This is a genomic window from Variovorax sp. LjRoot175, from assembly GCF_964253805.1.
Taxonomy (GTDB): domain Bacteria; phylum Pseudomonadota; class Gammaproteobacteria; order Burkholderiales; family Burkholderiaceae_C; genus Variovorax.
This window is the reverse complement of sequence record NZ_CAXURY020000001.1, coordinates 1092850-1147300: the sequence shown is the minus strand read 5'-3', so window position 1 is coordinate 1147300 and position 54451 is coordinate 1092850. Positions and strand designations below refer to the sequence as shown.

58 protein-coding genes and 3 pseudogenes (2 of these 61 running past the window's edge) are annotated in these 54451 nt (G+C 67.7%); 29 read left to right on the top strand and 32 right to left on the bottom strand.

Features of this window, described 5'->3' with window-relative positions; translation table 11 throughout:
* Nucleotides 1–423: the 3' end of an acyl-CoA dehydrogenase family protein gene (locus ACSQ89_RS05770; protein WP_436295701.1), read on the top strand. The gene continues 1299 nt to the left of window position 1, outside the view; 423 of the gene's 1722 nt are visible here — the last part of the coding sequence; the start codon falls outside the window, past its left edge; the stop codon is at nt 421–423.
* A 49-nt stretch (nt 424–472) separates the two neighbouring features.
* Entirely contained in the window at nt 473–955 is a 483-nt protein-coding gene (locus tag ACSQ89_RS05765; protein ID WP_093111524.1) for a MarR family winged helix-turn-helix transcriptional regulator, read from the top strand.
* On the opposite strand, the gene ACSQ89_RS05760 is transcribed toward ACSQ89_RS05765, so the two are convergent.
* The 3 genes from ACSQ89_RS05760 to ACSQ89_RS05750 form a co-directional block, all read right to left on the bottom strand.
* Nucleotides 952–1320, bottom strand: coding sequence for a hypothetical protein (locus ACSQ89_RS05760; protein WP_436295683.1), 369 nt, complete (start codon nt 1318–1320; stop codon nt 952–954). The genes ACSQ89_RS05765 and ACSQ89_RS05760 overlap by 4 nt on opposite strands.
* Nucleotides 1321–1347: 27 nt before the next feature.
* Entirely contained in the window at nt 1348–1554 is a 207-nt protein-coding gene (locus ACSQ89_RS05755; RefSeq protein WP_436295684.1) for a hypothetical protein, read from the bottom strand.
* A 96-nt stretch (nt 1555–1650) separates the two neighbouring features.
* The gene (locus ACSQ89_RS05750) at nt 1651–2409 is read right to left on the bottom strand and encodes a sulfite exporter TauE/SafE family protein (protein WP_093111528.1); all 759 of its coding nucleotides are present in this window, start codon (nt 2407–2409) and stop codon (nt 1651–1653) included.
* Nucleotides 2410–2573: 164 nt separating this feature from the next.
* Between ACSQ89_RS05750 and ACSQ89_RS05745 the strand changes: the two genes are divergently transcribed.
* Nucleotides 2574–3020 (top strand): DoxX family protein, encoded by a 447-nt coding sequence (locus ACSQ89_RS05745; RefSeq protein WP_093111530.1) that lies wholly within the window; start codon nt 2574–2576, stop codon nt 3018–3020.
* A gap of 9 nt (nt 3021–3029) precedes the next feature.
* Here the strand turns inward: ACSQ89_RS05745 and ACSQ89_RS05740 are convergent, their stop codons facing one another.
* Nucleotides 3030–3743: a Crp/Fnr family transcriptional regulator gene (locus ACSQ89_RS05740; protein WP_436295685.1), complete on the bottom strand. Its 714-nt coding sequence runs from the start codon at nt 3741–3743 to the stop codon at nt 3030–3032.
* Nucleotides 3744–3795: 52 nt separating this feature from the next.
* Between ACSQ89_RS05740 and ACSQ89_RS05735 the strand changes: the two are divergent.
* Together ACSQ89_RS05735 and ACSQ89_RS05730 are read left to right on the top strand one after the other, a co-directional pair.
* Nucleotides 3796–5437, top strand: a pseudogene (locus ACSQ89_RS05735) (adenylate/guanylate cyclase domain-containing protein).
* A 109-nt stretch (nt 5438–5546) separates the two neighbouring features.
* Nucleotides 5547–6008 carry a hypothetical protein gene (locus ACSQ89_RS05730; RefSeq protein WP_093111536.1) on the top strand — a complete coding sequence of 154 codons (462 nt, stop codon included), beginning with the start codon at nt 5547–5549 and terminating at the stop codon, nt 6006–6008.
* A gap of 7 nt (nt 6009–6015) precedes the next feature.
* On the opposite strand, the gene ACSQ89_RS05725 is transcribed toward ACSQ89_RS05730, so the two are convergent.
* The 6 genes and pseudogenes from ACSQ89_RS05725 to ACSQ89_RS05700 form a co-directional block, all read right to left on the bottom strand.
* Nucleotides 6016–6288 carry a hypothetical protein gene (locus tag ACSQ89_RS05725; protein WP_436295687.1) on the bottom strand — a complete coding sequence of 91 codons (273 nt, stop codon included), beginning with the start codon at nt 6286–6288 and terminating at the stop codon, nt 6016–6018.
* Between the two features lie 92 nt (nt 6289–6380).
* Nucleotides 6381–7034 (bottom strand): annotated as a pseudogene (locus ACSQ89_RS05720) (hypothetical protein); the annotation flags it as partial.
* Nucleotides 6985–7134: a hypothetical protein gene (locus ACSQ89_RS05715; protein WP_436295688.1), complete on the bottom strand. Its 150-nt coding sequence runs from the start codon at nt 7132–7134 to the stop codon at nt 6985–6987. The pseudogene ACSQ89_RS05720 and the gene ACSQ89_RS05715, both read right to left, overlap by 50 nt.
* A gap of 63 nt (nt 7135–7197) precedes the next feature.
* Nucleotides 7198–7407, bottom strand: a complete 210-nt coding sequence (locus ACSQ89_RS05710; RefSeq protein WP_436295689.1) for an amidohydrolase family protein — start codon at nt 7405–7407, stop codon at nt 7198–7200.
* 154 nt (nt 7408–7561) lie between these two features.
* Nucleotides 7562–7921, bottom strand: a pseudogene (locus ACSQ89_RS05705) (amidohydrolase family protein); the annotation flags it as partial.
* 254 nt (nt 7922–8175) lie between these two features.
* On the bottom strand, nt 8176–9165 hold the full coding sequence (locus ACSQ89_RS05700; RefSeq protein ID WP_436295690.1) for a Bug family tripartite tricarboxylate transporter substrate binding protein: 990 nt from the start codon (nt 9163–9165) through the stop codon (nt 8176–8178).
* A 73-nt stretch (nt 9166–9238) separates the two neighbouring features.
* Here ACSQ89_RS05700 and ACSQ89_RS05695 point away from each other — a divergent pair, with 73 nt between their 5' ends.
* On the top strand, nt 9239–9688 hold the full coding sequence (locus tag ACSQ89_RS05695; protein WP_436295691.1) for a MarR family winged helix-turn-helix transcriptional regulator: 450 nt from the start codon (nt 9239–9241) through the stop codon (nt 9686–9688).
* A gap of 10 nt (nt 9689–9698) precedes the next feature.
* On the opposite strand, the gene rtcA is transcribed toward ACSQ89_RS05695, so the two are convergent.
* From rtcA to ACSQ89_RS05680, 3 genes are read right to left on the bottom strand one after another with little or no spacing between them, the layout of a single operon-like run.
* Entirely contained in the window at nt 9699–10736 is a 1038-nt protein-coding gene (gene rtcA, locus ACSQ89_RS05690; RefSeq protein WP_436295692.1) for an RNA 3'-terminal phosphate cyclase, read from the bottom strand.
* Nucleotides 10737–10776: 40 nt separating this feature from the next.
* Nucleotides 10777–11424 (bottom strand): zinc-ribbon domain-containing protein, encoded by a 648-nt coding sequence (locus ACSQ89_RS05685; RefSeq protein WP_436295693.1) that lies wholly within the window; start codon nt 11422–11424, stop codon nt 10777–10779.
* Between the two features lie 18 nt (nt 11425–11442).
* Nucleotides 11443–12666, bottom strand: coding sequence for an RtcB family protein (locus tag ACSQ89_RS05680; protein WP_093111545.1), 1224 nt, complete (start codon nt 12664–12666; stop codon nt 11443–11445).
* Between the two features lie 216 nt (nt 12667–12882).
* Here ACSQ89_RS05680 and rtcR point away from each other — a divergent pair, with 216 nt between their 5' ends.
* The gene (gene rtcR, locus ACSQ89_RS05675) at nt 12883–14484 is read left to right on the top strand and encodes an RNA repair transcriptional activator RtcR (protein ID WP_436295694.1); all 1602 of its coding nucleotides are present in this window, start codon (nt 12883–12885) and stop codon (nt 14482–14484) included.
* 13 nt (nt 14485–14497) lie between these two features.
* On the top strand, nt 14498–15439 hold the full coding sequence (locus ACSQ89_RS05670) for an ornithine cyclodeaminase family protein (RefSeq protein WP_093111549.1): 942 nt from the start codon (nt 14498–14500) through the stop codon (nt 15437–15439).
* Here ACSQ89_RS05670 and ACSQ89_RS05665 read toward each other — a convergent pair.
* The 4 genes from ACSQ89_RS05665 to ACSQ89_RS05650 all read right to left on the bottom strand — a co-directional run bounded on the left by ACSQ89_RS05665 (nt 15436) and on the right by ACSQ89_RS05650 (nt 19114).
* Complete coding sequence (locus tag ACSQ89_RS05665) at nt 15436–16413, bottom strand: Bug family tripartite tricarboxylate transporter substrate binding protein (protein WP_436295695.1); 978 nt, start codon at nt 16411–16413, stop codon at nt 15436–15438. The two genes, ACSQ89_RS05670 and ACSQ89_RS05665, sit on opposite strands and share 4 nt — an antisense overlap.
* A 121-nt stretch (nt 16414–16534) precedes the next feature.
* Nucleotides 16535–17740, bottom strand: coding sequence for a 3-oxoadipyl-CoA thiolase (gene pcaF, locus ACSQ89_RS05660; RefSeq protein ID WP_093111551.1), 1206 nt, complete (start codon nt 17738–17740; stop codon nt 16535–16537).
* 25 nt (nt 17741–17765) lie between these two features.
* Nucleotides 17766–18410, bottom strand: a complete 645-nt coding sequence (locus ACSQ89_RS05655; protein ID WP_093111553.1) for a 3-oxoacid CoA-transferase subunit B — start codon at nt 18408–18410, stop codon at nt 17766–17768.
* 2 nt (nt 18411–18412) lie between these two features.
* Entirely contained in the window at nt 18413–19114 is a 702-nt protein-coding gene (locus ACSQ89_RS05650) for a 3-oxoacid CoA-transferase subunit A (RefSeq protein WP_093111555.1), read from the bottom strand.
* A 104-nt stretch (nt 19115–19218) separates the two neighbouring features.
* Between ACSQ89_RS05650 and ACSQ89_RS05645 the strand changes: the two genes are divergently transcribed.
* Entirely contained in the window at nt 19219–20004 is a 786-nt protein-coding gene (locus ACSQ89_RS05645) for an IclR family transcriptional regulator domain-containing protein (RefSeq protein ID WP_093111557.1), read from the top strand.
* A gap of 176 nt (nt 20005–20180) precedes the next feature.
* On the top strand, nt 20181–21230 hold the full coding sequence (locus ACSQ89_RS05640; RefSeq protein ID WP_436295696.1) for a glycosyltransferase family 2 protein: 1050 nt from the start codon (nt 20181–20183) through the stop codon (nt 21228–21230).
* Between the two features lie 20 nt (nt 21231–21250).
* Here the strand turns inward: ACSQ89_RS05640 and ACSQ89_RS05635 are convergent, their stop codons facing one another.
* Complete coding sequence (locus ACSQ89_RS05635) at nt 21251–22048, bottom strand: class I SAM-dependent methyltransferase (protein ID WP_436295697.1); 798 nt, start codon at nt 22046–22048, stop codon at nt 21251–21253.
* A 125-nt stretch (nt 22049–22173) separates the two neighbouring features.
* Between ACSQ89_RS05635 and ACSQ89_RS05630 the strand changes: the two genes are divergently transcribed.
* Nucleotides 22174–22878, top strand: coding sequence for an RNA polymerase sigma factor (locus tag ACSQ89_RS05630; protein ID WP_436295698.1), 705 nt, complete (start codon nt 22174–22176; stop codon nt 22876–22878).
* Nucleotides 22808–24196, top strand: a complete 1389-nt coding sequence (locus tag ACSQ89_RS05625; protein WP_436296138.1) for a c-type cytochrome — start codon at nt 22808–22810, stop codon at nt 24194–24196. Before ACSQ89_RS05630 ends, ACSQ89_RS05625 begins: the two co-directional genes overlap by 71 nt.
* A gap of 22 nt (nt 24197–24218) precedes the next feature.
* Here the strand turns inward: ACSQ89_RS05625 and ACSQ89_RS05620 are convergent, their stop codons facing one another.
* Nucleotides 24219–25235, bottom strand: coding sequence for a LacI family DNA-binding transcriptional regulator (locus tag ACSQ89_RS05620; protein WP_093111565.1), 1017 nt, complete (start codon nt 25233–25235; stop codon nt 24219–24221).
* A gap of 298 nt (nt 25236–25533) precedes the next feature.
* Here ACSQ89_RS05620 and ACSQ89_RS05615 point away from each other — a divergent pair, with 298 nt between their 5' ends.
* The 14 genes from ACSQ89_RS05615 (at nt 25534) to ACSQ89_RS05550 (ending at nt 41454) form a co-directional block, all read left to right on the top strand.
* The gene (locus ACSQ89_RS05615) at nt 25534–26844 is read left to right on the top strand and encodes an MFS transporter (protein WP_436293719.1); all 1311 of its coding nucleotides are present in this window, start codon (nt 25534–25536) and stop codon (nt 26842–26844) included.
* Between the two features lie 10 nt (nt 26845–26854).
* Nucleotides 26855–27745, top strand: a complete 891-nt coding sequence (gene ltnD, locus ACSQ89_RS05610) for an L-threonate dehydrogenase (RefSeq protein WP_093111567.1) — start codon at nt 26855–26857, stop codon at nt 27743–27745.
* A complete protein-coding gene (gene otnK, locus ACSQ89_RS05605) occupies nt 27742–29055 on the top strand; it encodes a 3-oxo-tetronate kinase (RefSeq protein WP_436296137.1) in 1314 nt (437 codons plus the stop codon). The genes ltnD and otnK overlap by 4 nt, the downstream gene beginning before the upstream one ends.
* Nucleotides 29052–29699 (top strand): class II aldolase/adducin family protein, encoded by a 648-nt coding sequence (locus ACSQ89_RS05600; protein WP_093111569.1) that lies wholly within the window; start codon nt 29052–29054, stop codon nt 29697–29699. Before otnK ends, ACSQ89_RS05600 begins: the two co-directional genes overlap by 4 nt.
* A gap of 20 nt (nt 29700–29719) precedes the next feature.
* Nucleotides 29720–30502: a 2-oxo-tetronate isomerase gene (otnI, locus tag ACSQ89_RS05595; RefSeq protein WP_436293721.1), complete on the top strand. Its 783-nt coding sequence runs from the start codon at nt 29720–29722 to the stop codon at nt 30500–30502.
* Between the two features lie 47 nt (nt 30503–30549).
* A complete protein-coding gene (pyk, locus tag ACSQ89_RS05590) occupies nt 30550–31965 on the top strand; it encodes a pyruvate kinase (RefSeq protein ID WP_436293722.1) in 1416 nt (471 codons plus the stop codon).
* A gap of 414 nt (nt 31966–32379) precedes the next feature.
* Nucleotides 32380–33336: a MurR/RpiR family transcriptional regulator gene (locus ACSQ89_RS05585; protein ID WP_436293723.1), complete on the top strand. Its 957-nt coding sequence runs from the start codon at nt 32380–32382 to the stop codon at nt 33334–33336.
* Nucleotides 33333–34301, top strand: coding sequence for an isoaspartyl peptidase/L-asparaginase family protein (locus ACSQ89_RS05580; protein ID WP_436293724.1), 969 nt, complete (start codon nt 33333–33335; stop codon nt 34299–34301). The genes ACSQ89_RS05585 and ACSQ89_RS05580 overlap by 4 nt, the downstream gene beginning before the upstream one ends.
* A gap of 11 nt (nt 34302–34312) precedes the next feature.
* The gene (locus ACSQ89_RS05575) at nt 34313–36208 is read left to right on the top strand and encodes a dipeptide ABC transporter ATP-binding protein (protein WP_436293725.1); all 1896 of its coding nucleotides are present in this window, start codon (nt 34313–34315) and stop codon (nt 36206–36208) included.
* Nucleotides 36209–36245: 37 nt separating this feature from the next.
* On the top strand, nt 36246–37793 hold the full coding sequence (gene gsiB / locus ACSQ89_RS05570; protein WP_093111584.1) for a glutathione ABC transporter substrate-binding protein GsiB: 1548 nt from the start codon (nt 36246–36248) through the stop codon (nt 37791–37793).
* A gap of 19 nt (nt 37794–37812) precedes the next feature.
* Entirely contained in the window at nt 37813–38733 is a 921-nt protein-coding gene (gene gsiC / locus ACSQ89_RS05565; protein ID WP_093111586.1) for a glutathione ABC transporter permease GsiC, read from the top strand.
* A gap of 13 nt (nt 38734–38746) precedes the next feature.
* The gene (gene gsiD / locus ACSQ89_RS05560) at nt 38747–39616 is read left to right on the top strand and encodes a glutathione ABC transporter permease GsiD (RefSeq protein ID WP_244504109.1); all 870 of its coding nucleotides are present in this window, start codon (nt 38747–38749) and stop codon (nt 39614–39616) included.
* Nucleotides 39617–39619: 3 nt separating this feature from the next.
* Nucleotides 39620–40639 (top strand): P1 family peptidase, encoded by a 1020-nt coding sequence (locus ACSQ89_RS05555; protein WP_436293726.1) that lies wholly within the window; start codon nt 39620–39622, stop codon nt 40637–40639.
* On the top strand, nt 40636–41454 hold the full coding sequence (locus tag ACSQ89_RS05550) for a M55 family metallopeptidase (RefSeq protein ID WP_436293727.1): 819 nt from the start codon (nt 40636–40638) through the stop codon (nt 41452–41454). Before ACSQ89_RS05555 ends, ACSQ89_RS05550 begins: the two co-directional genes overlap by 4 nt.
* On the opposite strand, the gene ACSQ89_RS05545 is transcribed toward ACSQ89_RS05550, so the two are convergent.
* From ACSQ89_RS05545 to ACSQ89_RS05535, 3 genes are all read right to left on the bottom strand, one after another.
* Nucleotides 41417–41689 carry a hypothetical protein gene (locus ACSQ89_RS05545; RefSeq protein WP_436293728.1) on the bottom strand — a complete coding sequence of 91 codons (273 nt, stop codon included), beginning with the start codon at nt 41687–41689 and terminating at the stop codon, nt 41417–41419. The genes ACSQ89_RS05550 and ACSQ89_RS05545 overlap by 38 nt on opposite strands.
* A gap of 12 nt (nt 41690–41701) precedes the next feature.
* Complete coding sequence (locus tag ACSQ89_RS05540; RefSeq protein WP_436293729.1) at nt 41702–41920, bottom strand: hypothetical protein; 219 nt, start codon at nt 41918–41920, stop codon at nt 41702–41704.
* A 124-nt stretch (nt 41921–42044) separates the two neighbouring features.
* Nucleotides 42045–42269 (bottom strand): hypothetical protein, encoded by a 225-nt coding sequence (locus tag ACSQ89_RS05535; protein ID WP_139191795.1) that lies wholly within the window; start codon nt 42267–42269, stop codon nt 42045–42047.
* A gap of 14 nt (nt 42270–42283) precedes the next feature.
* Here ACSQ89_RS05535 and ACSQ89_RS05530 point away from each other — a divergent pair, with 14 nt between their 5' ends.
* From ACSQ89_RS05530 to ACSQ89_RS05520, 3 genes are all read left to right on the top strand, one after another.
* Nucleotides 42284–42721 carry a nuclear transport factor 2 family protein gene (locus tag ACSQ89_RS05530; protein ID WP_436296136.1) on the top strand — a complete coding sequence of 146 codons (438 nt, stop codon included), beginning with the start codon at nt 42284–42286 and terminating at the stop codon, nt 42719–42721.
* Nucleotides 42722–42929: 208 nt separating this feature from the next.
* Nucleotides 42930–43154, top strand: a complete 225-nt coding sequence (locus tag ACSQ89_RS05525) for an alpha/beta fold hydrolase (protein ID WP_436293824.1) — start codon at nt 42930–42932, stop codon at nt 43152–43154.
* 101 nt (nt 43155–43255) lie between these two features.
* Nucleotides 43256–44443, top strand: a complete 1188-nt coding sequence (locus tag ACSQ89_RS05520; RefSeq protein WP_436293730.1) for a YncE family protein — start codon at nt 43256–43258, stop codon at nt 44441–44443.
* Between the two features lie 7 nt (nt 44444–44450).
* Here the strand turns inward: ACSQ89_RS05520 and ACSQ89_RS05515 are convergent, their stop codons facing one another.
* From ACSQ89_RS05515 to ACSQ89_RS05470, 10 genes are all read right to left on the bottom strand, one after another.
* On the bottom strand, nt 44451–45365 hold the full coding sequence (locus ACSQ89_RS05515) for a LysR family transcriptional regulator (protein ID WP_093111602.1): 915 nt from the start codon (nt 45363–45365) through the stop codon (nt 44451–44453).
* 27 nt (nt 45366–45392) lie between these two features.
* Nucleotides 45393–45719, bottom strand: a complete 327-nt coding sequence (fdxA, locus tag ACSQ89_RS05510) for a ferredoxin (RefSeq protein ID WP_436293731.1) — start codon at nt 45717–45719, stop codon at nt 45393–45395.
* Nucleotides 45720–45731: 12 nt separating this feature from the next.
* Nucleotides 45732–46508: an enoyl-CoA hydratase-related protein gene (locus ACSQ89_RS05505; RefSeq protein ID WP_093111606.1), complete on the bottom strand. Its 777-nt coding sequence runs from the start codon at nt 46506–46508 to the stop codon at nt 45732–45734.
* Nucleotides 46505–47668 (bottom strand): CaiB/BaiF CoA transferase family protein, encoded by a 1164-nt coding sequence (locus ACSQ89_RS05500; protein ID WP_093111608.1) that lies wholly within the window; start codon nt 47666–47668, stop codon nt 46505–46507. Before ACSQ89_RS05500 ends, ACSQ89_RS05505 begins: the two co-directional genes overlap by 4 nt.
* The gene (locus ACSQ89_RS05495; RefSeq protein ID WP_093111610.1) at nt 47668–49047 is read right to left on the bottom strand and encodes an FAD-dependent oxidoreductase; all 1380 of its coding nucleotides are present in this window, start codon (nt 49045–49047) and stop codon (nt 47668–47670) included. Before ACSQ89_RS05495 ends, ACSQ89_RS05500 begins: the two co-directional genes overlap by 1 nt.
* Before the next feature lie 213 nt (nt 49048–49260).
* The gene (locus tag ACSQ89_RS05490) at nt 49261–50109 is read right to left on the bottom strand and encodes an ABC transporter permease (protein WP_436293732.1); all 849 of its coding nucleotides are present in this window, start codon (nt 50107–50109) and stop codon (nt 49261–49263) included.
* Between the two features lie 12 nt (nt 50110–50121).
* Nucleotides 50122–50907 (bottom strand): ABC transporter ATP-binding protein, encoded by a 786-nt coding sequence (locus ACSQ89_RS05485; protein ID WP_093111614.1) that lies wholly within the window; start codon nt 50905–50907, stop codon nt 50122–50124.
* A 4-nt stretch (nt 50908–50911) separates the two neighbouring features.
* Nucleotides 50912–51940, bottom strand: a complete 1029-nt coding sequence (locus ACSQ89_RS05480; protein WP_436293733.1) for an ABC transporter substrate-binding protein — start codon at nt 51938–51940, stop codon at nt 50912–50914.
* 179 nt (nt 51941–52119) lie between these two features.
* The gene (gene yjjJ / locus ACSQ89_RS05475) at nt 52120–53493 is read right to left on the bottom strand and encodes a type II toxin-antitoxin system HipA family toxin YjjJ (protein ID WP_436293734.1); all 1374 of its coding nucleotides are present in this window, start codon (nt 53491–53493) and stop codon (nt 52120–52122) included.
* A 65-nt stretch (nt 53494–53558) separates the two neighbouring features.
* On the bottom strand, nt 53559–54451 hold the 3' portion of the coding sequence (locus ACSQ89_RS05470; RefSeq protein ID WP_436293735.1) for a branched-chain amino acid ABC transporter permease. The gene runs 139 nt beyond the window's last position; 893 of the gene's 1032 nt are visible here — the last part of the coding sequence; its start codon lies off the right edge, out of view; it ends in the stop codon at nt 53559–53561.

The following is a 54451-nucleotide window of genomic DNA, read 5'->3' as shown; positions in this document are numbered from 1 at the left end:
ATGATCTACGAGGGCACCAACGAGATCCAGGCCATCGACCTGCTGGTGCGCAAAGTGCTGCCCGACGGCGGCGCCGGCATGTCGGCGCTCCTGATCGAACTGCGCGACGAGCTCGATGCCTCGCGCGAGATCGAGGCCGAGGTGCAGCGCCGGCTCGCGCAGCTGCGCTACCTCGGCACCACGGTCGTCATGGCAGCCGGCACCGATGCCGCGCTGCCCTATGAAGTGGCCGACGACTACCTGCGGGTCGTGATGCTGGCCATGCTGGCGTGGGCCTGGGCGCGCGTCGAGCGGGCAGCGCCAGGCGAGCTACGCTGGTCGAAGCCCGCCGCGGCGTTCCGCCGCTGGGTGCTGCCCGAATTCGAGATGCGCCTGGGCATTGTCAAGCGCGCCTGCGAGGCCGTCACGCAAGCTGGCACCTGAGCGACGCTCGCCAGATGCGCGACCCGCCTAAGCCAGTTACCCTCCGACCATGGCAGTCTCCCGCAAGAAATCCGCTTCCGCCGTCGCCGTTGCGCCACCGCGCGCCGACCAACTCGATACCCGCGTGCTCGAAGCCCTGGTCGGCTACAACGCGCGGCGCGCCTGGCTGGCCGTGAGCACCGTGTTCGCGGAGCGCATGGCGGCCTACGGTCTCAAGCAGGTGGACTTCTCGGTGCTCTCGCTGCTCGCACACAACCCGGGCGCCACCTCGCGCCAGCTGTGCGCCACGCTCGACATCCTGCCGCCGAACCTGGTGAGCCTGATCTCGGCGATGGACAGCCGCGGCCTGATCGAGCGGCGCCCCCATCCGCACGATGGCCGCGCGATCGGCCTGCATCTGACGCCGGCGGGCGTTTCCCTGGTGCGCGACGCGGAGCGGACGGTGGTCGAACTGGAGGCGGATGCCAGCGCGCGCCTCACGACGCGCGAGCGCGAGACGCTGATCCGCTTATTGCAGAAGATCTACCACTAGAAGCGTTCCGTGAGCACCAGCACCTGGTGCGCCGCACCGGCGACCACAGCGGGATTCGGGTAGTAGAGCTCGCCGTCGATGTCGTTGCGGGAAAAAGCGTTGCGCGCCTCGAAGTAGCGCGCCCGCGCCGCCTCGAACACCTGCCGCCGCCATGAAGGTTGCGCGGCTTCGATACGCGCCCAGTGTTCGGGCGAGAGCGTGGGGCACAGCGGAACGGGCGCGGCGCGTTCCCGCAGCAGCAGTTCGCGCGCCTCGCTCGTCAAGGGATCGAACTCCAGGGCTTTTTGGCGCCGGCGCGCCAGAAGGTTGGAAAGAAGGGTCGCGCCAAAGAGGCTGAGCAAGGCGAGGACGATCGCAAAGTCCATGGCGAGTCAAAAAAACGTTGGCGTCGATTACCAAAACTTCCACCACGGCGCGGCGGCGGAAGAACGGGCCGGCGGCAGCGGCTGCAGGCCGGTGTCGCGAATGCGGCGACGCTGCTCGGCTTCGAGCGCCTGGGCCATGCGATGCGCAAGCTGGTCTCCCTGCATGGCGCGGATGCGCCACTCGGCAGCAAGGCTTTGCAGCTCGGAATCTTCGAGCTTGGCGGGCGTCGTCATCTGTTCGGACATCCCGAAATTCTGCACACGCCAAGGGACCGCGGCAATCGTAGAGCTTTGCATTACACGGCCGCGCGGGCATATGTCAAATACGTGTCACGAGAGGAATCCGTCCCAGCTCAATTTGAGTCCGGTCAACAGCATGCCGAGGTAGACGAAACGGTAAAACCAGACGGCATCGATGCGGCGTGCGATCCGGACGCCGAGCCACACGCCGAACGGCGCGAGCGGCAGCAGCACCAGCGAAGTCGCCATGTTGCGCCAGTCGAGCAGGCCGAGCCACGCGTAGGGAATCCACTTGCTCAGATTCACCACGAAGAAGAAATAGGCCAGCGTCGCGGTATAGGCCACCGGCGTGAGCCGCAATGGAAGCACATAGGCATTGACCGGCGGTCCGCCCGCATGAGCGATGAAGCTGGTGAAGCCGCCGATGGCCGTCAGCACCGCGCCGGCCGTCTTCGACGGCGGCGGATCGTCCGAGCGCGGCGGGAACAGCAGGCGCTGCGCCAGGAAGAGCAGCGTGAAGATGCCGACGATGCCGGCCACCGTGTGCGCCGGCAGCACGCGGAACAGCAAGGTGCCGACCACCGTGCCCACGAGGCCGAAGGGAATCAGGAAGCGCAGCAGCGAGCGGTCGAAGTCGCGGCGGAAGGCGGCGAGCCCCAGCAGGTCCATCAGCAGCAGCACCGGCATCAGGATCGCTGCCGCCTGCGGCACCGTGACGGCCAGGGCCAGGAGGGGCACCGCCAGCGAACCGAAGCCGGCGCCGAAGCCGCTCTTGCTGACGCCGAGCATCAGCACGGCAGGAACGGCGACCGCATAGAAATGCGGGTCGGTGATGATGGGGAGAGCCATGGGAAAGAGAAAGGCGAGCGGCCGCGCCGTGCAGGCGGGTGCGCCGAGCGTAGCAGGATGCGGCGGCCGCCGCCTGCCTCCAAAAAATGTGCGTAAACGCACCGACTCGCGCTGCCGGCATCCGCAGACTCGACGGTCTTTACGTCTCATCAAAGGATCGCTGAATGAATACCCAGGCCCTGATGGCCGCGCCAACCTCCATCGGCGCGCTGCGCGAGGACGCGGGCAAGTTCCTGCTGCGCGCATCGATCGCGCTGCTCGTGCTGCTGCACGGCATCAACAAGCTCACGAGCGGACCGGGCTTCGTCATCGGCGCGCTGGAACGCGCCGGCCTGCCCGGCGGCATCGGCTACGGAGTCTATGTGGGCGAGGTGCTGGCGCCGCTCCTGATGCTCGCCGGCTTCTGGACGCGCGCCGCGGCCGGCATCGTCGCTTTCAACATGGTGGTCGCGATCGGCCTGGTGCACATGAGCGGCCTGTTCGCGCTGGCCAAGCAGGGCGGCGGCTGGGCGCTCGAACTGCAGGGCCTCTACCTGGCCGGCGCCCTGGCCGTCGCGCTGCTGGGCGCGGGCCGCTTGAGCGTGGGCGGCGCAGCCGGTCGCTTCAACTGAGACGATCGATCAGCCAGGCTCGCCGCGCACCTCGGCCACCATGCGGGCCAGGCGCTCGGCATCGGTCACGATCAGGGCCCGGCCTTCTTTCGCCAGCAGGCCCTCGCGCACCAGCACATTGAGCTCGCGCGTGACCTGTTCGCGGTTGGTGCTGATCTGGCTGGCCAGCTCGGCGTGGCGCGGCGCCGGCTCCAGGCGCGCCCGGTTGCCGGCGATGCCGGCCGCGCGCGCCATGCGCAGCAGCTCGGCATGCAGGCGGTTCTGCACGCCGAGCGTGCTGAGGTCGATGACGCGCTCGGACAGCTGCCGCACCAGCTGAGTCAGTCGGCGCATCGCACGCTCGGCTACCAGCGGCTCCTCGCGCAGCAGCCTCATGAAGGCTGTCCGGTCGAGGCTGGCGACGACACAGGGCTCCAGCGTCAGCACATCGGCCGAGCGCGGTCCGCCGTCGATAGCGGCGATATCGCCGAAGTGCTCGCCTTCGCCGCAGTCGCGGAAAGTGACCTGCCGCCCATTGGCCGAGTAGGTCGTGATGCGGGCCCGCCCCGACACCAGGAAGTAGACCTCGCCATCGTCCTGCGTGCGCAACAGGAGCGGCTTGCGCGCCGCCACGCTGTGCCAGCGACAGGCCTGGGCGAGCAGCTCGAGGCGGCGGTCGGACAGGCCTTCGAACAGCGGGATCTTCCGCAGCGCGAGGCTGGAGCGGTGAGGGGAAGGGGTCATGCAGGGTCGGCCGGGGCGGGCATTATGCTCGGGTGCCGCTTGGAGCCCGACCATGGACAGCCGTTCCCCGACCCGCTTGCGCTTTCCCTCGCGGCGCAATCTCCGATGGGCGAGCGGCGTGGTCCTGATGGGCTACGTGGCGGCGCACCTGAGCAACCATGCGCTGGGCCTCGTTTCGCTGGCGACCGCCGAAGCTGCGCTGCAGGCCATCTCTACCTTCTGGCACGGCGTCGCGGGCAGCGTGCTGCTGTACGGCGCGGCGGCGGTGCACGTGGTGCTGGCCGCGGTGGCACTGTGGGAACGGCGCAGCCTGCGCATGCCGCCCATGGAGGCCGTGCGGCTGCTGCTCGGTTTCGCGTTGCCGCTGCTGCTGGCCGCGCATCTGACGGCGATGCGCTGGGCCTACGAGGCCTTCGCGATCGACGCTTCCTACGCCCGCGTGATCCGCGGCCTCTGGAGTCCGGGCGCTGCGAGCTTCCAGCTGGCCATGATGCTGGCCGCGTGGACGCACGGCTGCCTCGGGCTGCACTTGGCGCTGCGCGTCCGCCCGGCCTACCGGCGGCATTTCCATCTGCTCTTTGCCGCGGCCGTGCTGCTGCCGGTGCTCGCTGCCCTCGGCTTCTTCGCGATGGGCCGCGAACTGCAATGGACCGGCACGCTGCCGGCCCAGATGCCGACGGTAGTGCAGAGAGCGGCGCTCGACGCGACGGAGCAGGACGTCAAGTGGTTCTATGCGCTGGCGCTGCTGGCCCTGCTCGCTGCGCGCCAGCTGCGCGCCTGGTACGAACGGCGGCCGCGCAAGGCATCGATCGAGCTGCGCTACCCGGACCGCACGGTCCGCGTCCCGCTCGGCTGGAGCGTGCTCGAAGCCAGCCGCGCGCACGGCATCGCCCACCTGTCGGTCTGCGGCGGACGCGCGCGCTGCTCCACTTGCCGCGTGCGCGTGCTCGGGCCGGCCGCGCATGCCGAAGCGCCGGGCCACGACGAGCGCCGCACGCTGGAGCGGGTGCGCGCGCCGGATGACGTGCGGCTGGCATGCCAGCTTCGCCCGCACGGCGATCTGGCGGTGACGCCCCTGTTCGCGCCCCGCGCCGGCGCCGGCGCCCAGCCCGGCCGCCTGGGCCGGGAGCACGACGTCGCCATCCTCTTCGTCGATCTGCGCCGATGGTCGGGCCTGTCGGAGCGGCAATGGCCCTTCGACCTGGTGTATGTGCTCGACCGCTATTTCGCGATCGTCGGCGCCGCGGTGCGCGAGAGCGGCGGCGTGCCGAACCAGTTCATCGGCGACAGCGTGATGGCGATCTTCGGACTGGATGTCGACCTGCCGACCGCATGCCGCCAGGCCATGCGCGCGGCCGAGCTGATCGGCGAACGCATGGACGCATGGAGCGCCGGCTTCGAATCGCAGTTCGGCCAGCGCCTCGATTTCGGCATGGGCCTGCACGCGGGCCGCGCGGCCGTGGGCGAGGTGGGCTATCTAGGAAACCACCACCTTCACCGCGGTCGGCGAAGTGGTCAACACGGCGAGCCGATTGCAGGACCAGTCCAAGGTGGCCGAGACCCGGCTCGTGATCTCCGTCTTCGCGGCCGAGCAGGCCGGCATCGCCGACACGCTGGGCGAGCCGGAGATGGTGACGGTGCGCGGCCGCTCGGAGCCGCTCGCGGTGCTGCACGTGCCACGACCCGCACCTTGAATAAAGCGTGCGCAAACGCACAGCCCGAAACGCAGCCGGAATCCACACTGCATTCCATGGTGGCGGCGATCCCCGCAGCCCACCTGCAGCAGTGAAAGGACTCTCGATCATGCAAGCCAAGCAACTCCTGGGCATCTCCGCCCTTCTTCTCGCCGGCGCCGCGTCGGCCCAGACCGTGCCGGCCGAAGCCTGGGTCGGCGCGCCGATCGCGACCACCGGCAGCACGATGAGCCGCAGCGAGGTCACGGCCGAGCTGCAGCGCTCGATGAGCGTGGCGCGGACGCCGCAGGAACAGTGGGTCGGCACGCCGGCCACCGCCGCCGTCGCCGTCGGCGCGATGAGCCGGGCCGAAGTGCTGGCCGACCTGAGCCTCTACAACAAGGCCGGCCTGGGCGACTATGCACGCATCGACAGCCCCGACGCGGCCGGCCCCGAGTACGCGCGCCGCATGGCCGCCTACCGGCAGGCGCGCAACAGCGATGCCTACATGGCCGAGGTGCAGCGCATCGAAGGCATTCGCGGCAGCGCGGTGGCGAGCGCGCGTCGGAAGAACGGCCCAGCGGCCGAGTGAGCGAGCGTCAATCGTCCGCCAGGCAGGTGCCGGCCGTCCAGCCGTAGAGCCACTCGAGCGCGTCGTAGAAGCGCTCCTGCGGCCGGCCCTTCCACATCTCGTTGCGCACCAGACGCTCGACGCCCTTGGCGTGGTAGATGCGGCCCATCTCGCGCGCCGACAGCACCACGCGTGCCGTGCGCGCGACGCGCGAGCGCTCGTAGAGCACCAGCGCGCGGCCCCAGTCGCCGCCTTCGCGCCGCAGCGCGAGCGCCAGCGTGACGGCATCCTCGCAGGCCATGCAGGCGCCCTGCGCCAGGTACTGATATGAACCATCGGATGCGCGGCATCGCCGAGCAAGGTCGCGTGGCCGAAGGTCCAGCGCTCGATCGGATCGCGGTCGGCTGTGGAGTAGCGCTTCCAGGCTTTCGGAATGCGCAGGATCTGCTGCACCGCTTCGCAGGTGGGGCGGAAGTAGCGCTGCACTTCGGACGGGTCGCCGTCCATCGAGCCCCACTCCTCGGGCCGGTCGCTGTGGAAGGTGACCGCCAGGTTGAACTTGTCGCCGCCCTTGAGCGGGTAGTGCACCAGGTGGCAGTTGGGCCCGACCCAGATGCAGGGCGCTGTGTAGCGCAGCGCCTCGGGGAACTCGGCCGTGTCGATCACCGCGCGGAACACCACGTGGCCCGAGACGTGGATGCCGTCGTCCACGTACTGCTGGCGCACCGCCGAACGCACGCCGTCGCAGCCGATCACGGCCTGGCCTGGCGGCCGCCCTGCGCGTCGATCAGCGTGACGCCGTCGTCGCTCTGCTCGATGTGCACCACCTTGGTCGACGTGAGGAACTCGATGCCTTCGGTGGTGGCCTGCACCCCTTCGAGCAGCGCGCCGTGGATGTCGGCGCGATGGATCACCGTGTACGGGTTGCCGAAGCGCTCCCTGAAGCGCGCATCGAGCGCGATGCCGATCACGCGCTTCGCATCGATGGCATCGAACATCACCATCTCGTCGGTCGGGCGCGCAGGTTCGCGCCGACGCCCAGCGCATCGCAGGCCGCAAAGGCATTGGGGCTGAGCTGGATGCCGGCGCCGAACTCGCCGATGTGGGCGGACTGCTCGATCACCTTCACGTTGTAGCCCTCGCGCACCAGCGCGAGCGCCGCCGATGCCGCCGCCGGCGATCAGCACGGGTCGGCTGTCGAGTGCTGTTTTCATGGCAGTTTGAAAAGCTTGCGCGCGTTGTCCCGGCCGATCTTCAGCCGGTCGTTGTCGCTGATCTCGCAATGGTCAAACCAGCTCGCCGCATCCTCGTGCTTCTCGAAGGGGTAGTCCACCGAGTACATGATGCGCGCTGCCCACTTCCAGCATCGTCGAGAGCAAGGTGGGCGTGCGGAAGTTGCCGCTGGTCGTGATGTGCACATTGCTGCGCAGGTAGTCACCAATCTGCTTCTCGCACGGCATGCCGCGCCGTCCCTTGCGCAAGATGCGGTCGACGCGCCAGATGTTGAAGGGGATGCCTTCGCCGAAGTGGCCGAGGATCATCTGCAACCCGGGATGCCGGTCGAAGAGGCCGCTCGACAACAGCCGCGGCGCGTGGATGCTGGTCTCCACGGCAAAGGCCCAGGTCGGCCCCGTGAGCCAGTGCGCGCCGTCGTAGATCGGCTCGCGTGCCGGCAGCGGGTCGCGCGGGTGCATGTAGAAGGGCTTGCCGAGCGCCGCGGCCGCGGCCCAGAAGTCGGCGAACCGAGGCGCGTCGTAGTAGACGACGGTGCGTTCGTCGCCGACCTGCGAGAAGCCGTTGACCAGGAAGCCGTGGAAGCCGAACTCCTTCACGCAGCGTTCGAGTTCGCGCGCCGCCGCTTCAGGGTCCTGCATCGGCAGCGCCGCGAAGCCGCCGAAGCGTGTCGGCCGGCGCGCCGCCTGCTCGGCCAGCACCTCGTTCGCGCGCCGCGCCACTTCGACGGCACGGCGTGGATCGGGAATGGCCTGCACCGCCGGCGAGTTGAGCGAGAGGATTGCGTATTCGGTACCTCAGGCATCCATCTGCTCGATGCGCTGCTGCTCGAAGTCGAGCAGATTGCTCTTCAGGCCGGCCCAAGACCTCCGGCCGCGCATAGACCTCCGAGTCGCCGATGGTGAGCTCGATTGCGAAATGCTCCTCCAGCGCGATCTTGTTCTTCATCCGCTGTTCACTCCGGCTTGATGTTGAGCTTGTCGAGCACGCCCTGCCAGGTCTTGCGGTCATCGGCGATGTACTGGGCCAGCTGCTCGGACGTGCCCGGGCGCGGGTAGGTGCCGAGCTCGCGCGACTTGGCCACCACGTCGGGCAGGAGCAGCGTCTCGCCCATATCCTTGTTGAGCCTGGCGAGGACGGCCGGGTCCACGCCCCTCTTCGCGATCACCGCGAACCAGCCGTGCGCCACCGCGCCGGGCACCGTTCTGCTGGCCAGCGGAAACTGTTCGAGCCCGGGCTCGGCGCGGTCGCCCATGCTCGCGAGGATGCGCAACTTGCCAGCCTGCACGTTGCCCGCCACCACGTTGTAGGTCTCGACCATCATCTTGGTCTGGCCGCCCAGCATGGCCTGCATCGCCTGCGCGCCGCCGGGGTAGTGCACCTCGAGGAACTGCGCGCCCGACTGCAGCCCGAGCAGCGCTGATGCAAGATGCGGCAACGTGCCACGGCCGTTGTCGGCCACCTCGATGCTCTGCGGCTTCGCCTTGGCAGCAGCGATGAAATCGGCCAGCGTCTTGTAGGGCGAATCGCCCGGCACCGCCAGCATGAAAGGCGCGACCGCGGCCAGCGTGACCGGCACGAAGTCGCGGTTGAAGTCGTAGTTCACGCCCTTGATGGTGCTCGGCGCGACCGAGATCGCCGAGCCCTGCACGAAGCCGAAGGTGGCGCCGTCCGCGGGCGCGGCGAGGATGGCGTTCATGCCGATCACGCCGCTGCCGCCCGGCTTGTTGTCGACGATCACGCCCTGCCCCCACTTCTCGCCGAGCTTGACGCTCACATGCCGGATCAGCACGTCGGGCGCCGAGCCCGCCGGGAAGGGAACGACGAAGCGCACCGGCTGGGCCGGCCACTTGGCCGCAGCGCCCTGCGCATGGGCAAGCGGCGCGGCGGCGCCGGCCGAAAGCGCGAGCAGAAGAGCCGTGCAGCGGGAGCGGAAAAGGTTCATGATTGTCTCTTTAGTTACTTGAATATTCAAGCAATTTGGCGCACTCTATACTTGAATCAGCAAGTATTTGTTCATGAAAACCCTAGTCCAGGATCACGATCTCGAGAAGGCGATTCCCTTCCTGTTGGCACGCGCCGGCGCGCGCATGGGCAATGCCTTCTCCAAGGCGCTCAAGCCCTACGGCCTGAGCCTCGTCGAATGGCGCGTGTGCGCCTCGCTGCAGCACACGCCGGACCAGACGCTTTCCGAGCTCGCGCTGCATTCCTCGAACGACCTGTCGGCGCTCTCGCGCATCGTCGACCGGCTGGCGACGCTGGAACTCGTGCGGCGCGAGAAGTGCGGTACGGACGGCCGCGCGATACGCCTCGCGCTCACGCCGCTCGGCCTCGAGCTCACGCACGAGATCATTCCGCTCGCCAAGCACTACGAAGCCATCGCGCTCTCGGACTTCAGCGCGAGCGAGGTGAAGCTGCTGCGCGAGATGCTGCTGCGCATCTACGCCAACGCGACGCCGCTGGCATAGAGCAGGACGCTCAGGCCGGCGCCACCTGCACCATGGCAGCTTCGGCGCCCTGCGAGATCGCGAAGCGCACAGGCAGGAAGCGCTCGATCACCGCGCAGTTGGTGCGCGTGTGCTGCGTCACTTCGCTGCAGCTGAAGGCCGCGGCTTCCTTGCGCTGCCACACCGCGAGCGCAAGAAGCAGCGCGAGCTGGTCCGCCAGGTGCGACCCGACTGCAGCCCCGCTTTTCTGAAAGGCGCGCACCTCCTTCACCAGCCGATGCGCCACCTGCTCGGCGGAAAGCGTCTTCTCGCCGAAGGCCGTGAAGACCTCGGTGACGTGCTCGTAGGCGAAGACGGCCATGAGCGCATTGCCCGGCCCTTCGTTCAGCCGCACCACACCGTGGCGCAGCTGCTCGACGGACCAGCCCATCGCGCTGCCGAGCGTGCCGAGCTCGCGCACCGCGACATGGCGCGCAAGCCCCGGCGCCAGGCACTCGCCATGTGCCGCCTGCAGCGCACCGCGCGCCAGCAGATCGAAGGGCCTGAGCGGTCCGGCGCAGGGCACGATGGTCGCTTCGACCGCACCGCCCCCGGCCGGATAGAAGCCGCAGCGCTGCAGCACCAGCTGCAGGTCCGCGCCCAGGCGGCGCACCAGCGGTGCAAAGGCCAGGTCGAGAAAATGGAAGGGCGGCGCCATCGGGTTGTGCGTGCCGCCGGCGAGCGAGACGCGGCTCGGCGCATCGGCCAGCAGCAGCGCGGGCAGCACCGTCTGGAGCACCAGCATGCAACTGCCCGCGCTGGCGACCGCAAAGCGGTAGTCGCCGGCGCGCACGGCGCCGGGCACGAAGCGCAGCCGCTGCGAACCGAGCTCGGCGCCCTCGATCTGCGCGCCGCTCAGTTCCACGGCCGCCAGCACGCAGGCCAGGTGCTGGCGCATTAGCCCCGGCTTGGGCCGCCTGGCGCGAATGCGATCGATCGCCAGCGGCTGGCCCGTGACCATCGCGAGCGCAAGGCCGGTGCGCAGGATCTGGCCGCCGCCCTCGCCTTCAGAGCCGTCGAGTTCGATCACTTCTTCTGTCCTCATCATCCTGTTGTTGTTCGAACGCGCATCACGTCACTTGCTTTCCGCGCGCCAGGGCCTTGGCAGCGGCATCGCCCGCAACACGCTCCCAGCTCCAATACCCATGGCCCGCGCGGCCCGCCACAAGCGCCTCGAGCCGCTCGACCTGTAGTGCCCCGCCCCAGCGTCCCATGGTCTCGATGGCGACAACCCGCAGACTCCACCATTTGCTTTCAAGGGCCGCGTCGATCTCGGCCAGCGCCTCGGCATTCGGGTTCGCCGCACCCAGCGTGCGCAGCCGCTGCGTCCGTTCGCGCAGCAGGTTGGCGCCCTCGCCGGCGTTCGCGGGCTGTCGCTGCTCGCAATACGCGCGGCGGCACGCACGGCAACGCACCGCCGTGCTGTCGATATGGCCGTGGATCACTTCGTACCACCACTTCTGCTGCTTGGCGGTCCAGACCTCCTCGATGCCGCAGTCGCGGCAGGTGAAGGCCAGGTCAACATAGAAGGTGGGCAACAGCCCATAGGTGTTGTTGTAGCGCGCCAGCACGTCCTGGTCGGCCAGCTCCATGCCGGCAAGCCGCGCACCGGCGACCAGATGCCGTGCGTCCTGCCCGCTCAGCAGCGCAGCAAGTTTCCCAGCACGTTCGAGGCGCCGCCCCTTGATCTCGGCGCGGCGCTGCTTGTTGCTTTTCATTCGTCGATCCCGTCTGGGCTACCCCTTCACACACACCACCTGCTTGAGCGTGTACACCACCTCCACCAGGTCCTTCTGCGCCTCCATCACGGCGTCGATGTCCTTGTAGGCCATCGGGATCTCGTCGATCACGTCGGCGTCCTTGCGGCATTCCACGCCGGCGGTGGCGGCGATCTGGTCGGCCACGGTGTAGAGCTTCTTCGCCTTGGTGCGGCTCATCTTGCGGCCGGCGCCGTGGCTGCAGCTCATGAAGCTCTCGGGGTTGCCCTTGCCGCGCACGATGTAGCTCTTGGCGCCCATGCTGCCCGGGATGATGCCGAGTTCGCCCGCCTTCGCGCTCACGGCGCCCTTGCGGGTCACGAGCACGTCCTGGCCGAAGTGCGTTTCGCGGCTCACGTAGTTGTGGTGGCAGTTCACCGCCTCCACATGTGCCTCGAAAGGCTTGGCGACGACCTTGCGCGCGGCCGCGACCACGCGCTGCATCATCACTTCGCGATTGGCACGCGCGAACTTCTGGGCCCAGCCCACCGCGCGCACGTAGTCCCCGAAGTACTTGGCGCCTTCCTCGAAGTACGCCAGGTCCTGATCGGGCAGGTTGCGCTGGTGCTGCTCGGCATCCTTCTTCGCGAGCTCGATGAAGTGCGTGCCGATCGCATTGCCCACGCCGCGCGAACCCGAGTGCAGCATGAACCACACGGCGCCCGCCTGGTCGAGGCAGACCTCGATGAAGTGGTTGCCGGTGCCCAGCGTTCCCAGGTGCTTGTGGTTGTTGGTGTTCTTCAGGCGCGGGTAGTCCTCGCAGATCGCGTCGAACTCATGAACGAGCCTCGCCCACGCGGCGTCGGTCTCGTCGGGCGGGGTTTCCCACGCGCCCTTGTCGCGGCCCTGGCGCTTCGGGTTGGACCCATGCGGCACGGCCTTCTCGATCGCGGCACGCAGCGGCCCCAGGTTGTCGGGCAGGTCGTTCGCTTGCAGCGTGGTCTTGCAGGCCATCATTCCGCAGCCGATGTCCACGCCGACCGCGGCCGGAATGATCGCCCTGAAGGTCGGGATCACCGAGCCCACGGTCGCGCCGATGCCGTAGTGCACGTCGGGCATGGCCGCGATGTGCCTGAACACGATCGGCAGGCGCGCCGCGTTCTCCAGTTGCTTTTGCGCTTCGTCTTCGACCGGCACGCCGCGGGTCCACATCTTCACCGGGACGCCGTTCTCGACTTCGTGCAGTTCGTAGTTCTGTTCCATGACTTTTCTCCCGCTCGGGAGGGTGCCGATTGCACCCTCCCCGACTCACGCCACAACGGCGCTTGCCGTCTTGTTCGCGAAGAGTGTGCCAATGCGGAGCAGGCAATGCCAGCAAAGACCAAGTCGTTGATGGAAAAGGATTTTTCTTTGGCGTCCTAAGGACACCGTCGAAGGCAGGCTGCCAGATACTAGAATACTCGCTAGTTTTTTATCTCCATGAAACCCATCGTCGTCATCGGCTTCCTCGGCACCCAGCTCGACGCCGGACAGGGCGCCGGGCGTTGGGAGAAATGGCGCCCCACCGTCTCGCTGACGCAGCACGAGGACATGGTGATCGCGCGCATGGAGCTGATCCATACGCTGCGGCACAAGGCGCTCGCAGAAAGAGTCCAGGCCGACATCGCAATCGTCTCGCCCGAGACCGAAGTGAGATTGGTCGAGCTCGACATCACCGATCCCTGGGATTTCGGCGAGGTCTACACCCGCCTCTACGACTGGGCGCGCGCTTATCCCTTCGACGCCGAGCGCAAGCAGTACTGGACGCACATCACGACCGGCACGCACGTGGCGCAGATCTGCATGTTCCTGCTGGCGGAGTCGCGCGCCATCCCGGGCGTGCTCGCGCAGACCGCGCCGCCCAAGCGGCAGCGCGCCGGCGACCCGGGCGACTGCACGCTGATCGACCTCGACCTCTCGCGCTACGACGCGATCGCGCGGCGCTTCGAAGCCGAGCAGCGCGATGCGGTCGCCTTCCTCAAGAGCGGCATCGCGACGCTCAACCCGCGCTTCAATGCACTGATCGACGAGATCGAGCGCGTCGCCGTGCGCTCGCGCGCGCCGATCCTGCTCGTCGGTCCCACGGGCGCGGGCAAGTCCTTCCTCGCGCGTCGCATGTTCGAGCTTAAGAAGACGCGCCATCAGGCAACCGGCGCCTTCGTCGAGGTGAACTGCGCCACCCTGCGCGGCGACGGCGCGGCATCCACGCTGTTCGGCCACAAGAAGGGCGCCTTCACCGGCGCGGCGGCGGAGCGCGCCGGCCTGCTGCGAAGCGCGCACCAGGGCGTTCTCTTTCTCGACGAGATCGGCGAACTCGGCGCAGACGAACAGGCGATGCTGCTGAAGGCGATCGAGGAGAAGCGCTTCTTCCCGATGGGCTCGGACCGCGAAGTGGAAAGCGACTTCCAGCTGATCGCCGGCACCAACCGCGATCTGCGCGCCGACGTGGCCGGCGGGCGCTTTCGCGAAGACCTGTTCGCGCGCATCAACCTCTGGACCTACGACCTGCCGGGCCTCGCCCGACGGCCGGAAGACATCGAGCCCAACATCGACCATCTGCTCGCGCTCTACGCCGCCGAGAACCACCGCGTGGCACGCTTCAATGCCGAGGCGCGCGCCGCCTACCTGCGCTTCGCGCGCAGCGACGAGGCGCTCTGGAGCGGGAACTTCCGCGATCTCTCGGCCAGCGTGACGCGGCTCGCAACGCTGGCCGACGGCGGGCGCATCACCGGCGAGCTGGTGCAGGCCGAGATCGCACGCCTGCGCTGGCTCTGGAAGCGCGCCGCACCCTCGGGTGGGCAGGATGCGATCGACCTCGGCGCCCTGCTCGGCGCCGAGCGCGAGGCGGAGCTGGACCTGTTCGATCGGCTTCAGCTCGAAGCGGTGGTGCGCGTCTGCCGCGACGCGCGTACGCTCTCGGATGCCGGGCGCCAGCTGTTCCAGGCTTCGCGCGGCCAGCGCACGGTGGTCAACGACGCCGACCGCCTGCGCAAGTACCTCGCCAAATACGGACTCCAATGGAGCCAGCTGGTTTCTGCCTGAGGCCGACCACGCCATGAAACATTTCGACGAGCACAGCACCCGCAGCGCACTGCAGTTGGCCCGCCTGGTGCCCGCCTTGCGCGATGCCTTCGCCGGCGAGGCCAAGGTGCCGCCGCGCCATGTGCATGCCATCGAAGCCGGCGCCGACCGCGGCACGGTGCTGATCATGCCGGCCTGGAGCGATGCGGGCTTCCTCGGCATCAAGACCATCAACATCTTTCCCGGCAACAGTGCGCACGGCCTGCCCGGCCTGCACGCGACCTACGTGCTCTACGACGCACACACCGGCGTGCCGCTCGCGCTGATGGACGGCAACGAGATCACCGCCCACCGCACAGCGGCGGCTTCGGCGCTCGGCGCTTCCTTCCTCGCGCGTTCGGATGCGCGGCGCCTGCTCGTGCTCGGCACCGGCCGCGTCGCGCGCCTGCTGCCGGCCGCGCTTGCCACCGTGCGGGCGATCGACGAAGTGCGGGTGTGGAACCACCGGCCCGAGGGCGCGCAGGCGCTGGCGGCGCAATGGCGCAGCGAAGGCTGGAACGCGCAAGCCGTGACCGATCTCGAGGCCGCCGCGCGCAACGCCGACATCGTGAGCTGCGCGACGCTCGCCACCACGCCGCTCGTTCAAGGCGGGTGGCTGGCGCCGGGCTCGCACCTGGACCTGATCGGCAGCTTCGCGCCGCAGATGCGCGAGGCCGACCCAGCCTGCTTCGCCGGTGCGCGGACCTTCGTCGACACCGACGAAGCGTTGCAGAAGGCCGGCGACCTGCTCGATGCGATCGCGGCCGGCACGCTTTCGCGCGATGACGTGCAGGCCACGCTCGCCGATCTGTGCCGCGGCACGCACTGCGGACGCGCCGACGACAGCGAGCGCACCGTCTTCAAGGCCGTCGGCAGCGCGCTCGAAGACCTCGCGGCCGCCACGCTGGTGTGGCAGGCCGCTCAGCAAGAGCCTTAGTCCAGCGAGACGTTCGCCTTCTTGATCACGTCGCCGAAGCGCCTGGTCTCGCTCTGCACGAACTGGTTGAACTGCTCGCGCGTGGTCGGGAAGGGTTCGTAGCCGAAGCTCTTGAACTTCTCCTGCACGTCGGCCTCGGCCAGCCCCCTCTCGATGTCGCGCTTGATCTTGTCGGTCACGGCAGCCGGCAGGCCCTGCGGCACCGCAATCGCGTTCCAGCCGGTGACCTCGAAGCCCTGCGGCCCGCCAGACTCACCGACCGTCCGCACCTCGGGGAAGGCTGCGACGCGCTTGGGCGCCGCCGCCGCCAGGAGGCGCAGCTTGCCGGCACGCTGCAGCGGACCGGCGGTGGCGCTGGTGCCGAGCGCGAAGGCCAGCTCGCCGGTCGAGACCGAGGTGTAGAGCTGCGTGGTCTCCTTGTAGATCACGTGCTCCATCTGCGTGCCGGTGGCCGATTCGAAGAGTTCCGAGCCCAGATGCACCGGGTTGCCCACCGACCAGGAGCCGTAGTTGAGCTTGCCCGGGTTGGCCTTGGCGTCGGCGATCAGGTCGCCCACCGTCTTGTATTTGCTGTCGGCCGGCACGGTGAAGAAGAAATAGGCCTTGAACAGCGGCAGCAGCGCGTCGAAGTCCTTGTTCGGGTCGTAGGGCAGCTTCTTGAACAGCGCCGGATAGGCCGCGAGGTGCACGTTGTCGAGCACCAGCAGGTCGTGCCCGTCCTTGGCGCCGCGCTTCCAGGCATCGATGGCGATGAAGCCATTGCCGCCGGGCCGGTTCTCGACCACCACCGGCTGGCCCCAGGCGCGCGAGAGCTTGTCGGCCACCAGGCGCGCCACGCCGTCCGGTCCGCCGCCCACCGGGAAGGGCGTGATGATGCGCACCGGCTTGGTGGGGAACTGCTGCGCGCTGGCGGTCGCGGGCATCAGGCTGGCGGCAGCCAGGGCCGCGACCGCCATCAAGGATCTGAAAAACATGGGAAGTCTCCGGAGTTGTAGAAAGAAATTCAGGCGCGGATTCAAGCGGCGGGACCAGCGCGCGCACCGGTCGCCCGCTGCCGCAGTAGGCCCGGCAGCTGGTCGCTTCGGGCGAGTCCGATCAGACGCGTTCCAGGATCACGGCGATGCCCTGCCCCACGCCGATGCACATGGTGCACAGCGCATAGCGGCCGCCCTGCTTGTGGAGCTGATTCACCGCGGTGGTCGCGAGGCGCGCGCCGCTGGCGCCCAGCGGATGGCCGAGCGCGATCGCGCCGCCGTTGATGTTGACGCGCGCGTCGTCGTCCTTCAGGCCCAAGAGGCGCAGCACCGCCAAGCCTTGCGCGGCGAAGGCTTCGTTGAGTTCGATCACGTCGATCTGGTCGAGCGTGAGGCCGGTGAGCTTCAGCACCTTCTCGGTGGCGGGCGCCGGTCCGATGCCCATCACGCGCGGCGGCACGCCGGCCGTGGCCATGCCGACCACGCGGGCGCGCGGCGTGAGGCCGTACTTGGCCGCATGCGCCTCGTCGGCCAGGAGCAAGGCCGCGGCGCCGTCGTTCACGCCGCTGGCATTGCCGGCGGTCACGGTGCCGTCCGGCCGCACCACGCCCTTCAGCTTGGCCAGCGCCTCGAGGCTGGTGTCGCGCGGATGCTCGTCCTTGTCGACCACGATCGCGTCGCCCTTCTTCTGAGGCACGCTGACCGGCACGATCTCGGCATCGAAGAAGCCCGACTTCTGCGCCGCCACGGCGCGCTGCTGCGAGGCCAGCGCCATGCGGTCCTGCGCCTCGCGCTCGATCTTGTAGTCGGTCGCCACGTTCTCGGCCGTCTCGGGCATCGAGTCGATGCCGTACTGCGCCTTCATGAGCTTGTTGACGAAGCGCCAGCCGATGGTGGTGTCGTAGACCGCGTTGGCGCGGCTGAAGGCGCTTTCGGCCTTCGGCATCACGAAGGGCGCGCGGCTCATGCTCTCGACGCCGCCCGCGATCATCAGGCCAGTCTCGCCGGCCTTGATGGCGCGCGCCGCGGTGCCGACCGCGTCCAGGCCCGAGCCGCACAGGCGGTTGATGGTGCCGCCGCCGACTTGCTGCGGCAGGCCCGCGAGCAGCGCCGACATGCGCGCGACGTTGCGGTTGTCTTCGCCGGCCTGGTTGGCGCAGCCGTAGAGCACGTCGCTGACGGCCTGCCAGTCGACGTCCTTGTTGCGTTCCATCAGCGCCCTGAGCGGCACCGCGCCGAGGTCGTCGGCGCGCACGCTCGACAAGGCGCCGCCGTAGCGGCCGAAGGGGGTGCGAACGGCGTCGCAGATGAAGGCTTGATTCGTCATGGTGTGTCTCTCGTCGAAGTTGTCGTCAGATGGTGATCGGCAGGCCGACCAGCTTTTCGAGCTCGGCATGCTCGAGGCCTTCGACCTTGTCGATCAGCTTCAAGCCCGAGGGCGTGCATTCGAGGGTGGCAAGGTCGGAATACACGCGCTTCACGCAGCCGATGCCGGTCAGCGGATAGGTGCATTGGGCGACGACCTTGCTCTCGCCCTTCTTGGTCAGCAAATCCATCATCACCCAGGTCTGCTTGGCGCCGATGGCCAGGTCCATCGCGCCGCCGACCGCGGGGATGGCGCCTTCCTCGCCGGTGCTCCAGTTCGCGAGGTCGCCGGTGGCCGAGACCTGGAAGGCGCCCAGCACGCAGATGTCGAGGTGGCCGCCGCGCATCATCGCGAAGCTGTCGGCATGGTGGAAATACGCGCCGCCGGACAGCAGCGTGACCGGCTGCTTGCCGGCGTTGATCAGGTCATAGTCCTCCTGGCCTTCGGCCGGCGCCGGGCCCATGCCGAGGATGCCGTTCTCGCTGTGCAGGATGACCTCGCGGCCGGCCGGCAGGTGGTTGGCGACCAGGGTCGGCTGGCCGATGCCGAGGTTGACGACGGCGCCGTCGAAGATGTCCTGCGCGACGCGGGCGGCGAGCTGGTCCTTGGTGCGGCGTTGGTAGTTGCTCATGGTCAGGCTGCCTTCTTGAAGCCGCCGGCTTGCGTGGCGACGCGCTCGATCTTGACGATCTGGTGGACGAATATGCCCGGCGTGACGATGGCCTCGGGGTCCATCTCGCCGAGTTCGACGATCTCGTGCACGGTGGCGATGGTGCGGTCGGACGCCATGGCCATCACCGGCCCGAAGTTGCGCGCCGCCTTGCGGTAAGTGAGGTTGCCCCAGCGGTCACCCTGCTCGGCCTTGATCAGCGCGACATCGCCGCGGATCGGGTACTCCAGCACGTATTGCTTGCCGTCGATCTCGCGCGTCTCTCGATCGCCGGACAGCTGGGTGCCGAAGCCGGTGGGGCAGAAGAAGGCGCCGATGCCGGCACCGGCCGCACGGATGCGCTCGGCCAGGTTGCCCTGCGGCACCAGTTCCAGTTCGAGCTTGCCGGAGCGGTAGAGCTCGTCGAAGACGTAACTGTCGGCCTGGCGCGGAAAGCTGCAGATGATCTTGCGCACGCGCCCGGCCTTCAGCAGCGCGGCCAGGCCGGTATCGCCGTTGCCTGCGTTGTTGTTGACGACGGTGAGGTCCGTGGCGCCCTGCTCGATCAGGCCGTCGATGAGCTCGCCGGGAATGCCGGCGGTGCCGAAGCCGCCGATGAGCACCGTGGCGCCGTCGGGGACGCCGGCCATGGCATCGGCGACCGAGCGCGCGATCTTGTTGATCATGGAATCTGTCTCCGGGGGTGGGAAAAAGCGAAACACCCAGGTTGCGATTTGTTCGCATACCGAACAAGTGTTCGTATAATGAATTTTAAGGAAGATCCACCGCTATGGCAACCCACAAGAAGCAGCCCACCGCACCCACACCGGGCGACAGCTACGTGCAGTCCTTCGCGCGCGGATTGCAGGTGATCCGCTCCTTCAGCGCGAGCGCACCGCGCCAGACCTTGAGCGAGGTGGCGGCCGCGGCCGGCCTCACGCGCGCCGGCGCGCGCCGCATCCTGCTCACGCTGCAGACGCTGGGCTACGTCGATTCCGACGGCAAGCTCTTCGCGCTGACGCCGCGCATCCTCGACCTGGGCTTCGCCTACCTCTCGTCGATGCCGATCTGGAACCGTGCCGAGCCGGTGATGGAGGCGCTGGTGCAGCAGGTACAGGAGTCGTGCTCGGCGGCCGTGCTCGATGCCACCGACATCGTCTACGTGATGCGCGTGCCGACGCACAAGATCATGCGAATCAGCCTCGGCGTGGGCTCGCGCCTGCCCGCGTACTGCACCTCGATGGGCCGCCTGCTGCTCGCCGACCTGGACGATGAAGCGGTGCGCGCGCGGCTCGAAGCCTCGACGCTCGAAGCCTTGACGCGCCACACCCTGACCGACATCGACGCCCTCTTTGCCAAGGTCGTGCAGGCGCGGCGCCAGCGCTGGTGCCTGGTCAACCAGGAACTGGAAGAAGGCCTGATCTCGATCGCCGCGCCGATCGTCGACCGCGCCGGCCGCATGGTGGCCGCGCTCAACATCAGCGGCCAGGCCAACCGCACCAGCGCGAAGGTGATGCAGGAGACCATGCTGCCCGCGCTGCTGGCCGCGGCGGCGGAGGTTTCGCGGCTGCTTTGAGGCCGGCGGCTCCCGATGCATGAAAAGCTATGGCGCGCATCTTGCCTCGCTGGCAAAATTCGGCGCGCGCCTACAGCAGGAGGGGTGCGCCTCGTCGCCATCCCGACACATGTCCATGGAAAGCTGGCAAGACCATGTCCGCAGCACCGGTCCAAATTGCGCTCGAGCCGCTGGCGATGCCCGAGCTGCCGCCCGTGCCGAGGGTGAGCATTGCCATCATCTGCTTCAACTACGGCCGCTTCCTGGCCGAGTGCCTGGAGAGCTGTCTCGCCCAGACCATCCCCGCTGACGAAATCGTGGTGGTGAACGACGGCTCGACCGACGACACCGCGGAGGTGCTGGACGGCTATGCGGCGCGCCTGCCCCAGATCCGGGCGATCCATCAGCCAAACGGTGGAATCTGCTCGGCGACGAATGCCGCGCTCGCCGCATGCTCCGGGGACGTGGTGCTCCTGCTCGATGCCGACGACGCCATCGCGCCGGAGCGCATCGAAAAGGTGCTCGCCGCCTTGCGCGGGCGCGTGAACGGACATCGCCCCGGCTGGGTCCACCACAGCATGATGCGCTTCTCCGAGGTGCAGCCCCGTCTGGGCCTCGCGCCCTACTATCCCGGCGGCAAAGGGCCCGAGGGCTGGCTCGCTTCCGAGGCATTGAAGGCCGCCTCGACCCCGGTGCTCGCGTTGACCTCGGCGCTGGCCTTCAGGCGCGAAGTCCTGGCCGCCATCGGCCCGCTGGACTCCGATCGGCTGATGTACCAGGACCTGCAGCTTTGCACTGCCGCCACGCTGCTCAGCCCGACCGCCTGGATTCCCGAACCGCTGACACGCTATCGCATCCACCTCACGTCCATTTCGTCGGGGTCGATGGTCTCGCTGGAGCAGATCAGGAAGACGCTGCAACGTGCCCGCCGTTTCGATGCCTGGCTGCGCAGCCAGCTCGAGAAGATCAGGCCCGGCTCGGCTTCCTTGTGGCGGCCGCTGGACGACCAAGGGGGCTATCTCTGGCTCACCTTCCTCGAACGCTGGCTGTCCGGGGCCGGCAAGGACCTCGGGCTGCTGTGGATGGTGCTGCGCCACCCGGACACCCGCCGGGGGCCACGCCAGTACCGCATCTATTACTACGGCAGCGTGCTGCTTCCCAAGGACCTGTTCGTCTCGTATTCGCGGCTGATCTTCGGCAGCAGCCCCGCCAAACTGATGTTGAGAAAATTCCTGCGCCGCGCTTGATTAGGGCCTGCGAACAGGCCCTAAGCGGCGAACCCGCGCACGGCCCAGGCGCGCGCGCTCAGCGAGATCGCGCCATCGGGCCGGCGCGGCAATGCGGCGCGAATGCGTTCGCGCAGCCTCGACCGATCCGCCTCGTTCAAGGACATCGCATAACCGGGCGCAGGTCCTTGTCCGCCCAGAAACGGCGTCCAGTAGTCGTCGAAGTCGCGAAACGGCGTCGCGACGTCGAAGGGACGCACTTCGACGGCACGCAATCCCGCCTGGACGAACAACGCCTCGAGCGGCGCCGGCTGGCAGAGCGGAAATCGCCGCCCTTCGTCGAGTTCAGCGGCCGCCGGATTCAGCTCGACGGCGGCGTCCCAGAAGTGGCGCATGAGTTCCATCCGGCCGGCGTAGTCCCACACGTACGCGGCCACCGTCCCGCCGGGCTTGACCGCACGTGCCATCCCGGCGACCGCGCGCCCGGGCTCCGGAACGAAGTTCAGCACCAGCGCGGCGACGGCCGCATCGAAACGCCCCGCCTCGACCGGCAGCATCTGCGCATCGCCGACCTCGAAGGACGCGCGCGGATCCGGAATATGGCTGCGCGCATGGTCGACGAAGCCTTCAGAGGCATCGATGCCGAGCACCGAGGCCGGCTGCGCGTGGTCCAGGATGGTCTGCGCGAGGGCCCCGGTGCCGCAGCCGACGTCCAGCCATGCCGACTGCGGCGGCACCCGAAGCCAGGCCAGCAGTTCGGCCGCGACCTTTCGGCTCCAGCGCCCCACGTAGGGCTCGTAGAGATCGCCGGCTGCCCACGTGTCCCTTCGATCCGCCATAGGTGTGCTCCTCCAGGAGATGTCCCAAGAAAGGGATTGTCCGCCTCGCTGGACCTGTTCCGGCAAAGGCGGCATGCGGGAACAGCACGATCCCCTGCCCCATCCAATGGGCACAGGGATCCGACATGCCACCACTTCCATTCAGCACCGCTGCACCGACCTCCGCCTCCGATGCCGAACTGGCCGCTCGCGCTGCGCGTGGCGACATCGATGCCTTCCAGCAGATCATGCGCAGGCACAACCGCCTGCTGTTTCGCACCGGCCGCAGCATCCTGAAGAACGACGAAGAGACGCAGGATGCGCTGCAGGAGGCCTATTTGCGTGCCTGGCGTTCACTCTCCGGCTTCCGGGCCGAGGCGCGCCTGTCCACCTGGCTGGTGCGCATCGTGGTGAACGAGGCGCTGGGGCGGCTGCGCCGCGGTGCCGGTGCCCAGGTGGTCCCGCTCGACGCCGCCATGGATCTGTGTGAAGCGCAAGGAGAAACGTGGATGCACGCGGACGCCGACGAACAGCCTGAGCGCGTGGCCATGCGCGGGGAGATGCGCCGCCTGATCGAGTCCGGCATCGATGCCTTGCCCGAAGCGTTTCGCACCGTGTTCGTGCTGCGTGCCGTGGAAGACATGAGCATCGAGGAAGTGGCGGCTGCGCTGGCGATTCCGGAAGCGACTGTGCGCAGCCGCTTCTTTCGCGCCCGCGGGCTGCTGCGCGAGTCGCTGTCGCGCGAAGTCGATGTCGCGCTGAGCGATGCGTTCGCTTTCGATGGCATTCGCTGCGACGCCATCATCGCGCGCGTCATGGCTGGCATTGGCCAAGCCGGCGTTGCGCGCTGAATCCCCCACACGGGTGCTGCGAAAGGAGCTCCACATGACCACGTCACGTCGTGAATGGCTGGAAGCGAGCGGCGTTGGAACCCAGGTCGGCGCACGAACCGTGCTGATCGCGACCACGACTGCGGTCGCAGCCGCGCTGACTGTCGCGTGCGGCGGTGGCGGGGGTGGAGGCGGCGTCGGTACGGGTGGCGCCGGAGGTCCGGCAGCCGAGCAAGCCGCTCTCGTCGCACAGGGCAAGCAGATCTTCCGCTTCGACACTTTCGGCGACGAAGCCCATTGGACCGGCACGCTGCGGATGCATGAGGTCATCAGTACCGCAGTCAGCCCCGTGACCGCGCTGGCGGTCGGGCTGAAGGTCGACGCCGAGGCGCTGCCGCCGGCCGTGGCGAAGGGCATCCAGGATGGAAGTGTCGATCTCAAGAGTCCCGCCACGACCGTCGCCTTGCTGAAGCTGGACGCTGTGGTCGGCCTCAAGGGCACTGTGGAGACGGTCGGCGGCAAGGATGCGCTGACCCGCGTCGGCGTCACCTGCGCCCTCTGCCACTCGACCGTCGACAATTCTTTCGCGCCGGGCATCGGCAAGCGGCTCGATGGCTGGCCCAATCGGGACCTGAATCCCGGCGCCATCATCGCGCTTTCCCCGGCGGTGGACGCAGCCAAGAAAGCCGTCTATCTCTCTTGGGGCAAAGGCAAGTACGACCCGCGGTTCAACATCGATGGCCTCAACAAGCCGGTGGTCATCCCGCCGGCCTATGGGCTGGAGGGCATTCACAGCGTGACTTTCACCGGCGACGGCGCCGAAATCGCCTACTGGAACCGGTATGTGGCCGTGACCCAGATGGGCGGCCAGGGAAGTTTCTCCGAGCCGCGCCTGAACCTGAGCATCACCAACGGCACCGCAGACCTGGTGACGAACAAGTTGCCCGCATTGCAGGCGTATCAGTTGTCGTTGACGGCCCCCGCTGCGCCGGCGGGCAGTTTCGACGCCGCTGCAGCCGCGCGGGGCAAGGTGGTCTTCGACGGCGCAGGAAAGTGTGTGAACTGCCACAGCGGCGCCCTCTTCACGGATGCCAACTCGACGCTGCATCCCCCCAGCGACTCGATGGCGGAACCGGAAGCGCCGAGCTACGCTTCCCGTTCGGCGACCAGGATGTACCGCACCTCGCCTCTGCGAGGCGTTTGGCAGCATGCGCCCTACTTCCATGACGGGTCAGCCGCCACGCTCGAGGAGGTCGCAGCCACCTACAACACCAGGCGATCGCTGGGCCTCACCCCGCAGGAGATTGCAGATCTCGCCCAGTACCTGAAGTCGCAGTGAGGCGCAGCGGGAGGTGATGTCTCTACGCTGTCTGCCCGGCGATGAACTCGAGGCCAATATCCTCCCGCAGCGGGGGCGTTTGGCCGGCAAGCCTGGCGAGGATGTGGTCGGCGGCGAGCTGACCGATGCGGTAGCGCGGCGATTTGATCGTCGTCAAGCGTAGCGGCACCGCTTCACCGATTTCCAGTCCGTTGAATCCCGCCAGGGCCAGTTGGTCGGGCACCGATATACCGGCAGCCATGCAATGCATGAGGCCGCCCACGGCCATGTCGTCGTTGGAAAAATAGACGGCATCGAGATCCGGGTGCCGGGCAAGCAGTTGCGCCAGACCGGAGCGGCCCAGCAGCAAGGACGACGGCTGGTCGGCGGTGAACCGACCCTGCAACGCGATGCCGCGCTCGGACAGGGCCTGCACGAAGCCTTCCAGACGCTTGCCAGCACGAAGGTCGCGCTCAAGATTGCCGCCGACGTATCCGATGCGGCGTCGGCCGCTGTCGGCCAGAAACTTGCCGATGTCCCGCCCTGCTGCGACGTTCGAGAATCCCACCGCCATGTCGATCGGCTCGCCATCGATGTCCATCACCTCGACCACGGGACTGCGGACCTCGCGCAACATCTGACGGGCGCGCGGCGTGTGTTCGAGCCCGGCGAGGATCCAGCCCGACGGCCGCCATGACTGCATTGCGGCGATGAGCTGCTCTTCCTTCGCGAGGTCGTAATCCGACACGCCGATCACGGCCTGGTAGCCGGCCGCCTCGAAGCGCTCGTTCGCTCCGCGCAGGACCTCCGGGAACACGATGTTGCCCAGCGACGGAATGATCACCACCATCAATCGCGTCCTTGCGGTGGCGAGAGCGCCAGCGAGGCGATTCGGCACGTAGCCGAGTGCCGCCACCGCCGCCTGCACCTTGGCGCGGGTCTCCTCGGAGACGTTCACATGGTCGTGCAGCACCCGTGACACGGTCATGCCGCTCACCCCGGCCAGGCGCGCGACCTCGGACAACGTCACGTCGCCAGAAGATTCCTGTCGTTCATCCATCGGGTATTGAATCCCCTCTCATTTGCTCAGGCCCGGACCCGGCGGCGTCAACGTTCGCCGCGAAGCCCGCCGAGTAGCCAAGCATAGCGGCCACTCTCGATGCCTGGGACTGCAGGCCGCATCGCCGTGGGTCCCGCAATGGGCAGGGTAAATACTGAATTGTTTGCGCTAACAGTCGAGCAAAAATGCAATTGTTAGCGCGAACAACCGGAATGGCCCAGCCTCGAGGTCTCCCGCATTCGCTGCGCTGGACCGCTGCCCGTGGACAACCGATTCACCACACCACCAGGAGACACCCGTGACCACCATTGCCACATCGCCCCATGAGGGGCCCGTCGTCGCCGAAGCCGATCGAACCTATGCGAAGGTGTTCTGGCGCATCGTTCCGTTGCTCATGCTGTGCTACGTGGTCGCCTATCTCGACCGCGTCAACGTCGGCTTCGCCAAACTGCAGATGTCGCAAGACCTGGGCTTCAGCGAGACCGTGTTCGGCCTCGGCGCGGGCGTCTTCTTCGTCGGCTACTTCCTCTTCGAAGTGCCCAGCAACATCCTGCTGCACCGCGTAGGCGCCCGCGTATGGATCGCCCGGATCATGATCACCTGGGGCCTGCTGTCGGCCGCGTTCATCTGGGTCCAGACGCCGACGACGTTCTACGTCATGCGCTTCCTGCTGGGGCTTGCCGAAGCAGGTTTCTACCCCGGGGTGATCCTGTACATGACGTACTGGTACCCGGCCCATCGCCGGGCCAAGATCATCGCCATGTTCATGTCGGCGATTCCGGTCGCGGGCATTTTCGGCAATCCGCTGTCGGGCTGGATCATGGACCTCTTCCAGGGCACCGGCGGAATGCAGGGCTGGCAATGGATGTTCATCATCGAGGCCCTGCCCGCGCTGGTGATGGGCCTGGTCGTGCTGATGTTCCTCGACAACAACATCCGCCAGGCGAAATGGCTCACCGAGCAGGAAAAGCAACTGCTCGAACGCGAAATCGTCGCCGACCAGAAGGGCACGCAAAGCAAGCATTCGATCGGCGCGATCTTCGGTGACCGGCGCGTCTGGCTGATGTGCTTGATCTACTTCTGCTTCGTGATGGGGCAGTACGGCCTGACATTCTGGATGCCGACCCTGATCAAGGCGACCGGCGTGACCGGCAACCTCAACATCGGCCTCTTCAGCGCCATTCCGTTCGGCTGCGCCATCGTGGCCATGAACCTCATCGGACGCAGCGCCGACGCGCATCGCGAGCGCCGCTGGCACCTGGTTGTTCCCGCGATCTTCGGTGCGGTCGGCTTCATCGTTGCGGCTTCGTTCGTCCACAACACCGTCGTCTCCGTTGCGGCCCTCTCCCTGGCCGCTGCCGGAGTGCTGACGTGCGCGCCGCTTTTCTGGTCGCTGCCGACTTCGTTCCTGTCGGGAGCCGCCGCCGCGGTCGGTATCGCGGCGATCAACTCGGTGGGCAACCTGGCCGGGTTCGTCAGTCCCTACCTGGTCGGCTACTTGAAGGATGCGACGCAAAGCACGCAAAGCGGGATGTACGTCCTGGCCGGCACGCTGGTGGTCGGCGCCATCGCGGTGCTGAGAACGCCTGCGCGCCTGGTCAATCGCTGAGGAGAGCCTGATGAGCAACATTGGAGTCATCGGCCTCGGCGCCATGGGTTCCGGAATGGCAAAGTCGCTGCGCCGCGCGGGCCACGCGGTGCACGTGTGTGATGCGCGCCCCGGCGCGGCAGAAGCCTTCGCGAAGGACGGCGGCGTCGCCTGCGCCTCACCCGCCGAGGTAGGCAAGTCCTGCCATGTGGTCATATCGGTGGTCGTCAATGCGCAGCAAACCGAGGAGATCCTCTTCGGCCCGCACGGCGCCGCTTCCGAGTTGGCCGGCGGCAGCGTGTTCGTGATGTGCTCCACCGTCGACCCCAATTGGTCGATCGCACTGGAATCGCGGCTTGAAGCGCTCGGCATCCTGTACCTGGATGCGCCGATCTCGGGCGGGGCGGCCAAGGCCGCTTCGGGCGACATGACGATGATGACGGCCGGCAAGCCCGCCGCGTTCGAGCGCTGCGAGGGACTGCTGGAAGCGATGGCGGCCAAGGTCTACAGGCTCGGCGACCGCGCCGGCAACGGCAGCAAGGTGAAAATCATCAACCAACTGCTCGCCGGCGTGCACATCGCAGCCGCCGCCGAAGCCATGGCGCTCGGCTTGCGCGAAGGGGTCGACGCCGCCTCGCTGTACGAGGTCATCACGAACAGTGCCGGCAACAGCTGGATGTTCGAGAACCGCATGGCCCACGTGCTGAAGGCCGACTACACACCCCTCTCGGCGGTGGACATCTTCGTCAAGGATCTCGGGCTGGTGCTCGACACCGCACGGGCCAGCAAGTTCCCCTTGCCGCTGGCGAGCACCGCCCACCAGATGTTCATGCAGGCCTCGACCGCCGGTTTCGCGAAGGAAGACGACTCGGCGGTCATCAAGATCTTCCCCGGCATCGAACTGCCGAAGGCTGGACGATGAGCGCCATGGTCGCGAAGCCTCTGCTCGGTTGCATCGCTGACGACTTCACGGGCGCGACCGACCTCGCCAACAACCTCGTGCGCAGCGGCATGCGCACCGTGCAGACCATCGGGATACCCGAGGACGAATCTGCCGCGATCGATGCCGATGCCATCGTGGTGGCGCTCAAATCGCGCACCATCGCGCCGGCCGACGCCGTGGCCCAGTCGCTCGATGCGCTGCGCTGGCTGCGCGCCCAGGGCGTGCAGCAGGTGTACTTCAAGTACTGCTCGACGTTCGACTCGACGCCCGAGGGCAACATCGGTCCCGTCACCGATGCGCTGCTCGACGCGCTGTCCGATCTGCCGAACGGCGAATTCACCATCGCCTGCCCGGCGTTTCCGGAGAACCAGCGCACGATCTTCAACGGCCACCTGTTCGTCGGCGAGCAATTGCTCAGCGACAGCGGCATGCGCAACCATCCGCTGACGCCGATGACGGACGCCAATCTCGTGCGCGTGCTTCAGCTTCAGACGAAGCACAAGGTCGGGCTGGTGACCTATGACGTGGTCGCGCAGGGTGCGCGTGCCATTCGCGAGCGCTTTGCGGCGCTGAAGGCCGAAGGTGTCCGGATCGCCGTGGTCGACGCGGTCTCCAACGAGGACCTGATACAGATCGGCGCGGCGGTGCAAGACATGCCCCTGGTGACCGCCGGATCCGGCCTGGCGATCGGCCTGCCGCAGAACTGGCAGTTCAACGAACCCGGTGCGGCAGCCGCGAGGGCCGACAGGCTGCCGCCCGCTTCGGGCCTTCGGGCGATCGTGTCGGGGAGTTGCTCGCAGGCGACGAACGTGCAGGTACTGCACTTCATGCGCAGCGGGCGGGCAAGCTTTGCGGTCGACCCGCTGGCGATCGCTGCCGGCGACGACGTGGTGGGCGAGGCCTTGGCCTGGGCCGGCGAGCACGTACTCGATGGGCCGGTGCTGGTGTACGCCACCGCCGAGTGGGCTTCAGTCAAGGACGTCCAGGCGCAACTCGGCGTCGCACGTGCCGGCGAATTGGTCGAGGAGGCACTGTCAAGCATCGCGCTCGGACTGGTCGAGCGCGGCGTGCGGCAACTGGTCGTAGCCGGCGGCGAGACCTCGGGTGCGGTGGTGCGCGAGCTCAATGTGCGTCAGATGGGCATCGGCCCCCAGATCGACCCGGGCGTGCCGTGGACGGCCGTGCACTCCCCGGCGTGTGCCGGCGAGACGCTGCATATGGCACTGAAGTCCGGCAACTTCGGAACGACCGACTTCTTCACGAAGGCTTTCGATCAGCTGGCGGCATGACAAGCGACGTGCGAGAGGAAATCTGCCGGGTTGGCGCGTCGCTGTTCGACCGCCGCTATGTGCATGGCACGGCCGGCAACATCAGCGTGCGCACCGACAATGGCTTTCTGATCACGCCCACCGATGCATGCCTCGGGCAGCTCGAACCGGTGCACCTGGCCGAGGTGGACATCGACGGCGTTCAAACCGGCGGCGACCCCGCATCCAAGACGCTCGCCCTGCACCGACGCATCTATGCGGCCGACCCGCACGCGCGCTGCGTGATCCACACGCATTCCACCCACCTGGTCGCGCTCTCGCTCGCTGGCGTGTGGAACGCGCACGATATCGTTCCTCCGATCACACCGTACTACGTGATGAAGGTCGGTCACGTTCCGCTGATCCCATACCACCGGCCCGGCGATCCCGCCGCAGGCGACGAAGTGGCACGCCGCATCGTGACGATGCGAGAAGCGGGCACGCCCATCCGCGCCGTGATGCTCGACCGGCTCGGTCCCAACGTATGGCACGGCTCGCCCGCGCAAGCCTGCGCTGTGCTCGAAGAGCTGGAGGAGACCGCGCGGCTTTGGCTGACGGCAAGGCCTCAGCCGCTCTCACCTGAACGTATCGACGAGTTGCGCACCCACTTCGGCGCGCGCTGGTAACACCCCACGAAGGAAGCTCTATGCCCCGCTTTGCCGCCAATCTGACCATGCTCTACCCTGAGCATGACTTTCTCGACCGCTTCGCCGCCTCGGCCGATGACGGCTTCAAGGCCGTCGAATACCTGTTTCCATTCGCCTACGACAGCGCCGTTCTCGCGCAGCGTCTGAGCGACCATGGCCTGCAACAAGTACTGTTCAACGCTCCACCCGGCGATTGGGATGCGGGCGAACGCGGCATTGCGTGTCTGCCCGGGCGCGAACAGGAATTCCGTCGCGGTGTCCTGACAGCGCTGGACTACGCCGAGGCATTGAAATGCCCGCGCGTGCATGCGATGGCAGGGCTTGCGGCGGCGGACGCGGATCGCACCACGCTGCGCCGCACCTACACCGCCAACCTGGCCTGGGCCGCAGAACAGGCGGCCGCTCGCGGCGTCGACATACTGATCGAGCCGATCAACACGCGCGACATTCCCGGATTCTTCCTCAATCGGCAGGATGAGGCGCACGCGGTCGTGGCCGAGGTCGGCGCACGGAATCTGAAAGTCCAGATGGACCTCTACCACTGCCAGATCGTCGAGGGCGATGTGTCGATGAAGCTGCGCAAGTATCTGCCTTCCGGCCATGTGGGCCACCTGCAGATCGCTGGAGTACCGCTTCGGAATGAACCCGACGTCGGTGAACTCAATCACGACTACCTATTCAACTTGATCGATGAATTGGGCTTTGATGGCTGGATAGGCTGCGAGTACCGCCCGAAAGGAGCGACATCCTCCGGCCTGGAGTGGTTCAGACGGCTGACGTGAGCCGACGTTCATCAGCACTGATTTCATTCTTTGATCCGGAACCTGTCATGAAGCGTTCACGCCACGCCAAGATCGTCGCCACCCTCGGGCCTGCAAGTGCCGACATTGTCACCATCCGAGCGCTGTTCGACGCCGGTGCCGATGTTTTTCGGCTCAACTTCAGTCACGGAACCCACGCGCAGCATGCCGAGCGCGTCAAGATGATCCGCGAGGTCGAGCACGACGCCGGGCGCCCGATCTCGATCCTGCTCGATTTGCAGGGACCAAAGCTGCGCATCGGGACGTTCGCAGACGGCCCGATCGAGCTGAAGACAGGAGAGGCTTTCCGCCTCGACCTCGATCCGACTCCAGGCAACGCCTCACGGGCACCCATGCCGCACCCAGAGATTTTTGCCGCCCTCAAGCCGGGCACGGACCTGCTGCTCGACGACGGGAAGATATGTCTGATCGTCGAAGCTTGCGGTCACGATTTCGCACAGACCCGTGTGGTCAACGGTGGACGCTTATCGGAACGCAAAGGCGTCAACGTTCCATCGGTCCTGCTGCCGATCTCAGCCCTCACGGCCAAGGACCGTACCGACCTGACCTTCGGCCTGACGCTGGGAGTGGACTGGGTCGCGTTGTCGTTCGTCCAGCGACCGGAGGATCTCGAGGAAGTGCATGCGATCGTCAAAGGTCGAACCGGTGTCCTTTCGAAACTGGAAAAGCCCGCCGCCATCGAATGCCTCGACGCGATCATCGCCCTGACTGACGCGGTGATGGTCGCCCGCGGCGACATGGGCGTCGAACTGCCCGCCGAGCAGGTACCGCGGATCCAGAAGCGGATCGTGCGTGCCTGCCGCGACGCGGGCAAGCCGGTGATCGTCGCCACCCAGATGCTCGAATCGATGATCACCGCACCGGTTCCCACCAGGGCCGAGGCCTCCGACGTTGCGACCGCGGTGTACGACGGCGCGGACGCCGTGATGCTCTCCGCGGAGTCCGCTTCCGGTGCCTATCCACGGGAGGCGGTTGCGATGATGGACCGGATCATTGCCGAGGTCGAATCCGATCCCTACTACCGCTCGGGCATGGATGCGTCGCGGAAAGAGCCACTTGCGTCAGTGGCAGACGCCGTGTGCCTGTCGCTGCGCGTTACTGCAAGTTTGCTCCCGTTGTCCACCATCGTGACTTACACGCGATCCGGAGCGACAAGCCTGCGCGCAGCACGCGAGCGGCCCGTCGCGCCCGTGCTGAGCATCGCACCTGACCTGGGCATCGCTCGGCGGCTCGCGTTGACCTGGGGGGTGCACTCGGTGCATTCCGATGCAGTCATCCAGGACGTGCCCGACATGATCGACAGCGCCTGTGGGCTGGCGCGCCGGGAAGGCTATGCCGTCTCGGGCGACTACGTCGCGATCGCAGCCGGCATGCCATTCGGCGTCGTCGGAACCACCAACTTCCTGCACATCGCGAAGGCTTGAAATCCATGGCCAGAATCAAGGACATCAAGGCCTCGACCGTCGAGTAGAAGCGCACGCGCTTGCCGTGCTGCGTGATGCCCGCCACGCATCACGTCAACTGGCGCTGCGCTTGATCTCGCCGCCGCGGGCGCGGAGCCATACGTACGAGAGTACGCGCGTGAGAACGCAGCAGCGCTACCGAAGCCCGCGCGCCGGGCCACCGCCTTGACGGTGTCGCCGGAGCACTCGCTGCTCACGCGCACGACTCGGATTGCCACGCCCGCCTCGAATGACAGGCGTGACAGGTCCCTTGGTGAAAACCCACTGGCCCATGACTTGCTAAACATCGGCCGATGATCGAAAATTTTCTTTTCTCGCACCACTTTGTAATTTTCTTTTCATATTTCGCACCTTGAAGGGGCGAGCCCGAACCGAATGCTTGCCTCTTCCGCGACTTCCGCAACCACCGTGGCGCAGCGCATCGCGCAGGCCCTGCCGCAGCTGACGCGCTCGCACCGGCAGGTGGCCGACTACGTGCTGGAGCGCCCCTTGCAGGTCGCGACGCTGCCGATCGACGAACTGGCGACGGCCGCCGGCGTGTCGGTGGCCACCGCCAACCGCTTCGCGCGCGCCCTGGGCTTCGACGGCTATGCGAACTTCCGCGCCGAACTGGTCCGCGGCTTCGAGCCCCTGCTGGCGCCGGTGGAACGGCTGCGCGGCAGCCTGGCGCAGCCCTCGACGGTGGCCGAGGTCTTTGCCGCCGCGCTGGAAGAGAGCCGGGGCAACATCGAGGCCACCCGCCAGGCGCTGGACCCGGCCTCCTGCGAGGCGGCGGTGGCGCGCATCCTCGACGCGCGCACCATCTACGTCGTCGGCTTCGGCGCCAGCGCCTGGCTGTCCGGGCTGCTGCAGCATGGCCTGGACACCTACTGCGCCGACGTGCGCCTGCTGCCCTCGGTGAGCGGCGTCACGCACGGCGCGCGCGCCCTGTCGCGCGGCGGGCCGCGCGACCTGCTGGTGGCGCTGAGCTTCCCGCGCTACCTGACCGACACCATGGCGCTGACCGGCATCGCCCGCGCCCAGGGCGTGGGCGTCCTGGCCCTGACCGACCGACCCAGCTCGCCGCTGGCGCCGCTGGCCGACGTGGTGCTCTATGCGCAGACCGAGACCCGCTACCGCCCCAACTGCGAGACCAGCGTGCTGGCGCTGATCGAGGCGCTGACCAGCGCGGTGGCCTTGCGCGCGCCGGGCGCTTTCCAGGCCGCCGGCAAGATCGTCCACTCGGTCATGCCCTGGCTGCATGGCGCGCAGGACTTGCGGGCCGCCAACGCCGAAAAGAACCAACAGGCGCCGGCGCCGCGCGCGCCGAACAGAAAGAAGAAGGCACGATGAGAACCACACCGGTCATTGCCATCCACGGCGGCGCGGGCACCATCAGCGCGGCGGCGCTGGACGCGAGCGCGGCCGCGGCCTACCACGACGCGCTGCGCACCATCGTGCTCGCCGGCCAGGCGCTGCTGCTGCGCGGCGCCAGCGCGCTGGACGCGGTGTGCCTGGCGGTCGAGATGCTGGAGGACTGCCCGCTGTTCAACGCCGGCCACGGTGCGGTCTTCACCAGCGCCGAGACGCACGAGCTCGACGCGGCCGTGATGGACGGCGCCGAGCTGCGCGCCGGCGCCGTCGCCGGCGTCAGCCGCGTCCGCCACCCGGTGCACGCCGCGCGCGCGGTGATGGACGACGGCGCCCACGTGCTGCTGGCCGGTGCCGGCGCCGAGGCCTTCGCGCGCGGGCGCGGGCTGGAAATGGTCGAACCGGAGTACTTCTCCACCGAGGCGCGCCGCGAGCAGCTGCGGCGCGCGCGCGCCGAAGGCCGCGTCGCGCTCGACCACGACGGCGCGGCACGCGCAGCGGCGCTGTCCACCGCGCCGCTGGACGAGACCAACAAGTTCGGCACCGTCGGCGCCGTCGCGCTCGACCGGCGCAGCCATCTGGCGGCCGCCACCTCCACCGGCGGCATGACCAACAAGCGCGTCGGCCGCGTCGGCGACTCGCCGCTGATCGGCGCCGGCACCTATGCCGACGACAAGCGCGCCGCCGTGTCCTGCACCGGCAGCGGCGAGATGTTCATCCGCACGGCCGCGGCCTACGACGTCTGCGCGCGCATGCGCTACGCCGGCCAGTCGCTGGCGCAGGCCGCGCACGCCGTGATCATGCAGGCCGTACCTGCCATCGGCGGCAGCGGCGGCCTGATCGCCATCGACCGCGCCGGCAACGTCTGCCTGCCCTTCAACACCGAGGGCATGTACCGGGGCCATGCGCGCGGCGCCGAGGCGCCGCACACTGCCATCCATCGATAAACGCTGCCACCATGTCCACCGTCCTCTCCGCGCCAACCGCGACATCCGCCGCACTGGAGCTGCCCGGCCAGCGCGTGCTCGCCGTCGACGCGCTCACCGTGCGCTTCGCGAGTTCCGAGCGCACCGTGGACGCGGTGCGCGAGCTGTCCTTCCACGTCGACCGCGGCGAGACGCTGGCCATCGTCGGCGAGTCAGGCTCGGGCAAGTCCGTCACCTCGCTGTCGCTGATGCGTCTGGTGGAATACGGCGGCGGCCGCATTGCACAAGGCCGCATGGCCTTCCGGCGCCGCGACGGCCGGGTGCTCGACCTGGCGCGGGCCTCCGACGCGACGATGCGCGGCATCCGCGGCGCCGACATCGCGATGATCTTCCAGGAGCCGATGACCTCGCTGAACCCGGTGTTCACCGCCGGCGACCAGATCGCCGAGGCCATCGCCATCCACCAGGGCAAGGACCGCGCCGCAGCAGCCGCCGAGGCGCTGCGCATGCTGGAGCTGGTGCGCATTCCCGAAGCACGCAGCGTGCTCGCGCGCTACCCGCACCAGCTCTCGGGCGGCATGCGACAGCGCGTGATGATCGCGATGGCGCTGTCGTGCCGGCCCTCGCTCCTGATCGCCGACGAGCCGACCACCGCGCTCGACGTGACGATCCAGGCGCAGATCCTCCAGCTCATCCGCGAGCTGCAGACCGAGATGCAGATGGGCGTGGTGTTCATCACGCACGACATGGGCGTGGTCGCCGAGGTGGCCGATCGCGTGCTGGTGATGTACCAGGGCGACAAGGTCGAGGCCGGGCCCTCCGAGCAGTTGTTCGCGGCGCCGCAGCATGCCTACACGCGTGCGCTGCTCTCGGCCGTGCCGCACCTGGGCGCGATGCGCGGCACCGCCCTGCCCCGGCGCTTCGAGCTGCTGCAGGTCGACGCCGTGGGCGCCCGCGTGAGCGTGAGCGATGCGAGCCCGCAGGACACCGTGCAGAGCGACCAGCCACCGATCCTGCGCGTGAAAGACCTGGTGACCCGCTTCGAGTTGAAAAGCGGCCTCTTCAGCCGCGTGACGCGCGTGGTGCATGCCGTGGAACAGATCAACTTCGATCTGCGTGCCGGCGAGACCCTGGCGCTGGTCGGCGAATCGGGCTGCGGCAAGTCCACCACCGGCCGTTCGCTGCTGCGCTTGGTCGAGAGCCAGGGCGGAGCGATCGAGTTCGACGGCCGCAACGTCCTCACGCTGCCCACCGGCGAGCTGCAGGCGCTCAGGCGCAACATCCAGTTCATCTTCCAGGACCCCTTCGCCTCGCTCGACCCACGCCTGACGGTGGGCTTCTCGATCATGGAGCCGCTCCTGGTGCACAAGATCGCGAGCGGCGCCAAGGCGCAGCAGCGCGTGCGCTGGCTGCTCGAGAAGGTCGGCCTGCCGGCCGACTACGCGCAGCGCTACCCACACGAGTTCTCCGGCGGCCAGCGCCAGCGCATCGCCATTGCGCGCGCGCTCGCGCTCAACCCCAAGGTGGTGGTGGCCGACGAGTCGGTGTCGGCGCTGGACGTGTCGATCCAGGCGCAGATCGTCAACCTGATGCTGGACCTGCAGCGCGAGCTGGGCATCGCCTTCCTGTTCATCTCGCACGACATGGCCGTGGTCGAGCGCATCAGCCACCGCGTGGCCGTGATGTACCTGGGCCAGATCGTCGAGATCGGCCCCAGGCGCGCGATCTTCGAGAATCCGCAGCACGCCTACACGCGCAAGCTGATGGCGGCCGTGCCGGTCGCCGATCCGGCGCGCCGCAACCGCGACCGGCCGCTGCTGCAGGGCGAGATTCCCAGCCCCATGCACCCCGTGGGCTACGAGCCCGGCGTCAAGCCGCTCGTCGAGGTAGGCCCCGGCCATTTCGTCGCGCAGCACCCGATCAACTGATTTTCAACGTCACCGACTTCAAAGAAGGAGTTCCACCATGAACAAGCAACGCCTCTCCCGCATCGCCGCCGCGCTGACCATCGCCGGCCTGGCCGGCTTCGCGCTGTCGGCGCACGCCGCCAAGGACATCGTCGTCGCGGTGCAGTCCGGCTTCACGACCACCGACCCCTACGACGCCAACGACACGCTGTCGCAAGCCGTCGCGAAGTCCTTCTACCAGGGCCTCTACGGCTTCGACAAGGACATGAAGATGGGGCCGGTGCTGGCCACGGGCCACACCGTCAGCAAGGACGGCCTGGTCTACACCGTCAAGCTGCGCACGGGCGTGCAGTTCCACGACGGCACGCCCTTCAATGCCGAGGCCGTGAAGGCCACCTTCGACCGCGTGACCAACCCGGACAACAAGCTCAAGCGCTACAACCTCTACAAGAACATCGCCAAGACCGAGGCGGTCGACGCGACCACGGTGCGCTTCACGCTCAGCGAGCCCTTCTCGCCCTTCATCAACACGCTCGCGCACCCCTCGGGCGTGATCATCTCGCCGGCCGCGCTGGCCAAGTACGGCAACAAGGGCATCGCGCAGAACCCGGTCGGCACCGGCCCCTTCAAGTTCGTCGAATGGAAGGCCACCGACTACCTGAAGGTCGCCAAGTTCGACGGCTACTGGAAGAAGGGCTACCCGAAGGTCGACAGCATCACCTTCCGCCCGGTGGTCGACAACAACACGCGCGCCGCGATGATGCAGACCAATGAAGCGCACTTCGCTTTCCCGATGCCGCCCGAAGCGGCCGCGACGCTGAAGGAAAAGCCCAGCCTCGAGGTGAGCAGCTCGCCCTCGATCATCCATCGCTACATCTCGATGAACACGCAGCAGAAACCCTTCGACAACCCGAAGGTGCGCGAGGCCGTCAACTACGCGATCAACAAGGAAGCGCTGGTCAAGGTGGCGTTCTCGGGCTATGCGATTCCGGCCGAAGGCGTGCTGCCCAAGGGCATCGAGGGCGCGGCCAAGCTCGGCCCCTGGCCCTACAACCCGGCCAAGGCGCGCGAGCTGCTGAAGGAAGCCGGCTACCCGAACGGCTTCGAGAGCACGCTCTGGTCGGCCTACAACTACACGACGGCACAGAAGGTCATCCAGTTCGTACAGCAGCAGCTGGCGCAGGTCGGCATCAAGGTGCAGGTGCTGGCGCTCGAGGCCGGCCAGCGCGTCGAACGCGTCGAGAGCGCGCAGGACCCGGCCACCGCGCCGGTGCGCATGTACTACGTGGGCTGGTCCTCGTCGACCGGCGAGGCCGACTGGGCGATGCGTCCGCTGCTGGCCTCCGAGTCCTTCCCGCCCAAGCTCTTCAACACCGCCTACTACAAGAACCCCGAGGTCGATGCCGACATCAAGAAGGCGCTGGTGACCACCGACCCTGCCGCCAAGGCCAAGATCTACGCCGACGCGCAGCAGCGCATCTGGAAGGACGCGCCCTGGGCCTTCCTGGTGACCGAGCAGCTGCTGTCGGTGCGCGCGCGCAACCTGGCCGGCTTCTACGTGATCCCGGACGGCAGCTTCAACTTCGACGAAGTCGAGCTGAAGTGATCGCGGCGCGGAATCGCCCATGACCCAGTACGTCCTCAAGCGCCTGCTGGGTCTGCTGCCGACGCTGCTGATCGTCGCGGTGCTGGTGTTCCTGTTCGTGCACATGCTGCCCGGCGATCCGGCGCGGCTGGCGGCCGGGCCGGACGCCAGCCCCGAGACCGTGGCGCTGGTGCGCGCGGACCTCGGCCTCGACAAGCCGCTGCCGCAGCAGTTCCTGAACTTCTTCGGCAACATGCTGCAGGGCGACTTCGGCCATTCGCTGCGTTCCAAGCGGCCGGTGTCGACCGAGATCGCCGAGCGCTTCATGCCGACGCTGCTGCTCACGATCAGCAGCATGGCCTGGGCCGTGGTCTTCGGCATGGCCATCGGCATCACGTCGGCGGTGTTCCGCAACCAGTGGCCCGACCGGCTCGGCATGACGCTGGCGGTCTCAGGCATCTCGTTCCCGGCCTTCGCGCTCGGCATGCTCCTGATGCAGATCTTCTCGGTCCAGCTCGGCTGGCTGCCCACGGTGGGCGCCGAGTCGTGGCGGCACTACATCCTGCCCTCGCTGACGCTGGGCGCCGCCGTGGCCGCGGTGATGGCGCGCTTCACGCGGGCCTCCTTCATCGAGGTGATCCAGGAAGACTTCATTCGCACCGCGCGCGCCAAGGGCGTGTCGGAGAAGTGGGTCATCCTGAAGCACTGCCTGCGCAACGCGCTGATCCCGGTGGTCACGATGATGGGGCTGCAGTTCGGCTTCCTGCTCGGCGGCTCGATCGTGGTCGAGGCGGTGTTCAACTGGCCCGGCCTCGGGCGCCTGCTGGTCGACGCGGTCGACATGCGCGACTACCCCATCATCCAGACGCTGGTGCTGCTCTTCTCGCTCGAATTCATCCTGATCAATCTCGTGGTCGACGTGCTCTATGGCTATATCAACCCCACCATCCGCTACAAGTGACGCGCCGGTCCCGATGCTCGCCACCGAAGGCAAGGTGCGCACGCCGTGGACCGAGTTCTGGCGCAAGTTCCGCATGCAGCACGTGGCGCTGGCCGCGCTGGTCTTCGTGCTGCTGCTGGTGGCGGTCGCGATCCTCGCGCCGTGGATCGTGCCCTACGACGCCGAGAACTTCTTCGACTACGACAAGATCAATGCGGGCCCTTCGGCGGCGCACTGGTTCGGCGTCGACCCGCTCGGGCGCGACATCTTCAGCCGCATCCTGATGGGTGCGCGCATCTCGCTGGCCGCCGGCTTCCTCTCGGTGGTGCTGGGCGCCATCGTGGGGACCGTGCTGGGCCTGCTGGCCGGCTACTACGGCGGCTGGTGGGACCGCATCGTGATGCGCATCTCCGACGTGCTCTTCGCCTTTCCCGGCATCCTGCTGGCGCTGGGCGTGGTCGCCATCCTGGGCAGCAGCATGACCAACGTGGTGGTCGCGGTGTCGGTGTTCAGCGTGCCGGCCTTCGCGCGGCTGGTGCGCGGCAACACGCTGGTGCTGAAGAACCTGACCTACATCGAGGCCACGCGCAGCATCGGCGCCAACGACCGCACCATCCTGCTGCGCCACATCCTTCCGGGCACGATCTCGTCCATCGTCGTCTACTTCACGATGCGCCTGGGCACCTCGATCATCACGGCCGCGAGCCTCAGCTTCCTCGGCATGGGCGCGCAGCCGCCGATGCCCGAGTGGGGCGCGATGCTCAACGAGGCGCGCGCCGACATGGTCAACGCGCCGCACGTCGCGCTGTTCCCGTCGCTGGCGATCTTCTTCACGGTGCTGGCTTTCAACCTGCTGGGCGATGGTCTGCGCGATGCCCTCGATCCGAAAATCGACCGGCTCTAGAAGATGAGCCCCGCGGTCCCGCGCATCGGCACGCTGCCTTCGGGCCCGCGCGACGCCATCACGGACGTCGCCGGCGTCACGGTCGGCCATGCCACGCTGGCCGAGGGCGAGGTGCAGACCGGCGTGACCGTGGTTCGACCCCATGCCGGCGATCCCTACCTGCAGCGCGTGCCCGCGGGTTTTGCGGTGCTCAACGGCTTCGGCAAGAGCATCGGCCTGCTGCAGGTCGAGGAGCTCGGCGTGCTGGAGACGCCGATCGCGCTGACCAACACTTTCTCGGTGCCGGCCGTGGCGGCGGCGCAGATCCGCCAGTGCGTCGCCGCAAATCCCGAATGCGGGCGCAGCCTGCCGACGGTGAACCCGCTGGTGTTCGAGTGCAACGACGGCTTCCTCAACGACATCCAGCGCATGGCAGTCAACGAGGGCCATTACCTGCAGGCCTGCGCTTCGGCCGGCGAGGACGTGGCGCAGGGCTCGGTCGGCGCCGGGCGCGGCATGTCCTCTTTCTCGCTCAAGGGCGGCATCGGCAGCGCGTCGCGGCGCGCCGGAACGCACACGGTGGGCGCGCTGGCGCTCGCCAACTTCGGCCTGCTGCCCAACCTCCTCATCGCCGGCCAGCCGGTCGGCAGGCGGCTCGCAACGGCGCAGCAGGCCGATACGGAGAAGGGCTCGATCATCATGCTGATCGCCACCGACGCACCGCTCGACGCACGCCAGCTGCGCCGGCTGGCGCTGCGCGCCGGCGCCGGCCTCGCGCGCACCGGCTCGGTCTTCGGCCACGGCAGCGGCGACATCGCGCTCGCCTTCTCGACCGCCTACACGCTGCCGCAGCGGCGCGAAGCGCCGATGCCGGCCGTCGCGCTCCTGCACGACGGCCTGCTCGACGACCTGTTCCAGGCCGCGGCCGACAGCACGGAGCAGGCCATCCTGAATGCGCTGTGGCATGCGGATCCCGTCACCGGACGCGACGGCCATGTGCGGCCGGCGCTCAGCGCGCTGCTGCGCGAACTTGCTCCAACATGAAAATCCTGATCTCCGTCGACATCGAAGGCGTGGCCGGCGTCTTCCATTCCCAGCAGGTGCGTGCCGGCAATCCCGAATACGAGCGCGCCCGCCGGCTCATGACCGAGGAGGCGAACGCGGCCATCGCCGGCGCCTTCGACGGCGGTGCGAGCGAGGTCTGGGTCAACGACTCGCATGGCGACTTCCGCAACATGCTGCCCGAGCTGCTCGACGCGCGCGCCCAGGTGATCCAGGGCAAGCCGCGCTACCTGAGCATGGTGAGCGGCGTCGAACTCGGCATGGACGGCGTGTGTATGGTCGGCTACCACTCGCGCGCCCAGGGCCTGGGCATCCTTGCACACACCATCAACAGCTTCGCCTTCGCCGGCGTCGAGATCAACGGCCAGGCCGTGGGCGAGGCCGCGCTCTACGGTGCGCTGGCGGGCGAATACGGCGCGCCGGTGCTGATGGCCAGCGGCGACGACGTCTTCATCGCGGAGAACCGGCCGCTGTTCCCGCACGCCACCTTCGTGCAGACCAAGCGTGCGACAGGCCAGACCAGCGGGGTGTCACTGTCGCCGGCACAGGCGTGTGCGGCGATCCGCATCGGCGTGGAAGCGGCACTTGCGGCCCGTGACGGCGCACAGACATTCGTCATGCAGAAACCGCTCTCGGTCACGCTGCACACCCAAGCGCCCGCGCTGGCCGACCTGTTCTGCCAGTGGCCCGAGTTCGAGCGCGTCGCCGCGACCGAGCTGCGCTTTTCCGCGCCCTCGGTCGAGGCCGCGGTGCGCATGCTCAACTGCTGCTCGGCGATGTCGGCGATGCTGCGCTGAACGGATCGACGTACACGGTGACGACGGGGCAGGCAACGCCCTCGCCGCGGCTGTCGGCCCGCCGCTGCAGCGCTTCGATCCCGGCCATCATGGCGGCGCTGTAGCTCGGCATCGGGCCTTGCGCGGATTCGATGGCGATGGGATTGCCGTCGAGTTCGGCGTGCTTCTGCAGGATCCAGTAGAAGTGGCCGGCGACGGGCTCGTCCACGATCAGTTCGATGGCGTCGGGGTGCATGGCGGTCTCCTCCTACTGCGCGAACATCAGCGCCAGGCGCTGCGCGTCGTGCTCGGCGTCGTTCAGCGCATCGTCGGCGGTGGCCCGCAGCTCGATGCAGACATGCACGACGCGTTCTTCCGAAGCTTCGCGAATCTTGACCACGCCCGACCACCAGCCTTCTTGCCACTGGCAGTCGAGCAGCATGGTCTGGCCGTGCGCCTGCGCCACGACCGCCTGTCGTCGGCGCACGGGCGAAGTCCGGTGCCAGACGCGTCGGGATGAGCTCAACAGCTTGGAGAACATGGCGGCCCTTTTGTTGAAGACCAGGGAGCCCATTGGATGCGCGCGAAGGCATAGGCGGAAGCGATGGATTTCACGCTTCAGCCGATTCGCGCAAGCGATCGGCCGAAGCGTGCAATAAGCCACGGAAAGGCCCCAATGGCCGGCTTGGGGAAGATCCACTTCTTTGCGCGTCGGCTTGCGCGCCACCCGGATGAGGAAGGCCGAGAGGCAGAACACACCGCACCAGCAGCATGATCTGGCCGGCGCAGGCAAGCTTGTCCAATGGCAGATTGCCGTCGTCATCGAACTTGTGCAAGATGAGCGTCCGCTGTGGACCAGGAGGCTTTCATGACCGTTTTGGAAGAGAAAAACGTGGCGGTCCTCCGCGACGGATACCTTCGCTGGAACGACTCAAGGGGCGACAGCGCCCAGCACTGGATGGACCTGATGGCCGAGGATGTCCACTGGTGCTCGCTCGGCGCCACCGCCGCAGGCGCGAGCTACACCCAGGGCTGCTGTTCGAAATCTGAAGTGCAGCGCTATTTCCTGGAATTGAGCAGGAGCTGGGAGATGCTCGACTACACGGCCGATGAATTCCTTGCCCAGGGCGACCGCGTCGTGATGCTGGGCAGCTGCGAGTGGAAACATCGCGGAACCGGCAAGACGGTGAAGACGCCCAAGGCGGACGTGATCCGGATGCGCGACGGCAAGATCGTGGATTTCATGGAGTTCTACGACACCGCCGCCGCGCTCGCGGCGACGACGTAAACGGACGCACCCGTCATGCGGCGTGCGATAGACGGCGAACGCTAGCCGCGGCAAGAACCAAACGCGCAACGCCGCGCCGCAACAGGCGCCGCAACAGCACGCGCATGCATCTCGCGCGCCAGCGACGCGCCGCATGGTAGGCCGCCACCGAATCGTTCACGCGGCAGCTCCCGCCTTCATCTCGCCGGCGAGCGCCGCATAGGTTTCGATCCACGAGTTCCACCAGTACTTCCGCGCGCATCGGCCGCCCCTGCTCGCGGTGTGGGGGCGAAACGATCCCTTCTTCCTGCCGGCGGGCGCCGAGGCCTTTCCGCGCGACAACCCGAACGCGCGGGTGCAGCTCCTGGACATCGGCCACTTCGCGCTCGAAACCCATGGGTACGAGATCGCCGAAGCCATCCGGCGTTTCCTCGGCGAGACGGTCGCGGCCTGAAGGCGCGGCGGCGGCTGGTATTCCCTGAGCCTGCGCGGCGCTTCGCCGGCTACGATGGCCGCCCGACGGGCCCCGTCGAAAACAACAACGGAGACAACACCATGCGCCTTCGCTTCCTCGCTCTCGGCACGCTCGCCCTGGCCGCCCTCTCAGGCTGCGCCGGCATGACACCCACGGCAGGACAACGCCAGCTCCTCCTGGTCGCCAACGACGAGAAGCAGTCGTGGAGCGACGCCGGCGCCGTGGTGCTTGCCGCCCATGGCCGCGACAGCGTGCAGGTGATCGACATCGGCACCGACCCGCTCGCGCCGCGCAACGTGGTCACGCTGCCGCTGGACAACACCATCGCCGGCCCGCCGACCAACCTCGCGATCACGGCCGACGAGAAGCTCGCGCTGGTCGCCAACTCGCTCAACGTGGTCGAGGAGAACGGCGTGCGCCGCCAGGTGCCGGACAACCGGCTTTTCGTGATCGACCTCGCCGCCACGCCGCCGAAGCTGATCGACACGCTCGCCATCGGCAGGCAGCCCTCGGGCCTGTCGATCAACCGCGCGGGCACGCTGGCGCTGGTGGCCAACCGCGCCGACAACTCGGTCAGCGTGCTGCGCATCGCAGGCCAGAAGGTGACGCTGATCGACACCGTGGCCATGGGCGAGTCGGTCTCGCACGTGCGCTTCACGCCCGACGGCCGGCGCGCACTCGCCAGCAAGTTCCCTAACCACAAGGTCGCGATGCTCGAGGTCGAGGGCGAGAAGGTCACGTACAACAAGCTCGATTTCGCGGCCGGCCTCTGGCCCTACAACCTGGACGTGACGCCCGACGGCAAGCTCGCGCTCACGGCCGACAACGGCAATTCCGGCGCTTCCGACGGCCAGATCGACACGGTGAGCGTGATCGACCTCGGAGCCAAACCGCCGCGCGTGATCGACAAGGTGGTGGTCGGCGACGGCCCCGAAGGCCTGGCCGTGAGCCCGACCGGCAAGTTCGCCGTGGCGGTGCTGCTGCGCGGCAGCAACTCGGCGAAGAACGCCTACTTCTACAACCGCAACGGCTCGGTGGTGGGCTTGCGGATCGACGGCCGGAAGGTCACGCGCACCAACGAGGTCGAGGTGCGCGGCCTGCCCGAAGGCGCGGTGTTCAGCGCCGACGGCAAGTACCTCTATGTCGGCAACTTCATCGACCAGGACATCACGATCCTGCGCGTCGACGGCGACACGCTGGTGCCTACGGGCAAATCCTTCGGGCTGGCGGGGCATCCGGCAGCCATGCGGGGCCGCGTCACGCACTGAAGCAGCCCTAGAGCGCGGCGGCGATGCTCTCCAGCTGCGCCAGGCGCCGCGCCATGCGGCCGACGAAGTTCTGCGTGACGTGGGGCAGGATGCGCTGCGACGGCACCACGATGCCCACCTGCATCTGGTTCAGCGCCGGCAGCGCGAAAGGCCGCCAGAGCAGATCCCCGCGCTTGAGCTCCTCGATGAAGGCAATCTTCGAGAAGCAGGATATGCCTTTGCCGCCCATGATCAGCCGCTTGAGCAGGGGCGTCGAATTGCAGGTTGCGGCCGGCTCCATGTCGTCCCAGAAGGCGGTGAACTCGGGCGAGAGCGAAGCGCTGACCACGGGGTGCGAGCTCGAGCGCAAGAACGGAAAGTTCGCGCAATCCTTCAGCGACACGCTGTCGTGCTTCGCCAGCGGATGCCCCGGCGGCATCACGAGCCCGATCGGAAGATTCGCCAGGGCCACCGCCGCGACGCCGCCGGGCAGGCGATTCACGAAAGTGAGACCCACGTCGACCTGGCCCGACATCACCAGCTGAGGCACCTCCATCGGCTGCGTCGCGGTGATGGTGTAGGTGACCGCGGGGAAGATCTGCAGGAACTCCTCGACCGCAGCCGGCAGCAGCTCCTCGAAGAACGAGTCCATCGCGGCGAGCTTCACATGGCCGGTGCGCTCGCCCTTGAGCGCATCGAGCTCGGTGCGCATCACCTGGAACTGGTGCAGCGTTTCCTGCGCATGCTTGAGCAGCCGTTCGCCCGCCGGATTCAGGCGCAGCCCGTTGGGCAGGCGGTCGAACAGCTCGACGCCGAGCTCGTCTTCGAGCTTATGGATCTGCCGGTTGACGGCGCTGGCCGCCACGTACAGCCGCTCCGAGGCCTTGCGCACCGAGCCGCAGCTCGCCACCTCGATGAAGTACTTCAGGACGATGGCATGCATCAGCCTGCCCTCCTGCAGCCTGGCTGCTCAGGCGCGCGGCGCTTCCTGTGCGATGCGCGGATGGTCGCAAGCCACGCGCCGCGCCTCGGCGCCGCCGGGCGAGCCGAGGCCGCTGACCTCGGCATCGAAGAACTCGCGGTTGATCGCAATGAAATGCCCCAGTTCGAGCGGCAGCCGAAACTCTTCGTAGATCGCCTCCGTCGGGCAGGCGGACACGCAAACGCCGCAGTCGATGCATTCATCCGGGTGAATGTACAGAGTGCGCTCGCCTTCGTAGATGCAATCGACGGGGCAGCACTTCACGCAGGCGCCGTCCTTGACGTCGATGCAGGCGGTGGTGATGACGTGGGCCATGGGACGACTCGCCTAGCGGCCCTGCCATTGGGGCTTGCGCTTCTGCTGGAAGGCCAGCACGCCTTCGTTCGAATCTTCGGACTGCAGCGCCTTCACCAGCGCCGGCAAGCGCATGCCGTGGGCCTGGGCCGGCGACATCGTGCCGGTGTGCCGCACCACTTGCTTGACGGCCCGCAGCGACAGCGGCGCACAGGCGAGCAGCTGCTGCACCCAGCGATCGACCGCCGCGTCGAGCCCGGCGCGCGGCACGACTTCGTTGATGAGCCCGATCTCGAGCGCGCGCTGCGCCTGGATCCGTTGCCCGGTCAGCATCATGGCCATGGCCTGGCGAAACGGGATTTGCCGCTGCAGCAGCAGCATGCCGCCGTCCAGCGGAAGGCGCCCGACCAGGGGCTCGGGCAGGCCGAAGCTGGCTTCCTCGCAGGCCACCACGAGGTCGCAGCCCAGCACCATCTCGAGGCCGCCGCCCAGGGCGAAACCGTTGACGCGCGCGATCACCGGCACGTCGAGCGTCTCGCGCAGCGCGATGCCGCCGAAGCCGCCGGGCCGGGCCGCGGCCCAGTAGTCGACGCCTTTGAGGTTCGAAGTGTTCTTCAGGTCCGCGCCGGCGCAGAAGGCGCGCTCGCCGGCGCCGGTCAGCACCACGACACGGATGTCGTCGCGGCGCTCGATCTCGGTCCAGATGCGGATCAGCTCGGCTTCGGTGGGCAGGTCCACCGCGTTCATCACCTCGGGCCGGTCGATGGTGACCGTCGCGACATGGTGCGCGACTTCGAACAGGACGCTCATGCGCCGGCCTCTTCGATCAGCGCGCGAGCTTCGGCGAGCACTTCCTCGGTGTGCTGGCCAAGCCGCGGCGGCTCGCGCAGCAGGCCGGTCTGCGCGCCGGACATCTGGATCGGGCTGGCGATGAACTTCAGTTCGCGCTTCGACGAATCCTCGCCCTCCAGGATCATTCTGTTGTGCAGGGTCTGCGGGTCGACCAGCGCCTCGCGCATGTCGCGCACCGGCGCCGAGAGCAGGTCCTCTGCCTCGAGGCGGCCCAGCCAGTGTTCGCGCGTGTTGCTCGCGAAGCGTTCGTGGAAGATAGCGTGCAGCTCGGCCTTGTGCGCGAACTGCGCTGCCAGGTTGGCGAAGCGCGCGTCCTGCGAGAGATCGTCGATCTCCAGCGCGGCGCAGATGTCGCGCAACGGATTCGCCTTGAACGCGCCGACCAGCACCAGCGGACCGGTCTGCGTATCGAAGACGCCCGACAGCGGCATCGCGGCCCAGTTGACCTCCGAGTCCTCCATCATGACCATCGCAGCCTCCTGCATCTGCATCGACAACATCGAGTTGTAGAGGGAGACGGCAATCTTCTGGCCCTCGCCCGTGCGTTCGCGCTGCAGCAGTGCGAACAGGATGCCTTGCACCATGTGCATGCCGGCCGTGTAGTCGGCCAACGCGGTCGGGTAGATCGAGATCGGCACCGAGGCATCGGCGCGGCGCGCCATCACGCCGGTCAAGGCTTGCGCGAGCACGTCCTGCCCTCCCTTGTGCGCATAGGGTCCGGATTCGCCGAAGCCGGTGCCGACCGCATACACGATGCGCGGGTTGAGGCGCTTGCAGTCCTCGTAGCCGAGGCCGAGGCGCTCCATCACGCCGGCGCGGAAGTTGTTGGTGACCACGTCGGCATCGGCGATCAATGCCTTGACCAGGTCCATCTGCGCCGCATCGCGCAGATCGATCTCGACGCTGCGCTTGTTGCGGTTGAGGCTGCAGAAGATCGGGTTGTCGTGCCCCGCGACCGGCGCGAAGGTCGAGCGGCTCAGGTCGCCCGCGCCCTTGCGCTCGATCTTGATCACGTCGGCCCCGTGGTCGGCCAGCATCTGGGTACAGACCGGGCCCATCATCACCTGCGTGAAGTCGATCACGCGGATGCCGGCCAGCGGCAGGTTAGCGGTCGTCATCACGCGGCCTCCGCAAACGAGCGGGCGATCGCCGGCACATCGGTGTTCGGGCCCTTCTGGTCGCCGGGGTCGGCGCCCTGGGCGCGCAGCGTGCGCTGCAGCTTGGCGACGTCCACGTGGCGCACGGACACGCCGGCGTCGAGCGCCAGTGCCGCGGCCACGCCGGTGGCCTCGCCCATCGCCATGCAGGGCGGGATCTCGCGCGAGATCTTCTGCGCCGCCGAGGTCGCGGAGTAGTGGCGGCCGGCCACCAGCAGGTTCTCCACGCTGCGCGGCAGGAGGGTGCGCAAGGGGTAGTAGTAGTCGCGGCCGCGGGCCACGCTGTCTTCGAAGCGGGTGCGCTGGGCCAGGTCTTCCTTGGTCATCACGTACTCGCCTTCGAGCAGCCGGGTCTGGCGGATGCCGGTTTGCGGCGCCATGTCGACCAGGTAGCAGTTCTTGAAGCCGGGCAGCCGGGCGCGAACGAAGTCGATCACCTTGTGAATGGTGTTGCGGCCTTGGACCTCGGCGCGCGTCAGGTCGGCCACCTTCAGGCCGTCGAGTCCGGGCATGTGCGGGCAGTTGCACCAGACGATGCCCGGCAGCGGCGTCTTGAGCCACCAGTTCTCCCAGGCGCCGCCCAGCATGTGCTTGACCTCGCGGTCCAGCGCCTGGAAGGCCTGCGGCTCCTCGCTCTCGAAGCGCTCTGCCTCGTCGGTATCGACGCCGCCGAGCCGGAACACCGTGGTCACGATGTAGGCGCCGCTGATGTGGGGCGCGCCGGCCGATGCCGCGACATCGAGGTCGCCGGTGGTGTCGATCACCACCTTGCCCAGGATCGCTTCGCGCCCGCCCTTGGTCTCGCAGACCACGCCCTTGACCTTGCCGTCCTCCACCAGGGTACGGGAGAACCACGAGTGCAGGCGCAGTTCGATGCCGGCCCGCTGCACCATCTCGAGCGAGGTGCGTTTCCACGCGTCGGGGTCGAAGGCCGCCGCGAAGCAGATCGGGTGCGGCTTCTCCTTGCTGTGGAAGTCGTAGGTGCCCCAGCGCTTCCAGCGCCGCACCGAGTCGGGCAGGCTGCCCCAGTCCTGCTGCTTCGGATATTCGGCCAGGCCGAGCGCGGCCATGCGATCGATCATCTCGAGGCAGATGCCGCGCACCGAAATTTCCTTCTGGTGGTTGTCCCACATGTCGTCGAGCACCAGCACCATGCCGCCCGAGGCCAGGCCGCCGAGGTGGTTGTAGCGCTCCAGCAGCGTCACGCTCGCACCGTTGCGCGCAGCGGCAAGGGCCGCGGCCTGGCCGGCCGGCCCGCCGCCCACCACCACCACATCCGATTCGGCTGCCACACGAACGTCGTGCGCAGACTCCTGCATCCAGTCGCCGATACGGCTCATAGCTAATCTCCTGTTTGTCCTGTTTGAAATGTCGAGGTGACGCACTGCGTTAGGGCCTGTTCATGAATCACCCCCGGCCCTTCGGGTGGGGCCCCAGAGAGGGCCCACTCGTCGTTGCCAATGCTCACTGGGTGTGCAACCCAGTTCCGCTTGGCGCCCAGATTGGGCCCTCTCTGGGGCCCCACGCGGGGGTGATTCATGTGTTAACAGGCTCTAGTGCGTGCTCTCCGGATGCCAGCGAATGATCCAGCGCTCGGCCAGGGTCACGAGCAGGAAGAACAGGCCCGAGAGGCTCGCGCTCATGACGATCGCGGCGTACAGCAGCGGGGAGTCGAAGTTGAAAGTGGCCTGAAGAATCATGGCGCCGATGCCGACCGTGGCGCCCACCCATTCGCCGACCACCGCGCCGATCACGCACATCGATGCCGCGATGCGCAGGGCCGAGAACAGATAGGGCAGCGCGTTCAGGAGCCGCAGGCGCAAGAAGATCTCCGTCTTGCTGGCCGACAGCACGCGCATCAGCTCCATGGCCTGCGGGTTCACCGATTCGAGGCCGCGCACCATGTTCACCAGCGTCGGGAAGAAACACACCAGCGCCGCGATGGTGATCTTCGGCTCCATGCCGTTGCCCATGATCAGCACCAGCACCGGGGCCTTGGCCACCAGCGGCACGGCGTTGAACATCAGCACCACCGGGAAGAAGATGTCCTGCAGCGTCTTGTTGTGCACGAAGACCGTCGCGATCGCGATCGCGGCGAGGTTGCCCAGCAGGAAGCCGCCGGCCGCCTCCATCGCGGTGGGGATCAGGTTGTCCAGCAGCACGGCGCGCTTGGCGTAGAGCGTTTCGAGCACTGCCCATGGCGTGGGCGCGATGAAGGGCTTGACGTCGAAGATCGCGATGACGGCCCACCACAGCACGACGAGGCCGACGATGCCGAGCGCCGGCAGGATGCGGCGGCGCCAGACGCGCCGCTGGCGCGCTGCGGCCCAGGCGAGGTACTCGGGGTCGGCGGGAACTTGAGCCAGGCCGGTCACCGGCGTATCGATGGAACTGGTGGTCATGGGGGCCTCCCGTCAGCAGGTTTCCAGCACGCGCCGCAAGTGCGCGGTGAGGCGCACGAACTCGGGGGTCTCGCGGATGTCCAGCGTCCGGTCTTCGGGCAGCTCGACCGGCACGATCTCGCGCACGCGGCCCGGATTGGCGGCCAGCATCAGCACGCGCTGGCCCAGATAGGCGGCCTCATGGATGCTGTGGGTGACGAACAGGATCGTCACGCCGGTTTCCTTCCAGACGCGCCGGATCTCCTCGTTGAGCCGGTCGCGCGTGATCTCGTCGAGCGCGCCGAAGGGCTCGTCCATCAGCAGGATCTTCGGGTCGCTGGCCAGTGCGCGCGCAATCGACACGCGCTGGCGCTGGCCGCCCGACAGCTCATGGGGCCAGGCCTGCGCCTTGTCCTTCAGGCCGACCAGTTCGAGCAGCTCCTGCGGCGAGCGGCGTCCCTTGCGGCTCGCGCCGCCGCCCACCTGCAGCGGCAGCTCGACGTTCTGCAGCGCCGTGCGCCACGGCAAGAGCGCCGCATCCTGGAACACGAAGCCGATGTCGCGGTTCTTGCGCGCGGCCTGCGGCGTCGCGGAGAGCACCTCGATCCTTCCGCGGCTCGGCTCCAGCAGGTCGGCAACCACGCGCAGGAAGGTGGACTTGCCGCAGCCCGAGGGGCCGAGCAAGGTCAGGAACTCTCCGTGAGCGACGTCGAGGTCCAGGCTCTTGATCGCAGTCACGTCGCGGCGCTCGGTGAAGAAGCGCATGCCGATGTCGCGACAGGAGATCGCGGGCGAGGCGTTCGTCAGAACGGCAGCCATGGCATCACGCCTTCGTCCGCGCGGCCGCGCTCGCCTTGAGGCCGTCGAGCCACAGCACGTCTTCCACCTTCGGCGTGCGCGCGGTGAACTGGCCCAGCTCCGCGTACATCGAGATCTGTTCCTGCCAGACCGCCGGGTCCATCGCGCCCCAGCCCTGCGTCTGCGCCAGACCGCCGAAGCTGTACTCGAGCATCACGTCGACCGCCACGCGTTCGTCCTCGCGCTTGAGGTTGGGGTATTCCTTGACCAGCAGGTCGACCGCCTCGTCGCGGTTGGCCTTCACATGCTGCCAGCCGCGGGCGGTGGCGCGCAGGAAGGCTTCGATGACCTTGGGCTGCGTCTCGAGCGTCTTGGTCGACGCGTAGTACGGCAGCGCGTAGAGCTTCACGCCCGAGTCCCACAGCGTCAGGTCGACGCGCTCCGGGCCCAGCACCTTGAGCGCCGTCGTGCTGGTAAGCCAGCCGGTGACCACATCGACCTGGCCCGTCAGCAGCGGCGACATGTCGGCGCCGATGGTGACGACCTTGACCTCCTTCTCCGGAATCTTGTTCTTCGCCAGCAGGGCACGCAGCAGCACGGCCGCCGTCGACGGGAGGCCCACCCGCTTGCCGACCAGGTCGGCCGGCTTGCGCACCGGGTTCTTGGCCAGCGAGAAGAAGGTGAAGGGGTGCTTCTGCGCGCCGACGGCGAAGCACTTGATCGGCAGGCCCTGCGAGACCGCGAGCATGACGGACGGGCTCGAGGAGACCTGCCCCAGCTCGTAGCGTCCCGAGGCGACGATGGCCACGCCATCGATGTTGGGGCCGCCGGGCTGGATCGCGAAATCGATGCCTTCCTGTTCGTAGAAGCCCAGCCGCTTGGCGACCACTTCGCCGATCTGGTTGACACCGACGATCCAGCCGAGCTGCATGTTGATGCGCGCCTTGCCCTGCGCGAACGCGTCGATCGACAGCAGGCCGCCCGCCGAAAGTCCGCCGGCAATGAGCGAGGTCTTGAGCAGGCTTCGGCGGCCGGAGTCGTGGAGATGGGCCATGGCAGGTTCCTTTTGATGCAAGAGGATGAAGGCAGTGGGCGGATGCTAGGAGCGGAGGGCGTTGCCTCCAAGAACCGTTTTTCGCAACGGGCGAGCTAAAAATTAGGGCGGAGTGCCAGGGCAGCGGCTCGCCCGAGGTGGCCGGCCTGTTTCAGGCCACGGACCCGCGTTGCCTTGCGTCAGCTCGGCCGCTCTCGCTGAAAGACCGGCTCGTCCGCGGCGGGCTGCGGCGGATCTTCATGCGCCGCAAGGCTGCGCGCGTGTCGCCCTGCCGCCTCGCGGAACGCGCCGGAGATCCGCTTGTCCCCGGCCGCGCCTTGCCAGAACGCGATGGCCAGTTTCCTGGCTGCGTCCCAAACCCGCAGCGTGTCTGCCGTGGGGACCAGCTTGCCTGGATCGAAGTCGTCCCGCGACACCAGTTCACCGGCCACGGGTGCATAGACCATGGGCAAGGTGTCATAGGCCGGCGCCAGCGCCCAGTTGCCCGATGGATCGATGACCAGCGAAATGTTCCCGTAATGCCGGTCGGTATTGCCGATCAGTTGTCCGTATGCCTCCAGCAATCGAAGCCTGTCGGCATCGCTGGGGCGCATCAGGCCGCGCGTGCTCATGCGCTCCGCGGACGCGGCCCAGTTGTCGATCTGGCCGATGTACTCGTTGTCGAACGCGAGCAGGGAGACCATGCCGATGCGGCCGCGCGTGGTGCGGTCGAAGCGCTCCACTTCGAGCAGGGTGCGGCCGCCTGCAACGAAGATCCGCGTCCTCGCCGCCGGAACGCCAGCCGCGTTCAAGGTGGAGAGGGCCAGGTGCTCGCACACCAGGAGGTCGGCCCACCGTTGCTCGGGCGCAGAGTCCCCTGCGGGCGAGAACTTCACGATCACCGGCCGGCCGTCCTCGCGAACGGTGCAGAACTTGGGCTGTTCGCCACCCGCGGAGGAACCGGGCAGGGCGCCGTGCATCGCGGCCTCGGCCAACTCGGGGTACAGATCCGGCGACGCCCGATCGGCCGGGCCTGCGTGCATGAAGCGCTCGAACGACCCGGCTCCAAGGATCAGGTTGCCGGGCAAGTCCTCACCGGCTTGGCTCAGGGCTCTCAAGGCGTCGTCATCCGTCCAGTGATCGGGGTTGTCGGCAAGGTGGAGTTCCTTCCGGGCATGCGCGAATGCGCGTCCGAGGAAACCTTGCGGCCGCATGTCGGCCAGGAACCACGGCAGGCCATCGTGAAGCTGCGCACGAGTGGGCTCGAACTCCTCGACCCAGCATCGACCTCTGACCGCAGGAATCAAGGTGCCGAACTCGGCGGCCTTTCCGGTGCCGTCCACCTTCATGATCGGGATGGTGCCGGTGGTGCTTATGCCCTCCACGCGGCGCGGCATGACATAGGCCTGATTCCGTGCGCGGCCGACCTTGAGCACCTCGCCCGCCGAAAGAAGCGGCGCGAGCGCACGCGAAATGGAGGCTTGGCTTGCACCGCAGACCTGCTGCAGCTCAGCGCTGCGCGCGGCGCCAGCGGTACGCAGCGCCTGTCGAACGCGCTCGGTAAGTTCGCTCATGTGAATAGATTGAACCTGCGGACACACCTCTTGCAAGTCGACTTCGGAATATAAAAATGAATAGATTAATGAATAGATTCTAATACCTTATCTGATGGGGCGCTGCCCACCAGCACCCGCTGCGTCGGAAACAGCGACCACCCCCAGCGCTGCTGCGCGTAGCCCCAGAGCCCCTGCTTGAAGAAGATGGTGACCACGATCGCCAGCAGGCCGAGGCCCAGCAGGTACCAGGTGCCGTAGTCGCTGAAGAACTTGTTGAGCGCCCAGAAGATGAGCGCACCCACCAGCGGCCCCTCGATGCGGCCGATGCCGCCGATCACCACCATGAAGATGGCGAAGGCGGTCCAGTTCACGCTGAAGGCGGCGTCGGGGCTGATGCGCAGGTTGCCGACGAAATAGAGCGCGCCCGCCAGGCCGGCGCCGAAGGCCGCGACCACGTACACCGCGAGCTTCATGCGCACGACAGGGATGCCCTGCGATTCGGCGGCGACTTCGTTGTCGCGAATGGCGAGCAGCGCCAGCCCGCGCTTGCTGCGCAGGAACAGGTAGACCAGTGCGATCGCCGCCACCACGCAAGCCAGCGCCATCCAGTAGGTCACGCTCTCGCGCGTGGCGCGCTCGATGCCGCGCAGGGCGGTGAGCGTGGTGCCCGAGCCGCCGCCCACGACCGAGACGTTGGCGAAGCTCAGGCGGAACACCTCGGCGATGACCCAGGTGCCGATCGCGAAGTAGCCGCCCGAGAGGCGGAAGGCGACGAAGGACACCGGCACCGCGATGGCCCCAGCCGCCAGCGCGCCGAGCGGAATGGCGATGAAGGGGTTGACGCCGGCGAAGTTGCCGAGCATCAGCATCACGTAGCCGCCGAAACCGAAGAAGGCCTGCTGGCCGATGCTGACCATGCCGCCGTACCCGGCGAGCAGGTTCCACATCATCGCGAAGATGAAGTAGCAGGCGATCT

Coding starts and splice junctions, on each gene's coding strand:
- ACSQ89_RS05765 (WP_093111524.1), top strand. CDS start 473: ATGGCAGTCTCCCGCAAGAAATCCGCTTCCGCCGTCGCCGTTGCGCCA.
- ACSQ89_RS05760 (WP_436295683.1), bottom strand. CDS start 1,320: ATGGACTTTGCGATCGTCCTCGCCTTGCTCAGCCTCTTTGGCGCGACC.
- ACSQ89_RS05755 (WP_436295684.1), bottom strand. CDS start 1,554: ATGACGACGCCCGCCAAGCTCGAAGATTCCGAGCTGCAAAGCCTTGCT.
- ACSQ89_RS05750 (WP_093111528.1), bottom strand. CDS start 2,409: ATGGCTCTCCCCATCATCACCGACCCGCATTTCTATGCGGTCGCCGTT.
- ACSQ89_RS05745 (WP_093111530.1), top strand. CDS start 2,574: ATGAATACCCAGGCCCTGATGGCCGCGCCAACCTCCATCGGCGCGCTG.
- ACSQ89_RS05740 (WP_436295685.1), bottom strand. CDS start 3,743: ATGACCCCTTCCCCTCACCGCTCCAGCCTCGCGCTGCGGAAGATCCCG.
- ACSQ89_RS05730 (WP_093111536.1), top strand. CDS start 5,547: ATGCAAGCCAAGCAACTCCTGGGCATCTCCGCCCTTCTTCTCGCCGGC.
- ACSQ89_RS05725 (WP_436295687.1), bottom strand. CDS start 6,288: ATGGCCTGCGAGGATGCCGTCACGCTGGCGCTCGCGCTGCGGCGCGAA.
- ACSQ89_RS05710 (WP_436295689.1), bottom strand. CDS start 7,407: ATGTGCACATCACGACCAGCGGCAACTTCCGCACGCCCACCTTGCTCT.
- ACSQ89_RS05700 (WP_436295690.1), bottom strand. CDS start 9,165: ATGAACCTTTTCCGCTCCCGCTGCACGGCTCTTCTGCTCGCGCTTTCG.
- ACSQ89_RS05695 (WP_436295691.1), top strand. CDS start 9,239: ATGAAAACCCTAGTCCAGGATCACGATCTCGAGAAGGCGATTCCCTTC.
- ACSQ89_RS05685 (WP_436295693.1), bottom strand. CDS start 11,424: ATGAAAAGCAACAAGCAGCGCCGCGCCGAGATCAAGGGGCGGCGCCTC.
- ACSQ89_RS05680 (WP_093111545.1), bottom strand. CDS start 12,666: ATGGAACAGAACTACGAACTGCACGAAGTCGAGAACGGCGTCCCGGTG.
- rtcR (WP_436295694.1), top strand. CDS start 12,883: ATGAAACCCATCGTCGTCATCGGCTTCCTCGGCACCCAGCTCGACGCC.
- ACSQ89_RS05670 (WP_093111549.1), top strand. CDS start 14,498: ATGAAACATTTCGACGAGCACAGCACCCGCAGCGCACTGCAGTTGGCC.
- ACSQ89_RS05665 (WP_436295695.1), bottom strand. CDS start 16,413: ATGTTTTTCAGATCCTTGATGGCGGTCGCGGCCCTGGCTGCCGCCAGC.
- pcaF (WP_093111551.1), bottom strand. CDS start 17,740: ATGACGAATCAAGCCTTCATCTGCGACGCCGTTCGCACCCCCTTCGGC.
- ACSQ89_RS05655 (WP_093111553.1), bottom strand. CDS start 18,410: ATGAGCAACTACCAACGCCGCACCAAGGACCAGCTCGCCGCCCGCGTC.
- ACSQ89_RS05650 (WP_093111555.1), bottom strand. CDS start 19,114: ATGATCAACAAGATCGCGCGCTCGGTCGCCGATGCCATGGCCGGCGTC.
- ACSQ89_RS05645 (WP_093111557.1), top strand. CDS start 19,219: ATGGCAACCCACAAGAAGCAGCCCACCGCACCCACACCGGGCGACAGC.
- ACSQ89_RS05640 (WP_436295696.1), top strand. CDS start 20,181: ATGCCCGAGCTGCCGCCCGTGCCGAGGGTGAGCATTGCCATCATCTGC.
- ACSQ89_RS05635 (WP_436295697.1), bottom strand. CDS start 22,048: ATGGCGGATCGAAGGGACACGTGGGCAGCCGGCGATCTCTACGAGCCC.
- ACSQ89_RS05630 (WP_436295698.1), top strand. CDS start 22,174: ATGCCACCACTTCCATTCAGCACCGCTGCACCGACCTCCGCCTCCGAT.
- ACSQ89_RS05625 (WP_436296138.1), top strand. CDS start 22,808: ATGGCATTCGCTGCGACGCCATCATCGCGCGCGTCATGGCTGGCATTG.
- ACSQ89_RS05620 (WP_093111565.1), bottom strand. CDS start 25,235: ATGGATGAACGACAGGAATCTTCTGGCGACGTGACGTTGTCCGAGGTC.
- ltnD (WP_093111567.1), top strand. CDS start 26,855: ATGAGCAACATTGGAGTCATCGGCCTCGGCGCCATGGGTTCCGGAATG.
- otnK (WP_436296137.1), top strand. CDS start 27,742: ATGAGCGCCATGGTCGCGAAGCCTCTGCTCGGTTGCATCGCTGACGAC.
- ACSQ89_RS05600 (WP_093111569.1), top strand. CDS start 29,052: ATGACAAGCGACGTGCGAGAGGAAATCTGCCGGGTTGGCGCGTCGCTG.
- otnI (WP_436293721.1), top strand. CDS start 29,720: ATGCCCCGCTTTGCCGCCAATCTGACCATGCTCTACCCTGAGCATGAC.
- pyk (WP_436293722.1), top strand. CDS start 30,550: ATGAAGCGTTCACGCCACGCCAAGATCGTCGCCACCCTCGGGCCTGCA.
- ACSQ89_RS05585 (WP_436293723.1), top strand. CDS start 32,380: ATGCTTGCCTCTTCCGCGACTTCCGCAACCACCGTGGCGCAGCGCATC.
- ACSQ89_RS05580 (WP_436293724.1), top strand. CDS start 33,333: ATGAGAACCACACCGGTCATTGCCATCCACGGCGGCGCGGGCACCATC.
- ACSQ89_RS05575 (WP_436293725.1), top strand. CDS start 34,313: ATGTCCACCGTCCTCTCCGCGCCAACCGCGACATCCGCCGCACTGGAG.
- gsiB (WP_093111584.1), top strand. CDS start 36,246: ATGAACAAGCAACGCCTCTCCCGCATCGCCGCCGCGCTGACCATCGCC.
- gsiC (WP_093111586.1), top strand. CDS start 37,813: ATGACCCAGTACGTCCTCAAGCGCCTGCTGGGTCTGCTGCCGACGCTG.
- gsiD (WP_244504109.1), top strand. CDS start 38,747: ATGCTCGCCACCGAAGGCAAGGTGCGCACGCCGTGGACCGAGTTCTGG.
- ACSQ89_RS05555 (WP_436293726.1), top strand. CDS start 39,620: ATGAGCCCCGCGGTCCCGCGCATCGGCACGCTGCCTTCGGGCCCGCGC.
- ACSQ89_RS05550 (WP_436293727.1), top strand. CDS start 40,636: ATGAAAATCCTGATCTCCGTCGACATCGAAGGCGTGGCCGGCGTCTTC.
- ACSQ89_RS05545 (WP_436293728.1), bottom strand. CDS start 41,689: ATGCACCCCGACGCCATCGAACTGATCGTGGACGAGCCCGTCGCCGGC.
- ACSQ89_RS05520 (WP_436293730.1), top strand. CDS start 43,256: ATGCGCCTTCGCTTCCTCGCTCTCGGCACGCTCGCCCTGGCCGCCCTC.
- ACSQ89_RS05515 (WP_093111602.1), bottom strand. CDS start 45,365: ATGCATGCCATCGTCCTGAAGTACTTCATCGAGGTGGCGAGCTGCGGC.
- fdxA (WP_436293731.1), bottom strand. CDS start 45,719: ATGGCCCACGTCATCACCACCGCCTGCATCGACGTCAAGGACGGCGCC.
- ACSQ89_RS05505 (WP_093111606.1), bottom strand. CDS start 46,508: ATGAGCGTCCTGTTCGAAGTCGCGCACCATGTCGCGACGGTCACCATC.
- ACSQ89_RS05500 (WP_093111608.1), bottom strand. CDS start 47,668: ATGACGACCGCTAACCTGCCGCTGGCCGGCATCCGCGTGATCGACTTC.
- ACSQ89_RS05495 (WP_093111610.1), bottom strand. CDS start 49,047: ATGAGCCGTATCGGCGACTGGATGCAGGAGTCTGCGCACGACGTTCGT.
- ACSQ89_RS05490 (WP_436293732.1), bottom strand. CDS start 50,109: ATGACCACCAGTTCCATCGATACGCCGGTGACCGGCCTGGCTCAAGTT.
- ACSQ89_RS05485 (WP_093111614.1), bottom strand. CDS start 50,907: ATGGCTGCCGTTCTGACGAACGCCTCGCCCGCGATCTCCTGTCGCGAC.
- ACSQ89_RS05480 (WP_436293733.1), bottom strand. CDS start 51,940: ATGGCCCATCTCCACGACTCCGGCCGCCGAAGCCTGCTCAAGACCTCG.
- yjjJ (WP_436293734.1), bottom strand. CDS start 53,493: ATGAGCGAACTTACCGAGCGCGTTCGACAGGCGCTGCGTACCGCTGGC.